Annotated in this window: 36 protein-coding genes (1 of these 36 cut by a window edge); 29 read left to right on the top strand and 7 right to left on the bottom strand. The window is 44.6% G+C overall.

Annotation, left to right across the window (positions count from 1 at the left end):
• Nucleotides 1-443 precede the first annotated feature (443 nt).
• The 5 genes from rpmH (at nucleotide 444) to mnmE (ending at nucleotide 4,277) form a co-directional block, all read left to right on the top strand.
• The gene (gene rpmH, locus K0I62_RS19160) at nucleotides 444-581 is read left to right on the top strand and encodes a 50S ribosomal protein L34 (protein ID WP_011867659.1); all 138 of its coding nucleotides are present in this window, start codon (nucleotides 444-446) and stop codon (nucleotides 579-581) included.
• Nucleotides 582-596: 15 nt separating this feature from the next.
• Nucleotides 597-953 (top strand): ribonuclease P protein component, encoded by a 357-nt coding sequence (gene rnpA, locus K0I62_RS19155; RefSeq protein ID WP_220071468.1) that lies wholly within the window; start codon nucleotides 597-599, stop codon nucleotides 951-953.
• Entirely contained in the window at nucleotides 920-1,174 is a 255-nt protein-coding gene (yidD, locus tag K0I62_RS19150; protein ID WP_220069582.1) for a membrane protein insertion efficiency factor YidD, read from the top strand. The genes rnpA and yidD overlap by 34 nt, the downstream gene beginning before the upstream one ends.
• A gap of 3 nt (nucleotides 1,175-1,177) precedes the next feature.
• Nucleotides 1,178-2,809: a membrane protein insertase YidC gene (gene yidC / locus K0I62_RS19145; protein WP_220069581.1), complete on the top strand. Its 1,632-nt coding sequence runs from the start codon at nucleotides 1,178-1,180 to the stop codon at nucleotides 2,807-2,809.
• Nucleotides 2,810-2,915: 106 nt separating this feature from the next.
• Nucleotides 2,916-4,277 carry a tRNA uridine-5-carboxymethylaminomethyl(34) synthesis GTPase MnmE gene (gene mnmE / locus K0I62_RS19140; protein WP_220069580.1) on the top strand — a complete coding sequence of 454 codons (1,362 nt, stop codon included), beginning with the start codon at nucleotides 2,916-2,918 and terminating at the stop codon, nucleotides 4,275-4,277.
• A gap of 399 nt (nucleotides 4,278-4,676) precedes the next feature.
• Here mnmE and K0I62_RS19135 read toward each other — a convergent pair whose 3' ends face one another.
• A complete protein-coding gene (locus K0I62_RS19135) occupies nucleotides 4,677-7,172 on the bottom strand; it encodes a helicase-related protein (RefSeq protein ID WP_220069579.1) in 2,496 nt (831 codons plus the stop codon).
• Nucleotides 7,173-7,296: 124 nt separating this feature from the next.
• Nucleotides 7,297-7,974 carry a sulfotransferase gene (locus K0I62_RS19130; RefSeq protein ID WP_220069578.1) on the bottom strand — a complete coding sequence of 226 codons (678 nt, stop codon included), beginning with the start codon at nucleotides 7,972-7,974 and terminating at the stop codon, nucleotides 7,297-7,299.
• 543 nt (nucleotides 7,975-8,517) lie between these two features.
• Between K0I62_RS19130 and K0I62_RS19125 the strand changes: the two genes are divergently transcribed.
• The 21 genes from K0I62_RS19125 to glmS all read left to right on the top strand — a co-directional run bounded on the left by K0I62_RS19125 (nucleotide 8,518) and on the right by glmS (nucleotide 30,094).
• Nucleotides 8,518-9,162 carry a LysE family translocator gene (locus tag K0I62_RS19125; RefSeq protein ID WP_220069577.1) on the top strand — a complete coding sequence of 215 codons (645 nt, stop codon included), beginning with the start codon at nucleotides 8,518-8,520 and terminating at the stop codon, nucleotides 9,160-9,162.
• Nucleotides 9,163-9,566: 404 nt separating this feature from the next.
• Nucleotides 9,567-10,334 carry a bifunctional 2-polyprenyl-6-hydroxyphenol methylase/3-demethylubiquinol 3-O-methyltransferase UbiG gene (ubiG, locus tag K0I62_RS19120; RefSeq protein ID WP_220069576.1) on the top strand — a complete coding sequence of 256 codons (768 nt, stop codon included), beginning with the start codon at nucleotides 9,567-9,569 and terminating at the stop codon, nucleotides 10,332-10,334.
• Between the two features lie 177 nt (nucleotides 10,335-10,511).
• Nucleotides 10,512-10,952: an FMN-binding protein MioC gene (gene mioC / locus K0I62_RS19115; protein ID WP_220069575.1), complete on the top strand. Its 441-nt coding sequence runs from the start codon at nucleotides 10,512-10,514 to the stop codon at nucleotides 10,950-10,952.
• Between the two features lie 487 nt (nucleotides 10,953-11,439).
• The gene (gene mnmG / locus K0I62_RS19110) at nucleotides 11,440-13,329 is read left to right on the top strand and encodes a tRNA uridine-5-carboxymethylaminomethyl(34) synthesis enzyme MnmG (RefSeq protein WP_220069574.1); all 1,890 of its coding nucleotides are present in this window, start codon (nucleotides 11,440-11,442) and stop codon (nucleotides 13,327-13,329) included.
• 103 nt (nucleotides 13,330-13,432) lie between these two features.
• Entirely contained in the window at nucleotides 13,433-14,062 is a 630-nt protein-coding gene (gene rsmG, locus K0I62_RS19105; RefSeq protein ID WP_220069573.1) for a 16S rRNA (guanine(527)-N(7))-methyltransferase RsmG, read from the top strand.
• 91 nt (nucleotides 14,063-14,153) lie between these two features.
• Complete coding sequence (locus K0I62_RS19100; protein WP_220062557.1) at nucleotides 14,154-14,942, top strand: ParA family protein; 789 nt, start codon at nucleotides 14,154-14,156, stop codon at nucleotides 14,940-14,942.
• Between the two features lie 10 nt (nucleotides 14,943-14,952).
• Complete coding sequence (locus tag K0I62_RS19095) at nucleotides 14,953-15,840, top strand: ParB/RepB/Spo0J family partition protein (RefSeq protein WP_220069572.1); 888 nt, start codon at nucleotides 14,953-14,955, stop codon at nucleotides 15,838-15,840.
• Between the two features lie 225 nt (nucleotides 15,841-16,065).
• Entirely contained in the window at nucleotides 16,066-16,449 is a 384-nt protein-coding gene (locus K0I62_RS19090; protein ID WP_220069571.1) for an ATP synthase subunit I, read from the top strand.
• A 12-nt stretch (nucleotides 16,450-16,461) separates the two neighbouring features.
• Entirely contained in the window at nucleotides 16,462-17,256 is a 795-nt protein-coding gene (gene atpB / locus K0I62_RS19085; RefSeq protein ID WP_220069570.1) for a F0F1 ATP synthase subunit A, read from the top strand.
• Between the two features lie 68 nt (nucleotides 17,257-17,324).
• The gene (gene atpE, locus K0I62_RS19080; protein WP_011639455.1) at nucleotides 17,325-17,576 is read left to right on the top strand and encodes a F0F1 ATP synthase subunit C; all 252 of its coding nucleotides are present in this window, start codon (nucleotides 17,325-17,327) and stop codon (nucleotides 17,574-17,576) included.
• 37 nt (nucleotides 17,577-17,613) lie between these two features.
• Entirely contained in the window at nucleotides 17,614-18,084 is a 471-nt protein-coding gene (gene atpF, locus K0I62_RS19075; protein ID WP_220062553.1) for a F0F1 ATP synthase subunit B, read from the top strand.
• A gap of 15 nt (nucleotides 18,085-18,099) precedes the next feature.
• Nucleotides 18,100-18,633 carry a F0F1 ATP synthase subunit delta gene (atpH, locus tag K0I62_RS19070; RefSeq protein ID WP_220069569.1) on the top strand — a complete coding sequence of 178 codons (534 nt, stop codon included), beginning with the start codon at nucleotides 18,100-18,102 and terminating at the stop codon, nucleotides 18,631-18,633.
• 14 nt (nucleotides 18,634-18,647) lie between these two features.
• A complete protein-coding gene (atpA, locus tag K0I62_RS19065; RefSeq protein ID WP_220069568.1) occupies nucleotides 18,648-20,189 on the top strand; it encodes a F0F1 ATP synthase subunit alpha in 1,542 nt (513 codons plus the stop codon).
• Nucleotides 20,190-20,238: 49 nt separating this feature from the next.
• On the top strand, nucleotides 20,239-21,099 hold the full coding sequence (atpG, locus tag K0I62_RS19060) for a F0F1 ATP synthase subunit gamma (RefSeq protein ID WP_220069567.1): 861 nt from the start codon (nucleotides 20,239-20,241) through the stop codon (nucleotides 21,097-21,099).
• A 34-nt stretch (nucleotides 21,100-21,133) separates the two neighbouring features.
• The gene (gene atpD / locus K0I62_RS19055) at nucleotides 21,134-22,510 is read left to right on the top strand and encodes a F0F1 ATP synthase subunit beta (RefSeq protein WP_220069566.1); all 1,377 of its coding nucleotides are present in this window, start codon (nucleotides 21,134-21,136) and stop codon (nucleotides 22,508-22,510) included.
• A gap of 33 nt (nucleotides 22,511-22,543) precedes the next feature.
• Nucleotides 22,544-22,972, top strand: coding sequence for a F0F1 ATP synthase subunit epsilon (locus K0I62_RS19050; protein ID WP_220069565.1), 429 nt, complete (start codon nucleotides 22,544-22,546; stop codon nucleotides 22,970-22,972).
• Nucleotides 22,973-23,122: 150 nt separating this feature from the next.
• The gene (locus K0I62_RS19045) at nucleotides 23,123-23,479 is read left to right on the top strand and encodes a DsrE/DsrF/TusD sulfur relay family protein (RefSeq protein WP_220069564.1); all 357 of its coding nucleotides are present in this window, start codon (nucleotides 23,123-23,125) and stop codon (nucleotides 23,477-23,479) included.
• A gap of 124 nt (nucleotides 23,480-23,603) precedes the next feature.
• Nucleotides 23,604-24,968, top strand: a complete 1,365-nt coding sequence (gene glmU, locus K0I62_RS19040) for a bifunctional UDP-N-acetylglucosamine diphosphorylase/glucosamine-1-phosphate N-acetyltransferase GlmU (protein ID WP_220069563.1) — start codon at nucleotides 23,604-23,606, stop codon at nucleotides 24,966-24,968.
• A 202-nt stretch (nucleotides 24,969-25,170) separates the two neighbouring features.
• The gene (locus tag K0I62_RS19035) at nucleotides 25,171-27,309 is read left to right on the top strand and encodes a TonB-dependent receptor (RefSeq protein ID WP_220069562.1); all 2,139 of its coding nucleotides are present in this window, start codon (nucleotides 25,171-25,173) and stop codon (nucleotides 27,307-27,309) included.
• A 148-nt stretch (nucleotides 27,310-27,457) separates the two neighbouring features.
• Complete coding sequence (locus K0I62_RS19030; protein ID WP_220069561.1) at nucleotides 27,458-28,228, top strand: DeoR/GlpR family DNA-binding transcription regulator; 771 nt, start codon at nucleotides 27,458-27,460, stop codon at nucleotides 28,226-28,228.
• Nucleotides 28,229-28,264: 36 nt separating this feature from the next.
• A complete protein-coding gene (gene glmS, locus K0I62_RS19025) occupies nucleotides 28,265-30,094 on the top strand; it encodes a glutamine--fructose-6-phosphate transaminase (isomerizing) (protein ID WP_220069560.1) in 1,830 nt (609 codons plus the stop codon).
• 458 nt (nucleotides 30,095-30,552) lie between these two features.
• Here glmS and K0I62_RS19020 read toward each other — a convergent pair whose 3' ends face one another.
• The 5 genes from K0I62_RS19020 to K0I62_RS19000 all read right to left on the bottom strand — a co-directional run bounded on the left by K0I62_RS19020 (nucleotide 30,553) and on the right by K0I62_RS19000 (nucleotide 39,509).
• Nucleotides 30,553-34,320, bottom strand: coding sequence for a S8 family serine peptidase (locus tag K0I62_RS19020; protein WP_220069559.1), 3,768 nt, complete (start codon nucleotides 34,318-34,320; stop codon nucleotides 30,553-30,555).
• Nucleotides 34,321-34,679: 359 nt separating this feature from the next.
• Complete coding sequence (locus K0I62_RS19015; RefSeq protein ID WP_220069558.1) at nucleotides 34,680-35,258, bottom strand: cysteine hydrolase family protein; 579 nt, start codon at nucleotides 35,256-35,258, stop codon at nucleotides 34,680-34,682.
• 530 nt (nucleotides 35,259-35,788) lie between these two features.
• Complete coding sequence (locus K0I62_RS19010) at nucleotides 35,789-36,319, bottom strand: porin family protein (protein ID WP_220069557.1); 531 nt, start codon at nucleotides 36,317-36,319, stop codon at nucleotides 35,789-35,791.
• Between the two features lie 198 nt (nucleotides 36,320-36,517).
• Entirely contained in the window at nucleotides 36,518-36,709 is a 192-nt protein-coding gene (locus tag K0I62_RS19005; RefSeq protein WP_088905814.1) for a DUF2061 domain-containing protein, read from the bottom strand.
• A 130-nt stretch (nucleotides 36,710-36,839) separates the two neighbouring features.
• A complete protein-coding gene (locus K0I62_RS19000; protein WP_220069556.1) occupies nucleotides 36,840-39,509 on the bottom strand; it encodes a nitrate reductase in 2,670 nt (889 codons plus the stop codon).
• A gap of 401 nt (nucleotides 39,510-39,910) precedes the next feature.
• Here K0I62_RS19000 and cobA point away from each other — a divergent pair, with 401 nt between their 5' ends.
• The 3 genes in view from cobA to nirD are tightly spaced (at most 22 nt apart) and all read left to right on the top strand, a layout consistent with a single transcriptional unit that may run on beyond the window.
• Nucleotides 39,911-40,759, top strand: a complete 849-nt coding sequence (gene cobA / locus K0I62_RS18995) for a uroporphyrinogen-III C-methyltransferase (RefSeq protein WP_220069555.1) — start codon at nucleotides 39,911-39,913, stop codon at nucleotides 40,757-40,759.
• Nucleotides 40,760-40,781: 22 nt separating this feature from the next.
• Nucleotides 40,782-43,316, top strand: coding sequence for a nitrite reductase large subunit NirB (gene nirB / locus K0I62_RS18990; RefSeq protein ID WP_220069554.1), 2,535 nt, complete (start codon nucleotides 40,782-40,784; stop codon nucleotides 43,314-43,316).
• 12 nt (nucleotides 43,317-43,328) lie between these two features.
• A protein-coding gene (gene nirD, locus K0I62_RS18985; protein WP_258405051.1) for a nitrite reductase small subunit NirD crosses the window boundary here: on the top strand, nucleotides 43,329-43,370 show its 5' end (the start). 321 nt of this gene lie beyond the right edge of the window; only the first 42 of its 363 coding nucleotides appear in the window; it begins with the start codon at nucleotides 43,329-43,331; the stop codon falls past the right edge of the window.

Genomic DNA, 43,370 nt, shown 5'->3' with positions numbered 1-43,370 from the left:
TACTTATCCCCAAAAGATCACACAAAAGAGGTGTATTCTATAGTGAGATAACAAGGATCGCTATCCTTTAAAGATATTTATCCCCAGTAAGATCATCTTTATTTATTTACACAGATCCAAAACGATCCCGACCGATCGATTTATTTGAAAAAACCACTAAACTCAGCTTTATTAAGCGATCCAGATCGATCTATAATAGACGACCTTCGATCATTGTAATGATAGCTAGATCCACAAGATGTAGTGTCCATTCACAGAGTTATCCACACTAGATAGTGTATCTGGACGACTTGATAAGAAGATTTAGAGGCAGAATTTGGCCACTTGTTGGTTTTGCTTGTTGACGGGCATAACTAAAGTGATTACAATTCGGCCTCTTTTTTGCCCTTACCTCTTTTATTAAGAGATAAGGTTTATTCACCTAACAAATACGGATTGCCATAATGAGTAAACGTACTTTTCAACCTAGCAACCTGAAGCGCAAGCGTTCTCACGGCTTCCGCGCTCGTATGGCTACTGTAGGTGGCCGTAAGGTCATCGCACGTCGTCGTGCAAAAGGTCGCGCTCGTCTTTCTGCTTAATCAGTAGAAATGCAAGTGACCAGCTATACCTTTACGCGGGAGTTACGTTTGTTAACTCCCGCGCAATTCAAATCTGTATTCTCAAATCCCATCAAAGCTTCTTCGGCTGAAATTACCTTACTTGCTATACCTAACTCAGAGCAACATCCTCGTATTGGATTAACTGTTGCAAAACGTTATGTAAAGAGAGCTAATCAACGCAACAGAATAAAACGAGTCATTCGCGATAATTTTCGTCTGCATCAGCACGAATTACCAGCGCTAGATATCGTCGTTCTGGTAAGAAATGGCGTATTGGATATGGATAATGCCGCACTCCACAAACTGGTAGAGAAGTTATGGCGCAAACTCTGTCGCCGTTACAATGGCTAGCCACCACCTTAATTCGTGGCTATCAAATCTTTATCAGCCCTATACTGGGACCAAAGTGCCGTTTTCATCCCACATGTTCATATTACGCAATAGAAGCAATTCGTTTGCATGGATTTGTGAAAGGGAGTTGGTTTGCAGGGAAACGCGTATTAAAATGTCACCCTTTACATCCGGGCGGTGAAGATCCCGTCCCTCCAAAAAATAACAGGTGTAATAAATAGGCTATGGAATCTCAACGCAATATATTGCTTATCGGTCTGCTTTTTGTCAGCTTTTTGCTGTGGCAGCAATGGCAAACAGACAAAAACCCGCAACCTGTTGCGACTCAATCTTCGGTTGTTAATTCACCAACCGTGACAGATTCACACAGTTCAGACGTCCCAGACGCTGATGCTTCTCTACCTGAAGCGGTCATTGCATCGAAAGAACTGATCACAGTAACAACAGACCAACTCGTGTTAAAAATTAACCCTGTTGGTGGTGACATCGTTTATTCTGCATTAGTTCGTCATAAACTAGAGCAAGAAAAAGAAGAGCCATTCGTACTGCTCGAGCAAACCAGCGATATTTACTACATATCTCAAAGTGGTTTGATCGGTCGTGATGGCATTGACAGCAGCGTAAAGGGTCGTGCCCATTATGCGGTGCAGTCTCAGCAATTTACTCTAGCTGAAGGTCAAGACACTCTTGAAGTTCCAATGACCTATGTTGCCGACAATGGCGTGACCTACACCAAAGTATTCGTACTTCACCGTGGCCGATTCGATATTGGTGTCGATTACCGCATCAACAATACTTCATCAGAGCAACTACAAGTTCAGATGTATGGTCAGATCAAGCACAGCATCAAGAAAAGCGAAAGCAGCATGATGATGCCGACTTATCGCGGCTCAGCCTTCTCGACTCAAGACACTCGTTACGAGAAGTACAGCTTCGAAGATATGGCTGACAAGAACTTAGATAAGAAGACCTTAGGTGGTTGGGCAGCAATGCTACAACACTACTTTGTATCGGCTTGGGTTCCACCAGCAGCTGATCAAAACACCATTTTCTCAAGTGTGAGTGCTGGCGGCCTAGCCAATATCGGTTTCCGTGGCGCAATATACGATGTAGCCCCAGGTACTAACCAAACCATTAGTGCTCAATTCTATGTTGGTCCTAAAGATCAAGAAGCGCTATCGGCTATCTCAGAATCACTCAACCTCGTTGTTGATTACGGTTTCCTTTGGTGGTTAGCCATCCCTATTCACTGGTTGTTGATGTTCTATCAATCGTTTGTGGGTAACTGGGGTGTGGCAATTATTCTTATCACGCTGACCGTACGTGGCATGTTGTACCCGCTAACTAAAGCGCAGTACACCTCTATGGCTAAGATGCGTAACTTGCAACCTAAGCTAGCGGACATGAAAGAGCGCTTCGGTGATGACCGTCAAAAGATGGGTCAAGCCATGATGGAGCTGTACAAGAAAGAGAAAGTAAACCCTATGGGTGGCTGTCTTCCTATCTTGCTACAGATGCCTATTTTCATCGCGCTATACTGGGTACTGCTAGAAAGCTACGAGCTACGCCATGCACCATTTATGCTTTGGATTACTGACTTATCAGTACAAGATCCTTACTACGTGATGCCAATTCTAATGGGTATCTCTATGTTCTTGATGCAGAAAATGCAGCCAATGGCACCGACGATGGACCCAATGCAACAAAAGATGATGCAGTGGATGCCTGTAGTATTTACCGTATTCTTCCTATGGTTCCCTGCAGGTTTGGTGCTTTACTGGTTAGTCGGTAACATTGTTGCGATTACTCAGCAGAAGATCATCTATGCTGGTTTGGAGAAAAAAGGGTTAAAATAACCTTTAGCTCCAACTAATGAAAAAGCGGTCGGATACTCAGTATTGACCGCTTTTTGCTTTTTAATGAACGACTCGTTTTTCCCAATTTAAGAGTAGGAACACAGTAATGACAACAGATACTATCGTGGCACAAGCAACCGCACCTGGACGCGGCGGCGTAGGTATCATTCGTATCTCTGGTGATAAAGCCAGCGAAGTCGCAATGACAGTGTTAGGCCACTTACCTAAGACCCGTTATGCCGATTACTGTGATTTTAAAGATGCCAACGGTAAGGTTATCGACCAAGGCATCGCCTTGTACTTTAAAGGCCCTAACTCATTCACTGGTGAAGATGTTCTTGAGCTACAAGGCCATGGCGGCCAAATTGTTCTAGATATGCTAATCAACCGCGTCATGGATGTGAGCGGTGTGCGTATTGCTAAACCCGGTGAGTTCAGTGAGCAAGCGTTTATGAACGACAAACTGGATCTGACTCAAGCCGAAGCCATCGCCGATTTAATTGATGCTACGAGTGAACAGGCTGCCAAAAGCGCACTAAATTCATTACAAGGTGAGTTTTCGGCTCAAGTACACGAACTCGTCGATCAAGTGACTAACCTACGTCTATACGTTGAAGCCGCTATCGACTTTCCAGATGAAGAGGTCGATTTTCTTTCCGATGGTAAAATTGCCGGCTCGCTGTATCGCATCATAGACAAACTCGATTCGGTGCAATCAAGTGCCAAGCAAGGTGCCATTATTCGTGAAGGGATGAAGGTGGTTATTGCAGGCCGCCCTAATGCTGGCAAATCGAGCCTACTTAACGCATTAGCAGGCAAAGAGTCAGCCATTGTCACCGAAATAGCTGGTACGACGCGTGATGTATTACGTGAACATATTCATCTCGATGGTATGCCACTGCATATTATCGACACCGCAGGCCTGCGAGACACCACAGATACCGTCGAGCAGATTGGTATCGAACGTGCCTGGGCAGAAATAGAAACCGCAGACCAAGTGCTGTTTATGGTCGATGGCACCACCACCAATGCGGTTGACCCCCACGATATTTGGCCTGACTTTATCGACCGTCTACCCAAAAATCTCGGCGTGACCGTTGTACGTAACAAAGCAGACTTAACTGGCGAAGCAATGGCCTCGACTCAAGAGCAAGGCTACCAGGTCTTCAGACTATCAGCCAAAACAGGCTTAGGCGTCGAAGAGCTAAAAGCTCACCTCAAATCATTAATGGGTTACCAAAGTAACCTTGAAGGCGGTTTTATCGCCCGTAGACGCCATTTAGAAGCGCTAGAACTAGCATCTAGCCACTTACTACTTGGAAAAGAGCAGTTAGAGGTGTACCAAGCGGGCGAATTGCTGGCAGAAGAGCTACGCATGTGCCAAATGGCCTTGTCTGAAATTACCGGTAAATTTACGTCCGATGATCTTTTAGGCAAAATCTTTAGTTCGTTTTGTATCGGTAAGTAGTCAAAACCACACTGCACTATTTCGGAGCATCTAGCGATTATTCAAACGCACCAATCTAGATGCTCTTTTCTAGCTCAAGCCTACAGTGAAACTGACACTAGATCCGTTCAAAATTAAAACAGATTTAAATCGATCATCTAAAGATCTTGTCGCATTTTGGTGCATAAATACCCAAGATCTAGATCGATTTAATCAACAGAGATATCAACAAGCAATCCCCTGCTAGATCAAAAACAGGGATCGATACAAAAATGTTGTAAGATATTGATTTTAAAAGGGTAAAGTAAAGAGTCTTTTTTATGCTTACGAATTAACTCTATAATAATTAGATCTTATCAAAAAAGTTATACTCAAAAGATATCGCTAAAATTTCTATCGATCGGAGCACAGATCAATGGCTTACTTGATGTCAACCACCCTACTCGCTTTTTTATACTGAATTTTCCATCCCAGCCAGCGTGGTAACTCCCATCTTTTTGGACCGGTTTTTCGCTGACCATTAAGGTACTCAAGCAAGACTAATTTACGTTTGGGCAGATAACTTACCGCTAATTTTAGATCCGCTAACACCAGCTCAAGCGGATAGAGTTGATCAAACTCTTGTCGCTGCCAATCGGGAACACCTTCAAAAAACAGATCACTTGCCTCAATTAACTCGAGATCGGCAAAAGACTCGACCCCTAGCTCAATTAACCGATCATTGAGATAACAGGCCAACTCCAATGGTTGATCAAAATCAGGTTTAACGCCTGCCATTTGGTCATCCATATTCCCTAATGCCAACCAAATATTCCAAGCGGCAATATCTTTGCTAAGCTTCTGGCCTAATCCTTTAAAATGTCGTCCTTCACAAATGCTACGCACTATCGCCTCAATGGCTTGCTCGCCCCATACCTGTTTACGATAAGTATTAATAATGCGTCCGGCGGCATACACACGTTCAATCAACACAGCGTCATCAGCCAGCTCTTTATTGCTAGCTAGCCTCTCCTCGCCCAATTCCGCATTCAGTAATGTTTCAACTGAAATAGGCGCCATACAAGTTGCCAAGTTCAATGTCTGCTTAGCGCCTCGTCCAGCTAAGGCAAATTGATCAAATACTACAGCGGCAATAGGTAACGCTTGCTTATCGATAACAATATCAAAACGTGAATCTCGAGCGATTTGAACTTCGCTATACCCGTTACCTAAGGCCTGCTGGCGCTTCTCTCGGCGAATAAATGCCAGAGCAGGCAGCGCCTTAATCGCCGCTAGACACCAACGCAATCTCAACTCTGCGTTAGCTAAATCATCTTCTTTGCCAACAGGTAGGTTTAATGCCGCCCTGATCTGTGATGCCAAAAAGCGTGCTTCTTTAAGCAAGCTTTGATTTGCGTCGCTCATTGTTAGCCAATCAGGCACATTCGCACGCAGTAGCTTAATAATTAAATAGGCATCACAACCAAAAGGCTCCCATAGCCCAAGCTGCTGCAGGCCAAACTCATCGACAGGCAAGGTATAAATTTGCCCAGGCACTGTTAGTGCCGCGGCTAAATCGACCATTAAGCCTTTACAGACATCATCAGGCATCGCACTAATTAAGTGGGCAAATTGAGTATCGATAGGCAGCGGGAACAGTTTTCGACCGTGGTCAGTGATCAGCCCAGCGCTGTCTATGGCCGTCATAGACAACAATTGCTCAGTTGCTTTGGTTAATGATTTTTCTGGCAGCTTATCCACAAAAGGCAGAGTAGATAGTTGATAGCCGCTACATGCAGCCGCAAGCAGTGATTCAACCAGCTCCTCTCTTTGCATTTCGGGCGGGGTTATCGCCTCAAGCGGCGCGCCTTTACCCCACAAACGAATACAGATCCCCGCTTGTACTCGCCCAGCCCGGCCAAGACGTTGTTCACTGCTCGCTTTTGAAATTCGTGCTAACGATAGAACGGTACGACCATTACGCTGATGAGTACGGCGCTCAAGGCCTGAATCCACCACAGCTGTCACGCCAGGAATAGTTAACGAGGTTTCTGCCACATTGGTGGCAAATATCACCCGTTGATATTCTGTTTCAGACAATATTGCCTGCTGCTGTTTGGCATCTATACCACCATGTAAGCCGAGCAATTCAAGCCCATCATTTGTCGCTAATAAGCCCTGACAGGCCTGCAAGCAGGTTTGAATCTCTTTTTTTCCCGGTAGAAATACCAAGATATCGCCAGCAGTTTCAACCAGCAGGCTTTCAACGGCTTGTTTTACTTTCTTATCGATATCACGCACATCTGGTAGATGATGACTCTCGGTAGACTGGTACCTTAGTTCCACGTGAAACCTTCGCCCTTCAGCTTGTAATCTGGCAGCTTTATTTCCATTATTATCAGTTAAATAGTTAGCTAACCGTTCACCATCAATGGTTGCAGAGGTGATCACTAAACGATGTTTTCCCGTGGTTTTAAGCAGTGCTAACAATAGGTCGGTATCCCAACGACGTTCATGAAACTCATCAATAATAATGGTATCGAAACAGGCTAGCTCTGCTTTATTCCCAACTTCATTGTCGCCAGCATCATGGGCATTAGCAGAGAGCCAGCGCAATCCAATACCAGGCGTTACAAACGCAATATCCGTTTGTTCATTCACCGTAGAATCGAAACGGATAGCATAACCGACTTGCAACTGAGTCTGTTTGGCAACAAAGTCAGCCAAGGCTAAACAGGCCACCCGCCGAGGTTCTATCACCAATACTCGCTGAGTTTTCCCCTTATCGTTAGCCTCTGCGCACCAAAGCGGTAAACGAGTCGATTTACCCGAGCCGGTGTCAGACTCCACCACTAAATGATGATTTTTTATCACTAATTTAAACTCGTTATAGAGTTTATCTATGGGCAAAGTGGCGGTGACTGAAGAGTTAGGCATGATTTAGCGACGATGATTAGCAATGGATACAATGATAACGCGTCAATAGATAAATGGGGGAACTTTAACCGCTAAGGTAAAACTCTCACACTCAGCCATTACTGGTTCACAACTAGGGCTGTGATTAAAGTAGTTTGTAATCAAAGAACTTGCGTTTATCAGGCCCTTTGGCATTAGTGCTAACTTTATTGGGATGCTTATATTCATCCCAACTCGCCACATTACGACCACGATTAAGGTGTGGAAACCCCTCTCCTTCACTGCGACAGTCATCTATAGACAACTCACCACTGAAGTTTAAATCGCTGGCTAAAAACTGATGCAATTGAATTAAGCTATTAGGCTGGCTGATATCGATACACATAAAGTTGTTTACATTAAATTGTTTAAAATAATCAAACACTTGACCTTTATGACTAAGGTAACAACTCACCAAATGTTCGGCATCTAGAGGATCATCAATGCCGTTCACATCAAAACAATGGTCAAAACTGCGTTTTAATATTGGATGAAACTTGCCAGTCTTATTATCTAAATGCACCAGCATACGACTGAGTAGCATCTGCATCGATGGCACCCAGGCATCTAAAGCTCGCTCAAGATAAACAAATTTTGCGTTTGGATAGAGCTTATGTAATTGCCGATAATCACTAAAGCACGGTGCGTCAGACACCACATCGGCCAACTCAAATGACTGCTTAGTAAAGGCTTGATGCGCCACCTTAAAGCCCATCTCTAGCAAAGCGACACTCACACTCGTCGTCCCAGTTCTTGGAAGGCCAATGATAAACACCTTAGACATGATGTTTAGCCCACGCTCAGAGTCTGATTGAGAGCTGAGTTAAATATGAATTGAATATAAGTGGATCGACGTGATGGCATAGATAGGCGCGCTATTGATGGCTTTGTCATATTGTACACTTACCGCTTGTAAACAGAGAATGAAAGCAGCGTATTGTTCCGATTTAGGGACTATTAGCATTGTCGCAATGACGTATAAACTCAATCGAAGTTTAACATGGTCTAGGTTTAACAAGATGCAGTATAAGGGAATAGCAAACGTGATTGAGTTTACAGCGCATTGTAAATAAACGGTGTCTAGTCATTAGAGGGAAGATAATGGTCTTTTATGTTTAGAAATAGATGTCGATACTTTTCAGAACACTCTTGGTTCGGAAAATTAAATTTTGGACATTTTATTCAGACTAACTAGAACACCCGCCCCATCGTAAACCTACCCTGCCAGTGATTACAGGTTTTAAACGTCACATCACTTTCATTTCAGATTGATCGCTGTAAAATCAGCGCCTTGTTTTAGTCACCAACCCTAAGTAACCTATTTTTGATGATCGATCTCAACCTACTGCCACTCTATTTAACCACTGTTATCGCCCTACTGCTTATTCCTGGTCCAGACATGTTATTAATAGCCAGTTCTAGCTTAAGTTACGGTAAAAAAGTCGGTGTATACGCCAGTTTTGGCAATGCTACATCTGGACTTATTTTAACATTGCTGGCGGCAATGGGCGTTTCGGCACTAATAGCAGTTAATCCATTAGCTTTAGAACTACTTCGTATATTAGGCGCGGCTTACTTATTAAAAATGGGATGGGATTGTATTCGCGCCAGTGCAGCCGACGCGCCACAAATACAGCAAAATAACAATCTTGCTAAGCAGCTCTATCGCCGCGCGGTAATGAGTAATCTGCTTAATCCTAAAGCACTAATATTCTTTGTACTGTTTCTACCGCAATTTGTCTCGACTCAGCTTAACGCCAGCTCGGGTGAGCAGATGCTGGTATTGGGTTTACTGCTGAATATGATGGGATTACTGTTTAATCTAATGCTAGTCGCTATGGTAGGAACCTTAGGTAAGCCACTATTAAAAAATGACAAGTTTAGAACTTATCAAAACAAATTTATGGGCGTTATCTTTTTTGCCTTGGCAATATGGCTTTTGGCCTCACAAGTGCAAGGCGGCATTAGCTAAGCTTTAGTCCTATTTTATAGCAAGCCAATCGCTATAGGCTGTATATAGCAGCGCCTGATATTTTACCGCTACGCTGATCCGTTGGCTAGCATGCTCTTGCCATTCATCATGCAAGTATTTTCTATCATCAAACTTTTATATGCTGTGTCCATCTGCAGGACCGTCGGAGCCCTCCAAACCAACTTTCTCTACATAATACTTAAGGTAGTAACGGCTAATATCCCAGATAAATAGCCCCGACTTCACCAGCATCATCTATCCTAGGATCGGTATCGATAATTATTTTTCATATGCTAAGCCACTTAGTAGAAAGACTCTAAATTGAAGATCAAATATAAAAAGGTGAGCCGCTCCACTTATAGTGACGTATATACTAAATCTATGGCCTGATAGGATCTGCATTTATGTTAGATAAAAGTCAATTAAGCGCTGACATAGCGAAATCAAATCAAGATGCTGAAATAGCAAAGTTTGATGCATTAGCGCAAGAGTGGCGCGATCCCAATGGCAAGTTTAAACATGTATTGGCCTTTAATAGCACCCGTTTAATGGCAATAGAAAATGCTATCGCAGTCCATTTTCAACGCGATCTCAATCAAGATATTCCATTTCAAGGATTAAATATCCTCGATATTGGTTGCGGTGTAGGCCTATTATGCGAGCCTCTGGCGAGCCAAGGTGCCGATGTTACCGGAATCGATGCCAGTGGGCATAACATCACACTAGCACAACGTCATGCCCAAAAATGGTCTATAAAAGTCGATTATAAACATTGCCTTGCGCAAGATCTTATCGGCAATGAACCGCAATATGATGTAGTGCTAAATACTGAAGTGATAGAGCATGTCGATGATCAACAACTGCTGGTGGATACCTGTTGCCGATTATTAAAACCATCGGGTTTACTGGTTATGGCCACCCTTAATCGCACCTTAAAGTCTTACATTGTAGGGATTATTGGCGCCGAATATATAATGAAATATCTGCCAAAAGGCACCCATGACTGGAATTACTTCGTCAAACCTCAAGAGATAACCTCAATGATCGCCCCCCATGGATTAGAGACAATTACTGTTGAGGGGATGAGTTTTAATCCACTCACCGGACAATGGAAAATCACCGATAAACCAGATGTTAATTACCTACTTTATGCCCTTAAAACCACCGACTAAACTCGATATTAACTGCAATTGAAAGGTCGACAATCACCACATAAATCATTATAAGCCCAGCTAATCCCACTGTTCTACAAGACCAAACCGCCCTTTTCACTTATGATTGCTAGCAATAACATGGGTTATTCATCATAAAGTTTAGCCAAATTAACGTAAGTCTATTTAGGAAAAATCATGGCAAAAATTGAAGTAATTGTCGGTACAACACTGGGCAGTGCTGAATATGTAGCAGATGAATTAGCGGCTCAATTAGAAGCATTAGACCACGAAATAACGGTACATTTAACGCCTGAACTTAACGATATCGACCCCAAATGTCTTTGGTTAATCGTATCTTCTACCCATGGAGCAGGCGATCTTCCAGACAATATTCAACCTTTTTTTGAAGAAATTGAGGCTAAAAAACCTGATCTTAGCCGAACCAAATTTGCTTTATGTGCGATCGGTGACTCGAGCTACGATACTTTTTGCCAAGGCCCTGAAAAATTAGTTGAAGCGATCGAAAACTGCGGTGCACAAGTTTATGTGGATAAGATCCAGATCGATGTGCAATACGATCCAATCCCTGAAGAACCCGCTCAAGCTTGGTTAGCCGGCTGGCAAGATCATCTTTAACGATCTCTTATCAGTATAACCCTCCTAACAACTCACAGATTAGATCTATCTTATCCACATATTACGATCTCAAATGATAAATATGTGGATAAGCTATTATTTGATCATGATCTAACTCTGTATTATTCAACACCCGATCAGACCAAAGATCCACCTTGTGGATAAGTAGGCGATCTATCCCCAAGCTTACGCAAGTTAGATCGCGATCAGAACACAGGATCAAAATGCTATTAAGTATTGATTCTAATATGAAATTAGGGTTATCCACCGAAAAGAGCGATCCTAATAGTAAACATAATAAAGGATCTATATAAAGATCTTAAGATCTATTAAGCGGATCAATTTGAGATCGAAAGGCCTAAATTGATCTTTCACCAAATGCCTTCCAAGTGCTAAAATACTCGGCTACTCGTTGAGTAATTAATCGATAGCTAACTATCAATTTCTATTTTCAATTTCGATACAGGTTTTTATTTAAGGTACTGTGATGCATTTTCATGAACGGTTCGATGTAATTGTTGTTGGTGGCGGTCACGCTGGAACCGAAGCAGCATTGGCATCTGCTAGGATGGGGTCAAAAACATTATTATTGACCCATAACATAGATACCTTGGGACAGATGTCTTGTAATCCAGCTATCGGTGGGATCGGTAAAGGCCATTTAGTTAAAGAGATCGATGCCTTAGGCGGTGCAATGGCCATTGCCACTGACCATGCTGGCATTCAATTTCGTACCTTAAATTCAAGTAAAGGACCAGCTGTTAGAGCGACAAGAGCGCAAGCAGATAGAGCACTTTATCGCGCTAAGATCCAACAGATCCTACAAAACCAACCTAATTTACGTTTATTTCAACAATCTGTAGACGATCTTATTGTTGAAAATGATCGTGTCGTTGGCGTAGTAACTCAAATGGGATTAGCCTTTGAAGCTCCAGCTGTCGTGTTAACCGCAGGGACTTTCCTCAGTGGTAAGATTCATATCGGCTTAGAAAATTACAGTGGTGGTCGAGCTGGTGATCCACCATCGATTTCGTTAGCTCATCGTTTACATGAATTACCTATCCGTGTTGGCCGTTTAAAAACGGGAACACCACCAAGAATTGATGCAAATACGATTAATTTCAACCTGATGACAGAGCAAAAAGGTGATGATCCATTACCTGTAATGTCATTTATCGGTGATGTTAAAGAGCATCCTCGCCAAGTCTCGTGTTATGTTACGCATACTAACGAGCGTACTCATGAGATTATTCGTGGTGGACTCGACAGAAGCCCAATGTATTCAGGCGTGATAGAAGGGATCGGTCCTCGTTATTGTCCATCGATTGAAGATAAAATTAATCGTTTTGCGGATAAAGCATCGCATCAAATTTTTATCGAACCAGAAGGCTTAAATACGACAGAGATTTATCCTAATGGTATCTCGACTAGCCTGCCTTTCGATGTGCAGTTAAATCTTGTTCGTTCTATCCAAGGTATGGAAAACGCACAGATTATTCGTCCAGGCTATGCGATTGAATATGATTATTTTGATCCTCGCGATCTTAAAAACTCATTAGAAACCAAATCAATAAATGGTTTGTTCTTTGCGGGACAAATCAACGGTACCACTGGCTACGAAGAGGCTGGCGCACAAGGCTTACTTGCGGGTATGAACGCGTCATTACAAGTGCAAGGTAAAGAGTCTTGGTGTCCTCGTCGTGATGAAGCATATCTCGGCGTTCTGGTTGACGATCTATCGACTCTTGGAACCAAAGAACCTTACCGTATGTTTACTAGCCGCGCGGAATATCGATTATTGCTGCGTGAAGACAATGCGGATCTACGCTTAACCGAAAAGGGTCGTGAGATCGGGTTAGTGGATGATGATCGTTGGGCTAAATTTAATGCTAAGCGTGAAGCGATCGAATTAGAACTTCAGCGTTTACGCAGTCAATGGGTCCATCCTAATTCGCCTTTGGTTGATGCGCTGAACCCTCATTTGAATACGCCGATCACCCGTGAAGCGACATTTGAAGAGTTATTGCGTCGTCCTGAGCTCGATTATCCAAAACTAATGGATATCGAAGGATTTGGCCCTGCAATCGAAGATCAACGTGCTGCCGAGCAAGTGCAGATCCAAGTTAAATATTCAGGTTATATTCAACGTCAGCAAGATGAAATTGATAAAGCGATTCGTAATGAAAAAACTTTGATGCCACAAAATCTTGATTATCAAGAGGTTCCAGGTTTATCGAACGAAGTGATTGCAAAGCTTAATGACCATAAGCCTGAAACGATTGGTCAGGCATCGCGTATTTCAGGGATCACTCCAGCTGCTATTTCGATTTTGCTGGTTCATCTTAAGAAACGTGGTTTACTTAGAAAGAGCGCTTGAATCCATAGCTAAAATTTGCTGTTCGCCTAGATGAGTGGCCTTGGTGCTTCCCATCTAGGCTTCTCCGCTTCATAATATCCCATTGTTTATCGAGGATACCTCCGTGTTATCAGTCCAATTAGACACCTACTTAGCCGACATTGATATGACGGCCACGCCAGAGCAAAAGCAAAAATTGCTCGATTTTGTTGCTATGCTCGCAAAATGGAATAAGGCCTATAACCTGACTTCGGTAAGAGATCCTGAGCAGATGTTGATCCGTCATATTATGGATAGTCTTGCTGCAAGTAAGCATCTTGTTGGAGAACGTTTTATTGATGTAGGTACCGGACCTGGATTACCAGGGATCCCTTTGGCGATAATGAATCCTGATAAAACATTTGTGTTACTCGATAGTTTAGGTAAACGGATCCGTTTCCAGAAACAGGTTCAGTTTGAACTAGGGATCAATAATATTAGTTCAGTTGAAAGTCGTGTTGAGGCGTATCAACCTGAAGAAAAATTTGATGGCGTACTGAGCCGAGCGTTTGCATCAATTGAAGACATGTTGCATTGGTGTCAACATTTACCGAAAGAAAATGGTTGTTTTTATGCGCTAAAAGGTCAACTTAGCGATGAAGAGATGGCACAACTTCCTGAAGGATATAGTGTTACCGACGTGTTTGAACTGAAAGTCCCTCGTCTTGAAGAGCAGCGCCATTTGCTTAGAGTGGTCAAAAACTCAGAAGCGTAAAGCCAATAGAGTTGCATTATTAAACCAGTTCAAGCAATTTGATAAAACAATAAGCGTATCGAATCAGCTAACGTGAAGACAGGATAATATTTTGGGTAAAGTGATAGCTGTAGCCAACCAGAAAGGTGGCGTGGGAAAAACAACCACTTGTGTTAATTTAGCGGCATCCTTAGCTGCAACAAAACGCAAAGTTTTACTTATCGATCTTGATCCTCAAGGCAATGCAACCATGGGCAGTGGTGTCGATAAATATAATGTCGAAAATACTGCTTATGAACTCTTGGTCGAAGAAAAGAGTTTCGATGAGATCGTTTACCGCAATACCGCTGGAAAATATGATCTTATTGCTGGTAATGGCGACGTGACAGCTGCCGAGATCAAGTTAATGGAGTTTTTTGCCCGCGAGATCCGTTTGCGTAATGCACTTGCACCTATCAAAGATGATTATGATTATATTTTCATAGACTGCCCTCCGTCGCTTAATATGCTGACGGTTAATGCTATGTCTGCTGCTGATTCGGTGTTAGTGCCTATGCAGTGTGAATATTATGCCCTAGAAGGGTTAACTGCATTGATGGATACCATCAGTAAATTGGCGGCTATGGTTAATCCTGGTCTTTCAATCGAAGGGATCCTGCGTACTATGTACGATCCCCGCAATCGATTAGCAAATGATGTATCCGATCAGCTAAAGCAGCATTTTGGCGATAAAGTGTATCGCACAGTTATCCCTCGTAACGTCAGATTGGCGGAAGCGCCCAGTTTTGGGGCGCCTGCCATGTATTACGATAAATCGAGCGCTGGTGCTAAAGCTTATCTTGCGTTAGCGGGTGAAATTATTAGACGCGCAGAACAACATTCTAAGTTACAGCAAGCTTAAGGAAAAATTGATGACACCGAAAAAACGTGGCTTAGGCAAAGGATTAGATGCGCTATTAAGCACTAGCCATGCAGCTTCAAAGCAAACGTCTCAAGACGATGCTGTTAATAACGTTGATCATAATGCTGAAGAGTTAAAGATGATTGCGGTAGACCTTCTTCAACCTGGTAAATATCAACCTCGTAAAGATATGTCTCCAGAGGCATTAGAAGAGTTAGCAGAGTCTATTCGTACTCAAGGTATCATTCAGCCAATCGTTGTTCGTCGAGTATCTGATAAAGGTTATGAGATTATCGCAGGTGAACGTCGCTGGCGGGCTTCGCAGTTAGCAAGCTTAGATAAAGTCCCTTGTATCATTAAGCAAGTCCCTGATGAGTCAGCGGTTGTTATTGCACTCATTGAAAATATCCAGCGTGAAGATCTTAATGCGATGGAAGAAGCCATCGCATTAAATCGCCTTATTGAAGAGTTTGAGCTTACTCATCAGCAAACTGCTGATGCGGTTGGTAAGTCTCGTGCAACTGTTTCAAATTTATTACGTTTGAATAGTTTAAATGAAGCTGTAAAGCGTATGTTAGAGCACGGTGATATTGATATGGGGCACGCTAGAGCGTTACTTGCCGTCTCTGGAGATGAACAAACGACACTGGCTAGATTAGTGAGTGCTAAAGAGCTAACTGTTCGTGAAACTGAACGTTTAGTTAATAAAACCTTAAATCCACCTGAAATCGTCGATAAACCAGCAAAAGATCATGATGTGGCCCGTTTAGAGAGCCAGTTAATTGAAAAATTAGGGGCCAAAGTTTCTATTAGCCATAACAAAAAAGGTAAAGGAAAAATGGTTATTAACTATCAAAATTTGGCTGAATTAGATGGTATTATTGACAAAATCCGCTAAAACTCCCACGTTAAAGTAATATTATGTAACTTTGTGACGTGTGTTAAATTTCTGTTTTTAGACTTTTGGCCTAGATCACGTTAAAAGTCTCCATTTTTTAATTACCTTAAACTTGCTTTGGATGTGCGAAAAGGTATACTTTCGCAAGCTTTTTGTACCTCGTCATTGATCGGATAATTGATATTCGGTCATAGAAACAAAAAGTCTTAATGCGGAGAAGATGAATTGAGCAAGGTTTTAGCACGTCGTGGCCGATGGTCAGCCTATAAGTTGGTGATGATGCAGGCGGCGGTGGCTGGGGGTGTTTCAATTGTCTTTTTCGCCGTGTGGGGAGTTCAGTTTGGATTATCTGCGTTAGCAGGTGGTGCAATTGCTGTACTTCCTAATTTTGTATTCGCAACCCTCGCTTTTTCCCACACGGGAGCAAGCTCAGCAGGAAAAGTGATGAAAACTTTTTACTGGGGGGAAGCGGTGAAGTTGCTGTTAACCATAGCAATGTTTTCGTTAGTGTTTATCAATCTTAAGGTCGTATTTATGCCGCTTTTTGTTTGTTATATATCAGCGTTAATAGTGCATTGGACGGCTCCTTTATACTTCAAGCAAAGTTAAGTGGGATGAATCATGTCTGCAACAGGTGAAGCGTTAACACCGCAGGGCTATATCCAGCACCATCTTACCAACTTACACGTTGGCGAAGGGTTCTGGACATGGCACGTTGATTCGTTGCTCTTTTCGGTTGGTCTTGGCGTATTGTTCCTATGGATTTTTCATAGCGTTGGCAAGAAAGCGACTACCGGTGTTCCTGGCAAACTTCAGTGTTTTGTTGAGATGATCGTTGAGTTCGTTGATGGCAGCGTGAAAGAAACCTTCCATGGACGTAATCCTGTAATTGCTCCTCTAGCTTTAACCATTTTTGTCTGGGTATTCATGATGAACTTCATGGATATGATTCCTGTTGACTGGCTACCTGAATTAGCCAAAGCGGCTGGTATTCCCTACATGAAAGTGGTTCCAACTACTGACTTAAACATCACCTTCAGCTTAGCTATTGGTGTGTTTGTGCTGATTATTTACTACAGCATAAAGGTCAAGGGCGTTTCAGGGTTTGTAAAAGAACTTACGTTAAATCCGTTTAACCATTGGGCAATGATACCCGTCAACTTACTACTAGAATCAGTTACCCTTATCGCTAAGCCTATTTCATTGGCTCTGCGTCTATTCGGTAACTTATATGCTGGTGAGTTGATCTTCATCCTTATTGCGCTGATGTATGGTGCCAATATGGCGTTATCCGCTCTAGGTGTGACACTGCAGCTAGGTTGGTTAATATTCCATATTTTGGTTATTACCCTACAGGCGTTTATCTTCATGATGCTTACGATCGTGTATCTAAGCATGGCTCATGAAGATCATTAAGGATTGCCGAAGAAATTTTTTTAGCTAAATCACTAACTAACTAAAGATTTAGAATACTGGAGATAGAGATGGAAACTGTATTAGGCATGACAGCTATCGCTGTTGCTCTACTGATTGGTATGGGTGCTCTAGGTACCGCTATCGGTTTCGGCCTACTAGGTGGCAAGTTCTTGGAAGGCGCTGCGCGTCAACCAGAAATGGCCCCTATGCTACAAGTTAAGATGTTCATTGTTGCTGGTCTATTGGATGCGGTAACCATGATCGGTGTAGGTATTGCACTATTTATGCTGTTTACTAACCCACTGGGTGCAATGCTGTAATCAACGCTTCTGTCTTTAATCTAACTAGGAGGCTGTTGTGAATATCAACGCTACCCTAATCGGTCAGACGGTTGCCTTTATTATCTTCGTGTGGTTCTGCATGAAGTTTGTTTGGCCCCCTTTGATGAATGCCATCGAAGAGCGCCAAAAAAGGATAGCCGACGGTCTAGCTGATGCTGATCGTGCTGTAAAAGACCTTGAGTTGGCACAGGCGAAAGCCACTGACCAACTAAAAGAAGCTAAGGCAACTGCTAACGAAATCATTGAGCAAGCTAATAAGCGTAAAGCTCAGATTGTCGAAGAGGCCAAAGCCGAAGCAGACGCTGAGCGCGCTAAAATTATCGCTCAGGGTAAAGCAGAAATTGAAGCTGAACGTAATCGCGTGAAAGAAGACTTGCGTAAGCAAGTTGCTTCTCTAGCCATCGCTGGCGCAGAGAAAATCCTTGAGCGTTCGATTGATGAAGCCGCCCACAGTGACATAGTTAATAAACTAGTTGCTGAAATTTGATAAGGGAGTTGAGTTATGGCTGAAATAACCACCATCGCTCGTCCTTACGCAAAGGCAGCGTTTGACTTTGCTCTTGAAAAAGACGCAGTAGATAGTTGGGCAGAAATGCTTGATTTTGCAGCTCAAGTCAGTGAAAACGAGACGATGAAGCCGCTACTGTCTGGCGCACTAGCCAGTAACCAGCTTGCAGAACTTTTTATTAAAGTTTGTGGTGAGCAGGTCAATGAGCAAGGGCAGAACCTGTTAAAGGTAATGGCTGAAAACGGTCGTTTGGAAGTACTTCCTGCTGTGTATCAACTCTTTCATGAGTTACGCAATGAGTGGGCTAAAGAGGTTGAAGCACATGTTGTTTCTGCCACTGAGCTTAACGCAGAGCAACAACAGCAAATTGGTGCTTCTCTAGAGAAACGTCTCACACGCAAAGTTAAGCTGAATTGCAGCGTAGATGCCAGCCTTGTTGCTGGTGTAATTATCACGGCAGGCGACCTAGTCATTGATGGCTCGGTCAGCGGTAAACTAAACCGTCTGTCTGAAACGCTGCAGTCGTAATTGGGAGTTTGAGCATGCAACTGAATTCCACTGAAATCAGCGATCTGATTAAACAGCGGATCGAGCAGTTCGAAGTCGTTAGTGAAGCTCGCAACGAAGGTACTATCGTTGCAGTAAGTGACGGCATCATCCGCATCCACGGCCTAGCCGATGTGATGCAAGGTGAAATGATCGAACTGCCTGGTAACCGTTTCGCAATCGCGTTGAACTTAGAACGTGATTCTGTCGGTGCCGTAGTTATGGGTCCTTATGCCGATTTGGCAGAAGGTCAAAAAGTTAAAACAACTGGTCGTATCTTGGAAGTTCCAGTTGGCCGTGGTCTATTAGGCCGCGTAGTCAACACATTGGGTCAACCAATCGACGGTAAAGGACCTATCGACAACGATGGTTTCTCTCCTGTTGAAGTTATCGCACCTGGTGTTATTGAACGTAAGTCAGTAGATCAGCCAGTGCAAACTGGTTATAAAGCCGTTGACTCTATGATCCCAATCGGTCGTGGACAACGTGAATTGGTTATTGGTGACCGTCAGACTGGTAAAACAGCGCTAGCGATCGATGCCATTATCAATCAAAAAGACTCTGGCATTAAGTGTGTATACGTAGCGGTAGGCCAAAAGGCTTCTACTATTGCTAACGTTGTTCGCAAACTTGAAGAGCACGGTGCATTGGCTAACACCATCGTTGTTGTTGCAACTGCTTCTGAAGCGGCTGCACTGCAATATTTGGCGCCATATTCTGGCTGTTCAATGGGTGAATACTTCCGTGACCGCGGTGAAGACTCACTAATCGTCTATGATGATCTTTCTAAGCAAGCTGTTGCTTACCGTCAGATCTCATTGCTACTTAAGCGTCCTCCAGGACGTGAAGCATACCCAGGCGACGTTTTCTATCTTCACTCACGTCTACTAGAACGTGCTTCACGTGTAAACGTTGAGTATGTTGAGAAGTTCACTAATGGCGAAGTTAAGGGCAAAACTGGCTCTCTAACGGCACTGCCTATTATTGAAACTCAAGCGGGTGACGTATCTGCATTCGTACCGACCAACGTAATTTCGATTACCGATGGTCAGATCTTCCTTGAAACCGATCTATTTAACTCAGGCCTACGTCCTGCGGTTAACCCAGGTATTTCGGTTTCTCGTGTTGGTGGTGCGGCGCAGACTAAGATCATCAAGAAACTGTCTGGCGGTATCCGTACTGCACTAGCACAGTATCGAGAGCTTGCGGCGTTCTCTCAGTTTGCATCTGATCTTGACGATGCAACTCGTGCTCAGCTTGAGCATGGTGAGCGTGTTACCGAACTCATGAAGCAAAAGCAATATGCGCCTATGAGCGTAGCCGATCAGTCTGTGTCTATTTTCGCAGCTGAAAAAGGTTACCTAAAGGCTGTTGAGCTAAACAAGATCGGTGACTTCGAAGCTTCTTTGCTCTCTTACATGAACAGCGAGCATGCTGACCTAATGAAGACTATTAACGATACTGGCGATTACAATGCCGATATCGAAGGTGGTTTGAAGGCTGGCCTCGACAAGTTCGTAGAAACCCAAACCTGGTAAAGACACAGAGGTGTCTTAAGGCACCTCAGGTCCAGATTGGAGAGTAAAGATGGCCGGCGCTAAAGAGATTAAAACCAAGATCGCGAGTGTTCAAAACACTCAGAAGATCACATCTGCGATGGAAATGGTTGCAGCCAGCAAAATGCGCAAAGCGCAGGAACGCATGGCAGCGAGCCGTCCATATGCAGAAAATATGCGTAAGGTGATCGGTCACGTGGCGCAAGGTTCTCTCGAATATAAGCATCCTTATTTGGAAGTGAGAGAAGCTAAGCGGGTTGGTTACATTGTTGTATCAACCGACCGTGGTCTTTGTGGTGGTCTGAACGTCAACCTGTTCAAAAAGGTTGTCGCAGACGTGAAGAAGCAACGTGAAGCCGGTGCAGAAGTTGAATTCTGCCCAATTGGTGCACGCAGCGTACAATTCTTCAATAGCTTTGGCGGTAAAGTGTCTGCTCATGCTTCAGGTTTAGGTGATGCTCCAAAGCTAGCTGACCTGATCGGAACAGTACGCGTAATGCTACAAGCTTACAACGAAGGCACACTTGATCGTCTGTATGTGGTATTTAACAAGTTCGTTAATACCATGAGTCAGACGCCTGTGATCGAACAGCTGCTACCTTTGCCTAAGTCAAAAGATGATGAGATTGCTCATCACTGGGATTACTTATACGAACCAGATCCAAAAGAAATTTTGGATACTTTATTGGTTCGCTATGTGGAATCTCAAGTGTATCAAGGTGTTGTCGAAAACATCGCATCTGAGCAAGCGGCCCGTATGGTTGCTATGAAAGCTGCGACAGACAACGCTGGTGAGCTTATCGATGACTTGCAGTTGGTCTACAACAAAGCCCGTCAGGCTGCGATTACGCAGGAACTGTCGGAAATTGTTTCAGGGGCCTCAGCAGTTTAGGCTGGGTAACGAATAAAAGTTTAGAGGATTAATCATGAGCACAGGTACTGTTGTCCAAGTAATTGGCGCGGTTGTGGACGTTGAGTTTCCACATGATGCCGTACCTCAGGTTTATGACGCTCTAGAGATCAAAAGTGAAGGCTTGGTGCTGGAAGTTCAGCAGCAACTTGGTGGTGGTGTAGTTCGTACCATCGCTATGGGTACTTCAGATGGTCTGCGTCGTGGTCTTGAGGTAGTAAATTCGGGTTCACCTATTACTGTTCCGGTTGGGGCTGCGACCCTAGGCCGTATCATGAACGTATTAGGTCAACCTGTTGATGAAGCGGGCCCAATTGGTGAAGAAGAACGTTATGTTATTCACCGTGAAGCTCCTTCATATGAAGATCAGTCAAACACTACTGAGCTTTTAGAAACTGGTATCAAGGTTATCGACCTTGTTTGTCCGTTTGCTAAAGGTGGTAAAGTAGGTCTGTTTGGTGGTGCGGGTGTTGGTAAGACAGTTAACATGATGGAACTGATTAACAACATCGCTAAAGCGCACTCTGGTTTGTCAGTATTCGCTGGTGTAGGTGAGCGTACTCGTGAGGGTAACGACTTCTACTACGAGATGGAAGAGTCTGGTGTTCTCGATAAAGTGGCCATGGTTTATGGTCAGATGAACGAGCCTCCAGGAAACCGTCTACGTGTGGCACTTACTGGTCTGACTATGGCCGAGAAGTTCCGTGACGAAGGTAAAGACGTTCTTTTCTTCGTTGATAACATCTATCGTTACACCTTGGCGGGTACGGAAGTATCTGCACTGCTAGGCCGTATGCCATCAGCAGTAGGTTATCAGCCAACATTGGCTGAAGAGATGGGTGTTCTTCAGGAACGTATTACTTCAACTCGAACTGGTTCTATTACTTCAGTTCAAGCGGTATACGTACCTGCGGATGACTTGACGGATCCGTCACCAGCAACAACCTTCGCTCACTTAGATGCGACTGTTGTACTGTCACGTAACATTGCTTCTCTGGGTATTTACCCAGCGGTTGACCCATTGGATTCGACTTCTCGTCAGTTAGATCCATTGGTTGTTGGTCAAGAGCATTATGACGTAGCAAGTGGTGTACAAACCGTACTACAACGTTATAAAGAGCTGAAAGATATCATCGCGATTTTAGGTATGGACGAATTATCTGATGAAGATAAGACTACTGTATCTCGTGCTCGTAAGATTGAAAAATATCTTTCTCAGCCATTCTTCGTAGCTGAAGTATTCACCGGTTCTCCAGGTAAGTACGTTTCTCTAAAAGACACTATCCGTGGCTTTAAGGGACTATTGGAAGGTGAGTTTGACCACATTCCAGAGCAAGCGTTCTACATGGCAGGTTCAATCGATGAAGTTATCGAGCGAGCTAACAAAAAATAATCGGGCCTAGGCTTGGTATTTTAAGGAGAACGGATGGCAGCCATGACAGTACAACTTGATATTGTAAGTGCAGAAAGTAACATCTATTCAGGCCTTGTAGCACACCTACAAGTCACTGGTAGTGAAGGTGACTTAGGTATTATGCCTGGTCACGCTCCTTTACTTACACCTATCAAACCTGGCATGGCGCGCATCGTCAAGCAAGATGGTAAAGAAGAAGTGTTCTATCTTTCGGGTGGTATCCTGGAAGTACAACCTTTTTCAGTATCCGTATTGGCTGACGTGGTATTGCGTGCCGAAGAGATTGATGAGCAGGCAGCTGTAGAAGCCAAGCGTCGTGCAGAAGCCCATATGGCTGATGCAGGTGCAGACTTTAACTATGCCGCTGCAGCGATTGAATTAGCTCAGGCTATCGCTCAATTGCGCGTTGTAGAAACCATCAAAAAGAACATTGCCAGATAAGGTTATTGTTTGATTATAAAAGGCGCCTCAGGGCGCCTTTTTTGTATCTAAAGGGTGATAGCAAGGGCTGAAACGTGATAGATACAAACCTTTCATTTTTATGATGATGTTACTCTCCGTTCATTAATTTATGGTTGAATGGATTTTTCAATGCAACACCTACTTATCATTGTTAATGACGCGCCTTATGGCTCAGAACGACTGTTTAATGCGTTACGTTTGGCAATACAGCTCAATGAACAAGAGCGCCCACCAGCTAAGGTAAAGCTATTTTTGCTGTCTGACGCGATAACCGCCGTACTGCCTAAGCAAAATCCCAGTGAGGGTTACAATATTCAGCAGATGTTAGAAATCGTAATTGCTCAAGGTAGTACAGTTAAATTTTGCGGATCTTGTATGCATGCTCGAGGTTTGGCAGACCTTGCTGTCATCGAGGGGTGTCAGGTTGCTACTATGGATGATCTTGCTCAGTGGGTATTAGATTCTGATAAAACGATTACTTTTTAACTGCGTTAAGTGTCCCGTAGCTTTAATTGCTCAGCTGGTCGCTTTTAAATGCCTGATCTATTAAAATCACCTTCACAAAAATTAACCTTATTATTTAAATCAGCTTTAGCTCAAGGATAAATCCATGGCACTGAATGTAGTGATTTTGGCCGCAGGCAAGGGAACCCGCATGCGCTCAGATCTTCCTAAAGTTCTGCACCCAATAGCGCACAAAAGTATGGTGCAGCATGTGATAGATACCGCGCATCAAGTTGGAAGTGATGCCATTCAGTTAGTTTATGGCTATGGTGCCGATAAGCTGCAGGCTAGCCTAGGTGAGCAACAGCTTAATTGGGTATTGCAAGCCGAGCAATTGGGTACAGGTCATGCAGTGGCGCAAGCCAATGACAATATTGCTGATGATGATACTGTTTTGATTTTATATGGTGATGTACCATTAATTCAGCCGTCGACGCTTGAGGCACTACTCGCTGCGCGTGAAGAGAGTGGCCTAGCTATTTTAACCGTTAATCTAACTAACCCAATGGGTTATGGCCGTATCGTGCGTGAGGCGGGCAAGGTTGTTGGTATTATCGAGCAGAAAGATGCTAATGCCGAGCAGCTTAAGATTAACGAAATCAATACTGGCATTATGGCGGCTCCAGGTAAACAGTTGAAAGATTGGTTAGGTCAGCTGTCATCGGACAATGCTCAAGGTGAGTACTATCTTACCGATATCGTAGCCATGGCTCACCGCGACGGTGTAGCCATTACTACCGCGCAGCCTGAATCTGCTATTGAAGTGGAAGGCGCTAATAATCGTGTGCAACTGGCTCAGCTAGAGCGTGCCTATCAGGCGCGCGCAGCGGAAAAGCTGATGCTTGATGGTGCTAACCTGCGTGATCCTGCCCGTATCGATATTCGCGGCGACGTCAGTGTGGGTATGGATGTGATGGTCGATGTCAATGTGATATTCCAAGGCAAAGTGACCATAGGCAACAATGTCACTATTGGTGCTGGCGCTATCCTGAGCGATTGTGAGATCGGCGATAATGCCGAGATCAAACCTTACTCTATTGTTGAAAATGCCATCGTCGGTGAAAAAGCCAGTGCTGGGCCTTTTGCTCGGCTGCGCCCCGGTGCCGAACTTAAACGTGATGCCCATATTGGTAACTTCGTTGAGATGAAGAAGGCGGTATTGGGAGAAGGTTCTAAAGCGGGGCATCTTGCCTATATTGGTGATGCACAAATTGGCGCAGGGGTTAATATAGGCGCGGGAACCATTACCTGTAACTACGATGGCGCCAATAAACATCTTACAGTCATAGAAGACCATGTGTTTGTTGGCAGTGACACCCAGCTGGTAGCCCCTGTTACTATTGGTAAGGGGGCAACTCTCGGGGCTGGGTCAACGATTACTCGAGATGTTGCCGCCGATGAATTAGTGATAACTCGTGTAAAGCAGCGTCACTTAACTGGATGGGTTCGTCCTGTTAAGAAAAAGAAATAACGATTATTCGATGAATAAAGGCGACCTTAGGGTCGCCTTTAATTATTAAGATAATGAAAAAGGTTATTAATGCAAACCCTTACATTTTTTGTGATGCTAGTCACTTTACAATGTAAAGAATCGCAAACAAGTTTAAATAAAAACAATTCTCATTTATATTCCTCCCAACTTTAGTTTCTTCCTGTTTTGTTGTGAGGTTTTCATGTCTCTTAGCGGTTCTCCGTTTACTTATTCTACTATCGGTTTAGCCGTTCTGGCGGCTATTGCCAGTGCCACGGCTGTTGCTGATGAAGCTGCGAATACCGTTGTTGATGCCAATATTGAACGTATTACGGTTACAGGACGAACCTTTAACGATTATAAAGTCGGTGTTGCATCGGGTGCGATGCGCGGCGATATCGATTTAATGGACACACCACAATCAGTCTCTGTGATCCCTGATTTTGTTACTGACGAGCAACTAGCGACCAATTTGTCAGAAGTGCTTGTTAATGATTCGAGCGTAACGAGCGGCAGTGAAAAGTGGAACCGTCAGGTGTTTAATATCCGCGGGTTTGAGCTTTCTTCTGGTTCTGGTTTTTTAATTAATGGCCAGCAACAATGGTCTCACTATGTCCAACCAATTGAGACTCTGCAACAAGTTGAAGTTTTGAAAGGCCCTTCAAGTATGCTCTATGGACAATCGGGTCCTGGTGGATTGATTAACATGGTGACCAAGAAGCCGACCTACGATACGGTTTTTGACGTCGGATTTGATACGGATGAAGAAGGTTCTACCCGTTTTCAAATCGATGCTGGTGGTAGCATAAATGAAGCGCAAACTATTCGTTATCGCACTGTATTGGTTAAGCAAGATACTCAGTACTGGAGAGAGTATCAGGATGGGTCTAATCAAGAGCGAGACCGTTGGTTAGGTTACTTGAATTTAGAGTTTGATATAACCGATGATCTATTGCTATCACTTAAATACGATCACACCCAAGACAAGACAGGCATTGACCGTGGTGGCTGGTTAAACAGTGACGGTAAGTTGATCGGCGGCAGAGATATTATTTGGGATATGCCCTGGGCCTTTACCGACAACACAGTTTCTAATTTAGGTGCCGAACTGACTTACCACATCAGTGATAATTGGAAAGTGAAAGCGGGTTACAACGATCAGCAGTTTAATCGTCAGCGTTTAGATTCATCGCCAAGTTTAGTTAAAGGTTCTGAAGATCCATTCAAAGACGGTTATACCATCAGCCCATTCGATCGCTACGATGATTGGCAACATAAGACGGGCTTTATCGACTTTACCGGTGACTTTAGTACCGGCGATGTCGAACATAAGTTGTTGATCGGCGCCAATATGCTGGACTACTACTATGGCCAGCTAAAAGAGGCGGGTGACAAGAATCAGTTGGTTATGCCGGGGCAGCCTGTGTCTCGCCCGGATTTGGACTATCATCGCGACACGACTAAGTCTGAGTCTGACTACAAGCATTACGGTTTCTATATTCAAGATCTTATTACCCTTAATGATAGCTGGCAACTATTGGCCGGCGTGCGCTACGACGAGCAGAAGAAGGATGGTGAGGGTAACAACAGTTATGCCGTATCACCTAAGTTTGGGGTGATCTATTCACCCGCGGAGAACGGTAGCATCTATTTGAACTACTCAAAGAGCTTTACGCCTCAGGGAATGGTCAATGATCCTGATGATGTGAATGACAAAATGAATTTGGATCCCGAATATGGTGAGCAGTATGAGATAGGTACCAAATGGGAGCTTTTCGATGGCAGTCTACTGTTAACCGGTGCGCTGTTCGATATTACGGTATCGAATGTCACAGTGACTCAAGATCTTGAGGTGACCCCGACGAGTGGCGACAAGACGATTACCACTCAATCTGGTGAGCAGCGTCATAAGGGCTTCGAGATGGGTGCCCAGGGGCAGCTTACTGAGAAATGGTTTATGTCGGGGTCGATGATGTATCTCGATGCTGAATATGTTCGTCCAGAAGAAGATCGTTTAGATGGTAAGACACCTGTTGATGCGCCTGAATGGTCGGCCAACATCTGGACACGTTACGAGGTGACTGAAGCGCTGGCACTTAACTTTGGTGCCGTCTATGTGGGTGAACGTTTCGCTAATACAGACAATACGATTAGCAAAGATGCTTATGTTCGTTTTGATATTGGCGCCGCTTATACCATGGATATCAAAGGTACTGATCTGAGTGTTCGCCTTAATGTGAAGAACCTATTCGATCAGGATTATCTAGCTGGTGGAACCAATACTGATGTGACTGTGGGTGAGGGACGTCATTTCGGTCTTGCACTGGAAGCCAAGTTCTAATTTATTATCCGATACAGTAAAACCTAAAGCCGCTATTTCATATAGCGGCTTTTTGTTTTTCAGGGGGCTTTTTAACCTGAGGGACTAGTAAAAAAGTTTCGAATCACTATAATCTATCTTTCGAAACGAAACCTAAGTGAAACTCTTTGTGAATAAACGAAACACACAACAGCGCCGCCATAGCATTATTACCATCTTAAATCAGCAAGGTGAGGTAAGTGTGGATGAGTTGTCGAGTCGTTTCGAAACTTCTGAGGTCACCATACGTAAAGATCTGGCTGCGCTAGAGAAAACCGGGCTATTGCTTAGACGTTATGGTGGCGCGGTGGCTATTCCTGATGAAGTGACACAACAGTTTAGTGCCAAAATAGCACCCAATAAGTTGTCGATTGCCGAAACAGCGGCCAAGCTGATTAAAGATCATAATCGTATCATTATCGATAGTGGCAGTACCACGTCAGGATTAGTGCAGCAGCTTAACGCTAAGCGGGGGTTGGTGGTGATGACCAACTCGCTGCAACTGGCTAATTCGATACACGAACTGGAAAATGAGCCAACACTGTTGATGACTGGCGGAACATGGGATCCCCATTCTGAGTCTTTTCAGGGGCAGGTTGCCGAGTTAGTGCTGCGCTCTTATAACTTCGATCAGTTATTTATCGGTGCTGATGGCATAGATCTGACCCGTGGCACAACCACTTTTAATGAGCTGACCGGTCTTAGCAAGGTGATGGCAGAGGTCTCCCGAGAAGTGATCGTTATGGTGGACTCAGACAAGATAGGCAGGCGCATTCCCAACTTGGAACTGGCATGGCAGCAAATAAGTGTGCTCGTGACCGATGACAGAGTCGATGAGCAAACGGTAAAACAGATCACCGAGCAGGGGGTAGAAGTAATACTTGCTCCCTACTCAAAGTAAAATTTTTAATTTCAGTATTGAGTAAGTAGGAAAATTATGTGTGGAATTGTTGGCGCAGTAGCGCAAAGGGATGTTGCAGAAATCTTGGTCGAGGGCTTACGTCGTCTTGAGTATCGTGGTTATGATTCGGCGGGTGTAGCCGTTATCAATGATGGCGAACTTAACAGTACTCGCCGTGTTGGTAAGGTGCAGGAACTATCGAGTGCGCTAGAAGAAGCACCTCTGGTTGGCGGCACAGGTATTGCCCATACACGTTGGGCGACTCACGGTGAGCCGAGTGAACGCAATGCCCACCCTCATCAGTCATCTGGTGATATTGCCGTAGTACACAACGGCATTATTGAAAACCATAACAAGCTGCGCGATATGCTGAAGGGCCTGGGTTACACCTTTAGTTCTGATACCGATACCGAAGTGATCTGTCACTTAGTGCATCACGAGCTAAAGTCACATGATACTTTGCTTGGGGCCGTGCAAGCGACTGTTAAGCAGCTCGAAGGTGCCTACGGTACGGTTGTGATTGACCGTCGTGATAGCGAGCGCATGATTGTTGCTCGCAGTGGCAGCCCGCTTGTTATTGGTTATGGGTTAGGTGAAAACTTTGTCGCTTCTGATCAGTTAGCACTGCTACCTGTGACTCGCTCGTTCGCCTTCCTCGAAGAAGGTGATGTCGCCGAAGTTACCCGACGCACCGTCAGCATTTATGATCTCGATGGTAATCCGGTCGAGCGTGAAGTCAAAGAGTCGGAAGTGACTCATGATGCTGGTGATAAGGGTGAATACCGCCATTATATGCTTAAAGAGATCTACGAGCAGCCTCACGCCATCGCTCACACCCTAGAGGGACGCATTGCTGGTGGTTATGTGCTGGATTCGGCCTTTGGTGAAAATGCCGCCGAGTTTTTAAAAGATATCAAACACGTACAGATTATTGCTTGTGGTACCAGTTATCATGCGGGCATGGCCGCGCGTTACTGGCTTGAGGATTGGGCCGGTGTTTCATGTAACGTCGAGATCGCTTCTGAGTTCCGTTACCGCAAGTCGCACCTATTCCCTAACAGCCTGTTGGTGACTATCTCTCAATCGGGTGAAACCGCTGATACATTAGCAGCGCTGCGTCTTGCTAAAGAGATGGGTTACAAAGCCACAATGACTATCTGTAATGCGCCGGGCTCCTCTTTGGTACGCGAATCCGATATGGCTTACATGATGAAAGCGGGCGCCGAAATTGGTGTAGCATCAACTAAAGCCTTTACGGTACAACTTGCTGGCCTACTGATGTTAACCGCTGTGGTTGGACGCCATAACGGCATGTCTGATGAGATGCAGGCGAAGATCACTCAGAGCCTGCAATCTATGCCAGCCAAAGTTGAACAAGCACTAGGCTTAGATGATGCCATTGCCGAGCTGGCTGAAGACTTTGCCGATAAGCATCACGCCCTCTTCCTGGGCCGTGGTGATCAATACCCTATCGCGATGGAAGGTGCGCTTAAGCTTAAAGAGATCTCTTATATTCATGCAGAAGCTTATGCATCGGGCGAGTTAAAGCATGGTCCATTAGCCCTTATCGACGCCGATATGCCTGTGATTGTTGTTGCACCGAACAACGAGTTACTGGAAAAGCTTAAATCAAACGTTGAAGAAGTTCGTGCTCGTGGCGGTTTAATGTATGTGTTTGCCGACAAAGATGCGGAGTTTGAATCGGATGAGACTATGAAGGTGATTCCTGTTCCTCATTGCGATGAGTTTATGGCGCCACTTATCTACACTATTCCTTTGCAGCTACTTTCTTACCACGTTGCATTGATAAAAGGTACGGATGTGGATCAGCCTCGTAATTTAGCAAAATCAGTTACTGTTGAATAACCATCTGGAAAACGTGGCTCCTGTTGTCGGATTCTGAATAAAGTTGAATAGTGGAAATTCTGATTGAGTTTCCACTATTTCAACTTAATTTTAGTTAAGCTATATAAAAGTATGATACTGAAAAGTATTTTATTATTTTCTCAAACTTTTCAAGTGCTTCTAGAGCAGTAACTTTTCCTTCAACAAAGGTTTTTTGTTCTCAATCAGCGAGATCCTCTGCGAAAAAGCGCTCTTCATAAACGTAAGCTTCTTTGTCATTTTTTCACCTAATACTGCTATGAATTAATCATAACATCCTCTAATTAGGTAGCCAAAATCACCGTACCACTACACTTTGATTATAGTGGTGAATTTAACTGCCAAGCAAAATAATACCTTAAGTGTTATTAAGTAAGATAAAACGGCTTTCATGATGAAAGCCGTTTTTGTTTTGCGAGTAATCTTAATTTATCACTAATTTAATCAAGTAGATAAGCTCGTATTGTGGTCACTTCAGATTCGCCACCTAAGTTATCTTGTACCGTGATTTGCAAATGTACGTAATCGCCTGCTTCGCCGTTATTAGGCAAATTGACAAACCATTGTCCATCTTGCTGCATCACATTGGCATCTTGCCATCTGTTTTGGGTTTCAGCCATTGAAGTGCACTTGTATACATAGGTTTCAACGCGGCACTCTTGACCTATGGCATAACGGACAGAGACTTGCGACAGTGAAACTTCGTTGCGAAGATCGACCTTAGCTGACACTCTGGCCTGAATCGGCTGATTTGCGGCGATGGTATTTTCCATATCAACTGGCAAATCTATCGCAGGTACCAGTACTGGCTGTGCGCCTTGAAGTTCGCTGTTGGTATTCCAACTAAAACTACCTAGGTACTCTGTGCCTAACTTTTCATTGCTCGAGGAGCCTGACTCTACTTGACGCATCTGATAAGTACGGATCAAGGTGACTCTGGCATCTTCATCTGGAAGTTCAATGAAGCCACCTTTGGTATTGGTGGGTTGGCCGTTAACTAAGGTTAAGCCGAATGCAGATGCATCGCGTCCTGCCACACCGTCATGGCCAAAGCTGTCACCAAAATGAGGTAAGCTAATTTCTAGCAAGTTAGTATCACGATAACCTAAGGCAGAACCACTGGATAATAATGCTGCTCCTTTACTTGCTTTGAACCAAGAAACATCATTTTTAGCGCCGCGGCTGTAATAACGAGCACCTTCAAATAATGCGCCAGAGGTATACACATTAAATCTTGGCATGACGATATCTGTCCAAGCACCATCAATACCTGTTGAGTAATACTCAGTTCGAGTTAAAGGTGCAATCAACGCCAAAGGTGTACCACCAGCATAGAAAGGATTTAAGCCTCTGACATGGGAATGCATATCCGTCCATACTGGGCGAGTATCACCTTGCGAATGATAATGTGCGGTGCGCTGGGCGAGCTTGCGCTTGCCATTAACACCATCCGATTGACCCTGATCTAAGCTTGCCGGTTCAAAATGCAGCTTGCCGGTTTCAATTTTACCTTGGCTGATGTTTCTTAGGTTGTAAGCATAGGGTGAACGTTCTGGTGCAACCCCTGACCAATGAATCGTTATCGGTCCCTGTTCGGCTTCTGCTAATAATACTGCACTGGTGTGTGCATCTAAGCCAACCGTAGGAATGCTATCTATGCTGTAAGTGCTGTATTTAAAGCGGCCTGGTGAGTTTGGTCTAGCACCAATAACCCCTACTGCACCGCGATTAGCCAGCTCTTTTATGCTGCTTGATGAGAAGAAGTACGGGAACTCAAGTATTACAACCTTGCCTTGAATCTCGTAGTCGTCCCAATTTGTTTGATAGCCTTGATCTTGAATCACCACCACCTCTGCACTACCTTCGCCATGGAAGTTCATTGATACAGATTGGATGGTATAGTCAACTTCAGTGCCTTTACCTGTGGTCAGTGTGGTTTTTGGGGCTAATGCTCGGGTTGTGATAAAACTGTCGAATCTATCATCGCGACCACGAGACAGCGCATATACTTGGGTGACATAGTCTGGCGCGATTTCGACTGAGCCTGCTTTAAGTAGATGATCATCATTGAGACCGTAAGTGAAACCAGCACTATAACCTTGTGACATTAAAGGTTTATTCGCTGCAAACTCTACCAGGCTGGCCTCAGAAGCATTGAAATCAATCACAGTGTTCTGGGTTAACTTAGTGCTTAACTCCGCCATCATGGTTACTGACTGCACTAAGCCACCGTAATTACCTTGGTGGTCATAGGTCATGATATAGGAGACTAAAGAGTAATCACCTTTAGGAACACTTATGGTTCTGCTGCCGTTTTGCAAATTGACATTGCCTACCCAAGCATCTTCACCATTCATAATGTAAAACTTAGAAGGGTAACTCGCTGGTTTGCCGTAGCGGTCGAATAGATTAACGGTTAAATCTACTAATGGTGGCGTGATCCAGTAAGACAAAGGAACCGTTAAACCTGCTTTATCTTTACCCATAGACTCACCCGTTAAGCGGCCGCCGATAGTGCCATAAGCACTGTCGTTTAACTCTACGCTAGGGTTAATCCAAACCGGCACTTGCGCCACGCTTTTCGCAGGGATAGTGACTTGCTGCGCATCTAGCCAAATGGCGTTGCTAGGAATCGCACTTTTGCCATCTTCACCGGTAAATTCCAGTTTAAGTTTTAGGGTGATATCTTCATCACTTAAGTTTTCTAGTGCCACTAAGCTCTGCACTGCAGTTTGAGTTTCACCATAAGTGAACATCCCCAATTCTTGACCTGGATTGGCAACCAATACTTGCTTGATAGCGGCGTTGACATCCATAGCCCCTGCGCCTTGCTCAAGTACATCCGCTTGCGTGGCAGTGACTGAAGAGGTTAAGACACTTTTTAATTGGCGAGGGCTGAGATCGGGTCTTGCTTCAAGCAAGATAGCAGCGCCACCAGCTACATGAGGAGCGGCCATTGAGGTTCCTGATAGTGAGCGATAGGCATGATCGCCTTTACCACCGGATGCCGCAGCAATAACATTAACCCCTTGTGAGGCAATATCAGGTTTTAAACTGTGGCCGTCAGGGCTTGGGCCACGGCTAGAAAAGTTTGCAGTTTCATTGCCTCTATCTACCGCTGCAACCGTTAATGCGCTTGGTGCACAACCTGGAATACCAATGGTTTCGCGGGTAAAGCTATTACCTGCCGAAATCACAAATAAGGCTTTATCACTTAACGCTTCGACTAAGTCGACCATAGGGCCATCGCAACTGGTGCCGCTGCTGCCTAATGACATGTTGATGATATCTGCACCATTATCAACAGCCCATTCCATTGCTTGCATAATGCCAGAGGTTGAGCCGCTGCCATTGTCGCCAAGAACTTTAGCAATGAGTAATTCTGCTTTAGGTGCCATGCCCGCATATTTGCCGTTAGAGGCAAATCCATTACCAGCTACTGTTGAGGCTGTGTGAGTGCCATGACCGTTAATGTCATCGACTTCTGTGTAAGGCCAAACAAAAGACTGGCTCGCAACGACTTGGCCTGCAAGATCAGGATGATCTGTATCATAACCTGTATCTAATACCGCAACCTTCACGCCATTGCCTTTGTAAGGCGCTGCGTAATTTCCATAGGCTCCGGTTAATGGCACCGTTGGATAGCTATCATCTTTGGCTATCGAGTGGCTCCACCAATGTTTGTTTCTGCGGCTTTCAAAAGCTTCGTGGGCTTCTACGCTGGCATCTAGCCATACGCCTTGAATCGAGCTGGCATAATCTAAATTTGCCAGTAAATCTTGTAGCTCACTCTTACTGACGGACATCGCTAAACTATCGATGATATCAAACCTAGCGGTGAGTTTAGCGCCAGGGATTTTCAGATTAGCATTGGTCGCAGGAAGGTTACCATCGCGGTATTCAATGATGATAGGCAGGTTAGCCATGCTCTCGTCATCAAAACCGGCTTTGTATAACTTGGTGAGGTTGAAAAGTTCACGGTCGAGCAATCCCTTATCGACAAGTTCAGCGGCTTTGGGCGGGATGAGGTAAATGTCACTACCCAATTGTTGTAAACTGGTGATCTGCTCCTGGCCTTCATCACTGACTAATCTGGCTCCAAACAGTCCCCGATTAGGTGTTGCCATGGCACTGACTTTATCACCTGTAATGAGGGTAAACTCCAACGCTTTAGGGCTATCATCAGTAACGCCTTGAGCAAAAGTCATTGTTGATATGCTTAAAAGGTTTGCGGCCCAAAATAAACTGCTGCCTCTTTTTATCAGTCTTCTTCCTTTCATAAGTATCCTTATTTTTTATAGTTTTATTTGGACGAGTTTTAGCTTTTCTGGTTAATGCTATTTCGTCACGCCCTCCATTTAGCATTAGCCGTGAGGGGATATCTAGAGTGAAAATGATCAAATTTGTAACAATTCAGTTTTTTCAGGGGGGATTATGCTGTGTATTTATGTGTCGGCTATGACTCGAGAGTTGGGCTGGAAGTTACGATTGAGAGTAGTCAATGTCGCTTTGGTACGCCGCTATTTGTATGGCTTAATTGATGGGTTATCTAATAGTATTTATAGCGCTATTTTGCTGAATTGTTATGTTGGTCCAACTGAAGCAGTTTTAGCAAAGCTTCCGTTGTTCCGCACTCTGCTAACTTGGGAAAAATATGGGTACAACTGTTGTTATGGGCGTCAAGGTTGGTGTCTGTTATCGCATCGGTTACTAGGGTGACATTGTAGCCATGTTCATGTGCCTGACGCGCGGTAGACTCAACACCCATTGATGTCATTAAGCCTGTAATGACCACTTGCGTAACGTCTGCATTTTGCAATTGCTGATGTAAATCAGTGTTGTGAAATGCTCCCCATGTCTGTTTGCTTATGCATTTATCATCTGAGCTTACATCTAGCTCTGGGATCAACTCTGCCCAATTAGCCGCAGGCTTTTGCGTTGTTGGGCTCAGTTGGTTTCTGCCCGGGGCTTTGCCATTCACGTTGATCAGAAATACAGGTAGCTGCTTTTGTTTAAAAGCGGTCTTGAGTTTAATGGAATTATCTACGACTTGAGATATTGGATGAACCGTTGGCATACATACTATGCCTTGTTGTAGATCGACAATGATAAGTGCACAGCCTCTATCGAGTGTGGAAATAGCCATAGTGGGTCCTCACAATAAATGGTAAATGCTGAAGTGTGTTGTCATTTGAGTATAACGCGAGTGAGTTGCTAGTGTTTTTCTGGGTAATGAATTTTCTTTTATCTGTGCTAACGATTTGTCTTTCTTCATGATAGCAATGAAATTATTTTTGATGACCGATCCAGAGTTTGTTGCTTTAGTGTTTGGTATGTTCAAATAGATTGGTGGAAGTCTCTGGCTGTGATGCCCCCACTACTGAGTCGCTTAGAGTTGTGCTTATGGCTAAGCCTGCTATTAATGCTGAAATATGGTGAAAGACACCTGGAAAGGCTAAAAGCAATATTCAATATCGCGATAGTCATATGAGCCACGAGGTGAGTCGATAGATGACTATGGTCAGCCTCTAGGCGAGGCTTCGAAGTTTTCCCTGCTCAAAGCAAAGGTATGCTGTGATATCAAAAAGCTGAGTTGGTTACTGTTTTGGGAACTCAACAATAATTCCTCAGCCTTTTAGATTTTTAGATCAAACTCATGTGGTATGAATTGAGGGGTTAGAAGCGATAGCCCAGATTGAAAGTAAAAGTATGAGTATCGAGTAGATCCATCGCCTGATAGTGATAGGTGAGACCGAGATCCATGCCCGACGCAAACTCCATCCGCCAGCCTAGTCCTGCCAGCAGGCCAGTACCATCATCTGTATATTTGCGGCCGTTGTCGTCGGTATCGGTAAATTTTAGTCGATATTGGTTGGCGCCCAGTTTAAATACCAGACTGTTTCGCTGAGACAAGGGGAGTGTATATAGGGCCGCAGCACGGAAGCTGTCGACATTATCCATTTGATTACCAATGATAATGATATTGTTGACAAATACATCTTGGTAGCCCACTTCTAGGCCCCATTCGGAGGAAAATTGGTAGCGATAGGCAAGATCATAGTGAAGTGGAATATTATCGGTGACATTATCATCTGATGAAATACTGGTATAGCCTATCCCCGCACCGACCGATAGGGCGTGATGGTAATCCGATGCGAAAGAGAGAGGCGTGACGAGCAGGCAGGCTGCAGCAAGAATAGCTTTCATAACAGTCCTTGTAAGGTAATAACAACAAAATATCGAACCCGACTTATAGCAGATGCTGTCAATAAAAGGTACAGGTAGTTTTTGTTTCTTTGATATTATCCTCTGTTCAATTGGTTGTTTTTTAATTATTAAGCTAAAACCAATCTGTCTTTAAGCGTTAATGGCTTTTTCTGTCCATTTGTTGTGTATCGTCGACAATCAGGCTAACAGTGGCCGGGAGCGCTTCTCTATGCGTTGCCACACCTTATCGTGGAAGTAGAACACGACAGTATTTATAGCCGGTTCAATCAGAGCCACCGCGCCGCCAATCACTATGCTACCGGTTAACAGGTAGGTAATGGTGAACGCGACACCGAAGTGTAGTATCGCAAAAGTGAATGTTTTAGCCATGATGCAACTCCTCTTCAATTAATGTAAATGATAACCGTTATCATTTGTGGTGTAAATGAGTTTGGCTAGATAGCGTTAATCTTAAAAAACGATTAATTTTGTATATTTGCTAGTTTTTATGGGTTTACTTTTAGTCATGAACTGCTTCTATTAATTGCTCTAATTCCGCAATGCAGCTTCCGCAGCCACTGCCCGCTTCAGTTAGCGTCATTAGGGTCGCAGTATCTTTAACCCCTTGTTGCTTTATGGAGCAGGAGAGTGCTCTTTCGCCAACTTGCTTGCAGGCGCAAATGATTCTGCCTTTGGCCAATGTGCCCTTAGGCTCTGCCGACAGCAGGCTGCTTAGCAGTGTAGAAAGCTCATCCTGCTCATTAAATAGTGCTGCAAACCAGGCATAGTGATTCGGATCAAGTTGCTCATTCACTATGTAGGCAAATTGAAGCCGTTGCTGCCAACTCTGGGCTAAGCTATAACACTCCTGTTGGGGCGACTCGGTCATAACTTGGGTGGTTTGTTGATAGGGTGACAGGGCTTTTAGCCTACTGTTGAGCGCGCTAGGTGACAATTCGCTGCCAATGAAATAGCAAAACCCTCCGTTGATTGTCTGTTTTACCCAATAGGGGAATTCAAGCTGCTCTAAAGATTGGCGACAAACAACTATTGCTTGGCTTTGGGGATTAAAACGACGGACACTCACTGGTGTTGCTTTCATCTCGGGTTGACCGGAAATCGGGTCGATAAATGCTTGCCCAAGCGTACTAATTTTACCAGCACTGGCGTTACTGTTGCTCCAATGAATCGCAGAGAACAACTCACCGGGTTTAACGTCTTTGCTGATGTTAACCCGTAATAATGCTTTGCCTGTCGCACTGGTTATCTCCGCAATATCATGCTGATTGAGTTGATAAACTGCGGCATCTTGAGGATGGATCTGCAGCTGGGGTTCTGGCTGATGTTGGCATAACCGAGCCGCCAAGGCGGTGCGTGTCATAGTGTGCCATTGATCTCGGCTACGACCACTGCTGAGTTTCAGAGGAAATTGCTGATCACATGCTTGTGTTGACGCGATATAGCGCACCGGGATCAGTCTGGCTCTGAGGTTGTCGGTATTAAATCGGCCATCAGCAAACAGACGTTGATGGAGTGTTTGAGATTGCAATTGGTTTACAGGCCACTGCTGAGGAGCCAACTGGTAGTAGTCGTTATCAGAAATAGTAGCTAAGTCGCCGAGAACCAGCGCATTTTGACTTAACGCTTGGGCTTTGTTGGTTAGGCTGGCATATTCTCGGAATATCTCCGCTTCATGGCGATAGTTAAACCCATGACTAAATCCCATTCGTTTGGCCACTTCACTGATGATCCACCAGTCGGGTTTAGCCTCGCCAGGTGTCGTCGTCACCCTGCGCTGACGCGATATACGCCGTTCAGAGTTAGTGACTGTTCCCGACTTTTCTGACCAGCCCTGAGCAGGTAGCTTCACATCAGCCAATGCCAGAGTGTCTGTATCTGCAACACAATCTGATACCACCACAAAAGGACATTGGGCTAAGGCGGCTTTAATTTTATGGCTATCGGGCAGGCTGACGGCTGGGTTGGTTGCTATGATCCAGATGGCTTTTATTTTTCCCTCTGCAATTGCATCGAACATATCGACGGCTTTGAGACCTGGTCGAGTTGCTATTTGAGGTGCGCGCCAGAAATCACTTACCAATTCACTGTTACGCTCATTAAAATCTAAATGCGATGCAAGCATATTGGCTAAACCGCCCACTTCACGTCCGCCCATGGCATTGGGTTGCCCAGTAATAGAGAAGGGACTACTGCCAGGTTGACCTATTTTTCCCATGGCCAGATGACAATTAATAATGCTATTGACTTTATCTGTGCCCTGAGTGGATTGGTTAACCCCTTGAGAGTAGAGGGTCAATACTTTATCGCTGTGGCTAAATAGCTCAAAAAACTGTTTAAGCTCTGCGGTGCTTATCTGCAGTTGCTTCGCAGTCTGTTCCAGTGTGAGTTTATCTTGCTGTGCACTGTGTAATGCGGCTTCAAAACCCTGAGTGTGTTGTTCAATATAATCCTGGTCGAGCAGTTGATTGTCGGCGAGATAGGTTAATAAGCGATTGAATAACAGTACATCTTTACCGTTAGCAATGGCCAAATGCAGATCGGCGTCATTGCATGAGGCGGTTTTCCTGGGATCTATCACCACCAGCTTACACTTGGGGTTTTGGGCTTTTGCCGCTTTAATGCGCTGATATAGGATCGGATGACACCAGGCTAGGTTTGAGCCCACAAGAATGATGAGATCAGCGGCTTCGATATCCTGATAACAGCCGGGTATTGAATCGCTACCAAAGGCGCGTTTGTGACCCGCAACGCTTGAGGACATGCACAGTCTTGAATTGGTGTCGACGTTTGCGCTGCCAATGAAGCCTTTCATCAGTTTGTTAGCCACATAGTAGTCTTCTGTTAATAGCTGGCCAGATAGATAGAAAGCGACAGAATCTGGTCCATGTTTGGCTATGGTTTGCTGAAATTGCTCAGCCACTGTTGATATTGCTTCATCCCAACTCACCCGCTGATGTTTGATCATTGGAAACTTAAGCCGATTGGTTTCCGATAGCGTCTCTCCTAGTGCCTGTCCTTTAGAGCAAAGTTTTCCTAAGTTAGCGGGGTGGCTTTTATCACCACGAATGAGTAGCGCACCGTCACGTAGCGGTTTTGCTTCTACACCGCAACCCACACCACAATATGCACAGGTTGTTTTAATCCAAGGAGTTACGGGATTCTGGCTCATAGTGGTTCTCTCTGTTTTATGGGTTTTGTGTGTTTAAGTAGCAAATATTGAACCACAGCTTGTATTGTTGGTTTGTTTGTATTTTTATTTAAACAAAAACAAGGGCTTGTGTTTTGTTTGAAATAAATCTACCTATTTAGAGGTATATCGTTGTTGTTATATTTTTCAGTTGGTTATGGTTTTTGCCCTTAAATGATCTTTGTTTGCACTAACTGGGTGCGATCCGAAAGCCATTGTAGTTAATAAAAGTATGACTTTTATAAATGTGATGCTGTTGGTTTTTTGTTTATGCAATTGAAAGTGTTGGTTTTTTGTTTTTTATTTTAGTTGTTTCTAACTTGTTGGCACTTTGTTTGCTCAATGTTTCATCAACGCAGGGGATAAGCAAAGAGGCTCATACCATGAACAACAAACATCCATGTACAGATCAAGGTGTTATCAATATCGGTTTTAAAGAGCCTAAAGCAGTTGGGCGTGTCAGCTTGGTGGGGGCTGGACCTGGTGATGCTGAATTACTAACGGTGAAAGCGCTGCGAATTATTCAAAATGCCGATCTCATCATCTATGACAGATTAGTCAGTGAGGAGATCTGTGCCTTGTTTCCCTCTGCCACACCCACCCTATATGTAGGTAAAGCCAAAAATAAGCATAGTGTCGAGCAATCTAAGATAAATGAACTCCTAATCGAGCAGGCGTTGCTTGGTAAGAATATCTGCCGTTTGAAAGGTGGGGATGCGTTTATCTTTGGCCGTGGTGGAGAGGAGGTGCTTTCGCTTAAGCCCTTGGGCATTGAGGTTGAAATCGTTCCTGGTATTACTGCCGCATCTGGATGTTCGACCTATGCAGGCATTCCACTTACTCATCGCGGCGTCTCACAGGGTTGTACGTTTGTCACCGCCCATGCCGAGAGTGATTTACGCATTAATTGGCAGGGGCTAGCCACGATAGATCACACTTTAGTGTTTTACATGGGGCTCAGTAAGGCTGGGCTAATATCGAGTGAGCTTATTGGCTCAGGCCTTGACGCTAACACTCCGGTTGCGCTGATCGAGCGTGGTTGTTCCCTGCAGCAGCGCGTCATTCGTGGTGTCCTCACCGATTTACCCGATTTAGTCGCCGCGCATCAACTTCAATCGCCCACCTTAATTGTGGTTGGTAAGGTCGTAGACCTTGCTGAGCAATTGAGTTGGTTTGACCAACAGCAGGTGGATCCTGCGACCAAATTCACCGTGGCCCGTTTAAGTGCCTAGCCTTTTATCTAAGGAGAGCAAGATGGATAGAGTAACTGTATTAGTCGTGGGCAACGGAATGGTTGGCCACAAGTTTATCGACAACATATTGGCGAGTGAGCAAGCGGAGCATTTTCAATTAACCACATTCTCCGAAGAGCCAAGACTGGCTTACGATCGTGTACAGCTGAGTAGCTATTTCAGCGGTAAAACCGAGCAGGATTTAGCATTAACCGATGAAAGTTACTACCAAAAACATAAGGTTAACTATCTGCTAGATACTAAGGTTATCGGTATTAATTCAACAGACCATACAGTGACCTTGGCCAATGGAGAGCTTTGCCATTATGACAAGTTGGTATTGGCAACAGGTTCTTATCCGTTTGTTCCCCCAATACCCGGACACGAGCAGGAACACTGTTTAGTGTATCGTACCATCGCTGATCTTGAGGCGATCACCGAGTCGAGTTGTCATAGCGAGAAGGGCGTGGTGATTGGCGGCGGTTTGTTGGGCTTAGAAGCCGCGAATGCCCTAAAGCACTTAGGATTAGAAACCCATGTCGTTGAGTTTGCACCGCGATTGATGGCGGTGCAGCTGGATGATGGTGGCGCGAGTTTACTAAGACATCAGATTGAAGATTTGGGTGTCCATGTTCACACCGAAAAGGCAACAACGGAGATTGTCGCGGGTGAGCAGAGCCGTTATCGACTCAATTTTGCCGATGGATCATTCCTTGAAACCGATATGATCGTATTTTCTGCGGGTATTCGCCCTCAGGATGAACTTGCGCGTTTAGCCAATCTTGAGGTGGGCGAGCGCGGTGGCATAGTGATTAACGATCATTGCCAGACCAGTGATGCCGATATTTACGCGGTGGGCGAATGCGCGCTGTGGCAAGGTCGCATATTCGGTTTAGTTGCGCCGGGTTATGCCATGGCATCGGTTGCCGCTTCTCATCTATGCGGCTCGGATCAGCGCTTTATGGGGGCAGATATGAGCACTAAGTTAAAGCTTTTAGGTCTCGATGTCGCCAGTATTGGGGATGCGCATGCTCAGACAGAAGGGGCACAGTCTTATACCTTTCACGACGAAGTGGCGCAGGTCTATAAGCGTCTTGTCGTGAATGCTGCTGGAGACAGAGTGCTGGGGGCCGTTTTGGTTGGCGATGTGAGTGCCTATGGCCAGCTGCTACAGATGATGCTTAATGATATGCCGCTACCCGACCACCCTTCTACTCTCATTTTACCTCATGTCGAAGGTGCCGAAGCCAATGCCATTGGTGTCGAGGCATTGCCTGCAACGGCTCAGCTGTGCTCTTGTTTCGATGTGACAAAGGGCGACATAGTGACTGCGGTTGCCAGCGGTGCTACCGACATGGGTGCGATAAAATCCTGCACTAAAGCGTCGACCGGCTGTGGTGGTTGTAGTGCCTTGGTGAAGCAAGTGATGGACTGTGAATTAGCTGCGTTAGGCCATGAAGTTGATAATAGCCTCTGCGAGCATTTTGCTTATACCCGTCCAGAGTTGGTCGACATTGTCCGCATTAAGAAAATCAGTAGTTTCGATGAGTTGCTTGCCAGCCATGGTCACGGGCTCGGCTGTGATATCTGTAAGCCAACGATAGGATCTATTCTCGCGTCCTTTTGGAATGATTATGTTCTGGAGGACCAACATATCGGCCTACAAGACACCAACGATATCTACTTAGGTAATATGCAAAAAGATGGTACCTACTCTGTAGTACCGCGTATTGCGGGCGGTGAAGTTACCCCTGATAAGCTAATTGTGCTCGGTGAAGTCGCTAAAGAGTTTGACCTCTATACCAAGATAACGGGTGGTCAACGTATCGATCTCTTCGGTGCTCAACTGCATGAGCTGCCGCTGATTTGGCGCAAGCTGGTGGACGCAGGATTTGAAACGGGTCACGCCTATGGCAAGTCGGTACGCACGGTAAAATCTTGTGTGGGTGATAGCTGGTGTCGTTATGGTGTCAATGACAGCTTGGGCTTCGCCATCGATATCGAAAACCGTTACAAGGGCTTACGTTCACCACATAAGTTGAAGTTTGCCGTCTCGGGCTGTACCCGCGAGTGCGCCGAGGCGCAATCGAAAGATGTGGGGATCATCGCCACCGAAAATGGCTGGAACCTCTATGTCGGTGGTAATGGCGGCATGCGGCCAAGACATGCTGAATTGTTCGCATCCGGCCTCGATGACCAAACGTTGATCCGCTATATCGACCGCTTCTTGATGTTCTATATCCGCAGTGCCGAGCGTCTGCAACGCACCTCGGTATGGATAGAGAACCTCGAGGGTGGCATCGAGTATCTAAAATCTGTGGTGATCGACGATAAGTTGGGGCTGGCGCAAGAGTTAGAATCTGAAATGGCTCATAGCATTGCCCAATACCAATGTGAGTGGAAAACCACCATAGAAAACCCCGAAAAGCTCAAACGTTTCCAGCATTTTATTAATAGTCAGGAGGGGGATAGCAACTTGGCCTATGAGGTGAAGCGTGAACAGCGTATGCCAATAAAACCGAGCGAAAAAATAGATATTTTAGCGATCTGTGAATAGGGAGTGCGAGTGATGGGAATAGATATTGGCAAGATGAGAGATATCTGGATATCG

The organism is Shewanella psychrotolerans (assembly GCF_019457595.1).
GTDB lineage: Bacteria > Pseudomonadota > Gammaproteobacteria > Enterobacterales > Shewanellaceae > Shewanella > Shewanella psychrotolerans.
The sequence above is the reverse complement of the archived record's forward strand: the minus strand, read 5'-3'. Positions and strand labels throughout refer to the sequence as shown.

Excerpts from the sequence above, each read along its gene's own strand:
- K0I62_RS19035 (WP_220069562.1), top strand. The coding sequence starts at position 25,171 with ATGTCTCTTAGCGGTTCTCCGTTTACTTATTCTACTATCGGTTTAGCC.
- K0I62_RS19000 (WP_220069556.1), bottom strand. The coding sequence starts at position 39,509 with ATGAGCCAGAATCCCGTAACTCCTTGGATTAAAACAACCTGTGCATAT.
- K0I62_RS19015 (WP_220069558.1), bottom strand. The coding sequence starts at position 35,258 with ATGGCTATTTCCACACTCGATAGAGGCTGTGCACTTATCATTGTCGAT.
- mioC (WP_220069575.1), top strand. The coding sequence starts at position 10,512 with ATGGCAAAAATTGAAGTAATTGTCGGTACAACACTGGGCAGTGCTGAA.
- K0I62_RS19135 (WP_220069579.1), bottom strand. The coding sequence starts at position 7,172 with ATGCCTAACTCTTCAGTCACCGCCACTTTGCCCATAGATAAACTCTAT.
- K0I62_RS19005 (WP_088905814.1), bottom strand. The coding sequence starts at position 36,709 with ATGGCTAAAACATTCACTTTTGCGATACTACACTTCGGTGTCGCGTTC.
- K0I62_RS19095 (WP_220069572.1), top strand. The coding sequence starts at position 14,953 with ATGACACCGAAAAAACGTGGCTTAGGCAAAGGATTAGATGCGCTATTA.
- glmU (WP_220069563.1), top strand. The coding sequence starts at position 23,604 with ATGGCACTGAATGTAGTGATTTTGGCCGCAGGCAAGGGAACCCGCATG.
- atpH (WP_220069569.1), top strand. The coding sequence starts at position 18,100 with ATGGCTGAAATAACCACCATCGCTCGTCCTTACGCAAAGGCAGCGTTT.
- K0I62_RS19130 (WP_220069578.1), bottom strand. The coding sequence starts at position 7,974 with ATGTCTAAGGTGTTTATCATTGGCCTTCCAAGAACTGGGACGACGAGT.
- atpG (WP_220069567.1), top strand. The coding sequence starts at position 20,239 with ATGGCCGGCGCTAAAGAGATTAAAACCAAGATCGCGAGTGTTCAAAAC.
- K0I62_RS19045 (WP_220069564.1), top strand. The coding sequence starts at position 23,123 with ATGCAACACCTACTTATCATTGTTAATGACGCGCCTTATGGCTCAGAA.
- K0I62_RS19125 (WP_220069577.1), top strand. The coding sequence starts at position 8,518 with ATGATCGATCTCAACCTACTGCCACTCTATTTAACCACTGTTATCGCC.
- rpmH (WP_011867659.1), top strand. The coding sequence starts at position 444 with ATGAGTAAACGTACTTTTCAACCTAGCAACCTGAAGCGCAAGCGTTCT.
- K0I62_RS19050 (WP_220069565.1), top strand. The coding sequence starts at position 22,544 with ATGGCAGCCATGACAGTACAACTTGATATTGTAAGTGCAGAAAGTAAC.
- nirB (WP_220069554.1), top strand. The coding sequence starts at position 40,782 with ATGGATAGAGTAACTGTATTAGTCGTGGGCAACGGAATGGTTGGCCAC.
- atpB (WP_220069570.1), top strand. The coding sequence starts at position 16,462 with ATGTCTGCAACAGGTGAAGCGTTAACACCGCAGGGCTATATCCAGCAC.
- atpD (WP_220069566.1), top strand. The coding sequence starts at position 21,134 with ATGAGCACAGGTACTGTTGTCCAAGTAATTGGCGCGGTTGTGGACGTT.
- atpE (WP_011639455.1), top strand. The coding sequence starts at position 17,325 with ATGGAAACTGTATTAGGCATGACAGCTATCGCTGTTGCTCTACTGATT.
- mnmE (WP_220069580.1), top strand. The coding sequence starts at position 2,916 with ATGACAACAGATACTATCGTGGCACAAGCAACCGCACCTGGACGCGGC.
- glmS (WP_220069560.1), top strand. The coding sequence starts at position 28,265 with ATGTGTGGAATTGTTGGCGCAGTAGCGCAAAGGGATGTTGCAGAAATC.
- cobA (WP_220069555.1), top strand. The coding sequence starts at position 39,911 with ATGAACAACAAACATCCATGTACAGATCAAGGTGTTATCAATATCGGT.
- yidC (WP_220069581.1), top strand. The coding sequence starts at position 1,178 with ATGGAATCTCAACGCAATATATTGCTTATCGGTCTGCTTTTTGTCAGC.
- atpA (WP_220069568.1), top strand. The coding sequence starts at position 18,648 with ATGCAACTGAATTCCACTGAAATCAGCGATCTGATTAAACAGCGGATC.
- K0I62_RS19010 (WP_220069557.1), bottom strand. The coding sequence starts at position 36,319 with ATGAAAGCTATTCTTGCTGCAGCCTGCCTGCTCGTCACGCCTCTCTCT.
- K0I62_RS19020 (WP_220069559.1), bottom strand. The coding sequence starts at position 34,320 with ATGACTTTTGCTCAAGGCGTTACTGATGATAGCCCTAAAGCGTTGGAG.
- mnmG (WP_220069574.1), top strand. The coding sequence starts at position 11,440 with ATGCATTTTCATGAACGGTTCGATGTAATTGTTGTTGGTGGCGGTCAC.
- ubiG (WP_220069576.1), top strand. The coding sequence starts at position 9,567 with ATGTTAGATAAAAGTCAATTAAGCGCTGACATAGCGAAATCAAATCAA.
- yidD (WP_220069582.1), top strand. The coding sequence starts at position 920 with ATGGCGCAAACTCTGTCGCCGTTACAATGGCTAGCCACCACCTTAATT.